This window comes from Mesorhizobium sp. M0077, assembly GCF_040322955.1.
Lineage (GTDB): Bacteria > Pseudomonadota > Alphaproteobacteria > Rhizobiales > Rhizobiaceae > Mesorhizobium.
Map to the genome: position 1 here is coordinate 1 of NZ_JAMYUL010000025.1, position 55,863 is coordinate 55,863.

Consider the following 55,863-nt stretch of genomic DNA (forward strand, 5'->3'; position numbering starts at 1 on the left):
CGACACTCTCGCGCGCCATCGTCGGCGCATGGACGCCGGTCGCCGGGAAGGTTCGCATCGACAGCGCAAGCCTCGATCAATGGGACCGGGAAGCACTAGGCCGCCATATCGGCTATCTGCCGCAAGGTGTTGAACTGTTCGACGGCACCATTGCCGAAAACATTGCTCGTTTTGAACATGATCCTGACCCTGAGGCTATTGTCGCCGCGGCGAAAGCAGCGGGCACGCACGAACTGATCCTCCGATTTGAGCACGGATACGAAACTCCGATTGGTGAGGTCGGATCGGCACTTTCCGCCGGGCAGCGCCAGCTTATCGGTCTTGCCCGTGCCCTTTATCGAGACCCTTTCCTTGTTGTGCTGGATGAACCCAATATCCATCTCGACGCGGAAGGCGAAGCTGCAGTCGCTAAGGCGATCGCCTCCGTGCGCGAGCGCAAGGGCATTGCGGTTGTTGTCTGCCATCAGCCGAGCGTCATCCGCGCCGTGGATTTGGTGTTGGTGATGGAAGGTGGACGGCAGCGATCATTCGGTGCGCCTTCCAAAGTCCTGAAGGCCATCGAGTCTACACAGGATAACGTGGCAGAGCGCGCTGACATGGAGGATACCGGTGTCCGGCATTGATCAGAACAATGACGTTTCAAGCTCCATTCGCCGCCACCTGGTGGCGGGCTTTCTGGCGAGCGTGATCTTTGTGGGAGGAGCCGGAGCCTGGGCGACCTTCACGAATCTCTCCGGTGCGGTTGTAGCGTCCGGACACTTTGTCGTCGTTTCCTATGTCAAGAAGGTGCAGCACCCGACTGGCGGGGTGGTGGGAGAAATCCTGGTGCGCGAAGGCGACAAGGTAAAAGCCGGCGACATCCTCATGCGGCTCGATGCCACCCAGGCGCGCGCTAATCTCGCCATAGTCACCAAGCGGCTCGATGAGCTGGCCGCCTACCTGGCACGACTCGATGCTGAGCGTGACGATCTCGCGGAAATCCCCTTCCCGGACTGGCTACTCGCCCGAAGAGATGTTCCGGACGTAGCTTCGGCAATAGAGAGCGAGACGTTGCTGTTCGAATTCCGCAGGCAATCCCGCGACGGGAAGCAGGCGCAATTGGCGGAACGCATTACTCAATATCACCACGAGATCGAAGGACTCAAGGCGCAGGAAATTGCCTGTGAAAAAATGATCGAGGTTCTCCAAAAGGAAATTGCTGTTCTAAGTGGGCTGCGCAACCAAGGCATTGTCTCGGACCAACGGTTGAACAGCCTGAAGATCCAGGTTGCCACTTTCGGTGGCGAACGCGGTGAGAAGATCGCAGATCAGGCACAGACGGCAGCCCGCATAGCCGAAACGCGCCTGCAGATCCCGCAGATCGATCAGGATTTCAAGTCGGAAGTGGGCCAGGAGCTCAGAGAGGTTCAGGCGCAGGTCGGGGAGTATGTTGAGCGCAAGGTGGCGGTTGAACAGGAACTGCGGCGGATCGATATCGTCGCGCCGCAGTCAGGCACCATTCAACAACTCGCAATTCATACGGTCGGCGGAGTGATCACGCCCGCCGATCCGATCATGCTAATCGTGCCGGAAGGCGACGATCTTGCGCTTGAAGTACGAATCACCCCGAAGGACATCGACCAAATCCAGCTTGGTCACAAGGCCGTGCTGCGGATGTCAGCCTTCAATCTGAGAACCACGCCGATATTGAACGGATATGTCAGCCGGATCGCAGCCGATCTGGCGACGGATGAAAAAAACGGCATTTCGTACTACCTGGTGCGCCTGTCGGTTCCGCAGGCGGAACTGACGAAGCTCAAGGGCCTGACGCTCGTGCCCGGTATGCCGGCCGAAGCGATGGTCCAGACGGGTGAGCGTACGGCGCTTTCCTATTTCGTGAAGCCGCTGTCGGACCAAATCAGTCGGACATTCCGGGAGGAATGAAATAAGCCACAGGAATCTATTGTTGCTATTTCTGTTGATTGTCCGCATGCTATGTGCGTGGTAAGATCTGAAAGCACAGACATTTCCTACTTGCCTCTGGGCACCGCTTGTTTCTGTAATATTCAGCTCATGTTGCAACTGAGTATCCTTGGTTTCCAACGGTTTTTACTGGTGCGCGGCTGATGGACGCGACATGAAACGCGACATGAAAAACCCGCCACCAGCCGCAGCGGGCTGTTCGTTTCTCTGATGCGGAATGAAAGTCAGTCAGTGCCGCGTGGCTGACATCGCCTCGAACATATCCCAAGCCGCATCTCGGTTTCGGTGCTTGCCGAGAATGGGGACCCAGCACTGCTTCGCAAAGATCCGAGCTTCTAGATCGTCAGGATGCGTATCGGTCACAAGCGCCGCCCAGTCCCACTTCCGGGCTTCGCGGCGCATCACGTCGACCACAAACCAGCCGGAAGGCGGTCGATCACGTTCGGTCGTTCGCATGGCAGTTTCCTTCTGAACGAAAGATCATTGCCGTTCACTCAGCGGCCTGAAGTCAACGCCGACAGCCTGCAAGACGAGCAGCGCACGCGTGGCTGGCGAGGGCACCGTTTCCCATGTCGGGCTACAACTCTCGGTCATCGTAGCGGGAAATGGTAATGCGCCGCAAGAGTGTTGCAGGGCACGAGGGCTGTTTGGCGGTAGGGGTTGCGCTCGCGAGGGTAGATGTCGCGCATAAGCAGCAGACGTTCGAAGAACAGCCACTCACTGTAGGCTTGCAGCAGTTCCTCCTCCGAGGGCAGAGGCGCCGGTTGCGGCGAGACATGCGCCGCGGCCGCGCCTCTTATGGCCGGAATAGAGGCGATGGCACCGAGCAGGGCGCGGGAAAATCTTCTAAGGGAAGGCAGCGGCCATAGCTTCGCCGGCCTCCAGAAGAGGGGTGTTAGGCATTTGGGTCTGCATTTGCGATAACGTTGCACTAATGGTATAAGGCTGCACGTATCGTACAGTCACTTTAATGTAAGGTTTAACTAAAATGACACTTTCGCCATCTCAATGCCGGGCAGCCCGGGCGCTTGTTGGATGGTCGCAGGATCAGCTGGCAGCGGCCTCCCAGGTGGCCAAGACGACCATTGCCAATTTCGAAGCTGGCAAGCGGACGCCATACGACCGCACGTTGGTCGACCTGCAGGCCGCTCTGGAGGCTGCCGGGGTTGAGCTCATTCCGCAGAATGGAGGAGGCGCCGGCGTGAGGCTCGCAAAGCCGTAGCCGGGCCGGCGCTTGCGTTCGCGCTCAACCGGCGCGAAGCTGCCTTTTGAGGAACGGGAGGGCATACGTATGGCAATCAGATATCGAGCGACGACAACGATCCGGCTCAACACGGATGGCAATGGGGTGCTTGGATGTTGATCGTGTCTCCGCTGGTGCAGGCGATTAGCTGGTACTACTATTTTGCGAAGCCGGGCTATGGATGGCTCGGCCTTATTGCCCTCACCAGCGTGACAGTGCCCTGCGGCTTCGTGCTGCTACTGATCGGCCGCGACTATGACAGTATCGTCGACGAGACGAACTGACGCCTCGCCGATGGAGCGGCGCGATGCCCAAGGACAATACGTCTGGCATGCAGCGGGGGGAGGAAGACCTAGGCTGGCGCGTCCCGATGGGCTTTGCCGCGTCGCTCTGGCTGCATTCCTGCTTGGAGGCATTGGCCCGACTACTCGACGATCTGCCGAGATGGCCAAGGCGGCGCCATTTGCGCCCGAGAATGGATCGGCGCGGCAAGCGGATGGATGGCAGCGAGTGCGGCCGCCGTTGCGCGATCAGGCCGCTGCTAGGTCAGTTGCGGGGGCAGCGCAGACAGACGGAATTCGCACCGGGCTACGCGCCGGCAACGCTCAGTGCGACCCATGTGAAAAACGGCCTCGAGGACGCCGTCATTCACATCGTGAACTGGAAGTCCCAGCCGACGTCCTTGACGTCCGGATGGATGCTGGCCGGATGGCGGCCGGGATGTCGATCTCCAGAATTAACGTCTCAGGCGAGCAACTGGCACGCCATTCGGGTGAGGAGGCCATCAAAGGCATTGTGCGCATAGACGGATGGGAGGACCGGAATTCGCGACCGCCTTTCGTCGATGTCACGGTCTACATCACTTTTCACGATGGCGCGCCGGCGATCGTCCCTGTTGAATTCGAGGTGGCCCTAGTGGTCTACGCCGAGAAACCCTATCGAACAACGCTAGGCGCATCGATGAATGTCCGGGTCGAGGGCACCTTTCAGATCGACGAAACTTCGATGGTGTTTCAGCCGTAACCCTCGCCGGCAGAATTAACTTGCTCACAGGCTACCGTGTGCACTCCTCTGCGATCCTGATGATGCGACCGATAGATACATTGCCGCCAGCTGGACGGCGGCAGTGACCCCTTGCACGGTCTATGGAAGTGGATAACTCTTCCGGCATGTCGGTACGCCAGAACATTCAAGACGCAGAATTCTTCGGGGTAGGCTCCTACACCGTCGGAGAGGCCGCGCGCCTGATAGGGACGTCTGCGCTCAATATTTCGAGGTGGATGAAGGGCTACACCTCCGCCGCGAAGAAGTTGAGCATCGAATCGCGCCGCTATGGTCATCGCAGTGGCCGATCATCGACAATCATCTCGAGATCGGATTCCGTGACCTGATCGAGCTCCGCTTTGTCAAAGCATTCACAGGGGCCGGCGTCGGCCTTTTGGCGGTTAGAAATTGCATCGAGTACGCACGTGAGTGTGTCAATGACGAGCGCCCGTTCTCAACCAGGCGCTTCCAGACTGACGGCAGAACGATCTTCCTCGAAGGAATAGAGCGTTCCGGTGAAACCAAGCTACTCGACCTGAAGAGGCGGCAGTATGTTTTCCGCCAGGTCATAGAGCGGACGTTCAAAGACCTGGATATCGAGGATGACGCGGTGGCGCGCTGGCGGCCCTTCAATGGCAAGCAGTCCATCGTGATCGACCCCCATCGTTCGTTCGGTCAGCCGATCGCCTCCAAATATGGCGTCCCGACCGTGGCGCTTGCGCAAGCTGTAGAAGCCGAAGGATTTGTGGAAAAGGTGGCGCGCCTTTTCGATGTCTCAGCTACCGCTGTTAGAGACGCCATGAAATTCGAAGAGAGCCTTCAGAGTGCCGCGTGAAAGCCCTGGTCGACGAAAACCTGTCGCCCGCTCTCGCCCGTTCGCTAAATGCCCTGTTCGCCGGGGAGCATGAGATCGTCCATATCAGAGAGAAGTTCGGCCCCGGCGTGAAAGATGTGGCCTGGATCGGCCAGCTGAGCACGGAGGGGGCGTTGGATCGTCATCTCTGGCGATCGACGCATTACCCGGAACAAGGTCGAATATGCTGCATTTCGAAGCTCTCGGCTCGTCGGGTTTTTTCTTTCGAAGGGCCTCTACAAGGCTCCGGTCGTCAAGCAAATGGAGCGGCTACTCGCCCTTTGGTGCACGATCGAAAAGCAATCGGAAATTGTCGCGGGCGGCGCGATGTTCGAACTTCCAATAAAGAGCACGCGCATCGAGCAACTGAAGGTGTAGTCTAAAGGCAATGGCTACACTTTCGCTTTCCGCCAGCCCGCCCACCACGCTTCCCATTGTGAGCAGAACCAGCGCTCTCCTCGAGCTGGGTTGACACGCGTAGCAGAGTAATATTCCTGCCCCGGCATATGGTAGATATGCTCGCCGCGCTCGTTAATATTGCCCTTGATATCGCAGCCCGCCTCGCGGACAGCCGCGTTGCTGGCCGACGAATCGCCGCCATGGTGAACGCGCGGCAGCTCGTGCCGATCGTCGCCGACTGCAAGATAGCCCGCGGAAGTCGCCCCGAGCATCACCAGAACGGCGGCGAGACGATAGCGGAAAAGCGAGCGCCACCAAGGCCGTCGCCTCTGCAACCTCCTGGCATGAACAGAATTGCCCATGATCCCTTCCCCGAGGCGAGAATGCATCGTCTGAAGCCGGGAGTCCAGTATCAGGCCGCAGCGCTGTAGCCCGCTTCCTTGATGCGGCGCCCGCGACGCTACAGGCGCGAGACATGGTCGGCACGACCGCTTCCCTCCTGATGGTGGCGCTTGGCGCCTGGCCCTATCGCTCCCGTGAGAGTAGGCCAGGAGGTCAGGCAGCGTGGCATGTAGGACTATGGTCCGCGTTGCGGCGAACCCCCATCAAGCGGAGATCGCCAATGGCCCAGAACCAAACCTTCCGAACAGCTGTCTCGGGCTGAAATCCGAGCGCTTTCTGGCGGCAGCCGAAGCGGCTGCAAAAGAGCATCGTCGGGCCGCTTCTGCGATCGATTGCGCTCAGAAGACGGACCCCGTCAACTCCACAATACAAGTATTTGACCCGGAACATTAGTGGTCCCTTAAGCACTTCTCCACAATCGGTACTTGTCCGGCTTGGCGCGTTTTGCTATTGAGTCCGTACAAACGGGGGTTTGGATAATGTCGAAACGCAATTTCCTGTCACCAATGGCCTTGTCGGCCACGATGATTCTCGGCGGCCAAGTTCAGGCTGCAGTCCTTGTCGAATCGGCAAATCAGCCTTCGACCAAGCTCGCTGAAGCTGGCACTGTCCCGGCGGACCTCGGCTACGGTGAGGTGCTAGATCGCTCAAATGGTACGGAAGTTATCATGGCGTACCACACCAGCCATTCGAGCCATGCTAGTCACGGGTCTCACTGCTCTGGCTACAGCTATTGTTGATGGCGGACACCCCTCGCGAGAGCGAGCTCGTCCAGACTGCCCAAGTCAAGTTTGATCTGTCAGTCTTCAGCCTCGACTGTGTAAAGCGCGCAGCGTATCGGGTAACCGGCAACGCTGCGGTTGAGATCACGATCGAGGGCGGCTTCGCAGTATGCACGATCAACTTCAGCAAGGCGGCCGCGCGAACTTCGGCCGACGCAGCGGTAGAAAGACTGCGGCTAGAGGTCTTGGATCAGGACCTGCGTAGCAGCATCGCCGCCGAAACCGCCACTGTTAGAAACGCGATACTGGCGCTTGCGTTTTCCAGATCGGGCCTGCAGTCCGATGACTAAGTTTGCTCCGGCAACTGAGTTCCAACGACCGTTGGACGACACTTATCAGCTCGCGTACTTTCGTTTTTCCCAGTTGGACGACGAGCGGTATGTGCTGACCAACCAAGCGGGCGAATATCTGGTATTGCCGCGCGCCGTGCTGGCTTCGTTTATCAGGCACGAGCTTCCCAGCACACACCCTGCCTACCCCCGCCTGCGCAGCAGGCAGTTCCTCTTTGATGCATCCTCCAATATCGGCAAGGAGCTGCTGGCGCTGAAGGTTCGGACCAAGGCAAGAAGGCTTGAGAACTTCACCTCGCTTCACATCATGGTCGTGTCTTTGCGGTGCGAGCACTCCTGCCCCTACTGTCAGGTATCTCGCCAAAGCGAAGATCGTTCAGCCTTCGATATGTCAGAGGAGACTGCCGAGAAGGCGTTGGCGCTCATTTTCCAGTCTCCAAGTCCGGCTATCAAGATCGAGTTCCAAGGCGGCGAGCCGCTCCTGAATTTCCCGTTGATCCAACACGTCGTGCATCGGGCTGAAGCGATCAACAAGGTCGCCGGGCGGTCGCTGCAATTCGTCATCACGACCAATCTCGCCGTCATCACCGACGAAACCTTGGAATTCTGTCGCGTGCACAGGATTCTAATTTCAACGTCGCTCGACGGACCGGCCACTCTTCACAATGCCAATCGACCGCGCCCGGGAAAGAACAGCTACGAATTGGCTGTGGCAGGTATCCACAAGGCCAGACTGGCTCTCGGCCATGAACGCGTCAGCGCACTTATGACAACGACCAAAGCCAGTCTTCCACTGGCGCGCGAGATCATTGACGAATACGTGCGGCTAGATTTCCCCGGAATATTTCTTCGCCCGCTTTCCCCTTACGGCTTCGCGGTCAAGACGAAATTGTACGCAGCCTATGACGTGGACCGCTGGCTCGATTTCTACTTCGACGGGCTGAATTACATCCTGGAACTGAACCGTAACGGCATTCCTTTCAAGGAGTTTTACGCGGCCACCATCCTTACAAAGATGCTCACGCCTTTCGAGCCAGGATATGTGGATCTTATGAGCCCGGCAGGCATCGGTATCTCCGCCGTTGTCTATAACTATGACGCCAGCGTCTACGCGTCCGACGAAGCACGAATGTTGGCCGAAATGGGCGACAAGACATTTCTGCTCGGGAATGTCCACGAAAACACCTATGGCGAGATTTTCGGGTCCGACGCTCTCCTCGATCCTATCGAGCAATCTTTTGCAGGCTCCGTACCGATGTGCGCCGACTGCGCTTACGAGCCGTTCTGTGGCTCCGATCCAGTATTCCATACCGCAACGCAGGGCGACTTTGTTGGCCTCAAAACGCGGTCGGGATTCTGCAATCGCAATATGTCGATCTCCAAGAGGCTGATCGACCTTATGGAGAGGGACGTTACCGCCCGAGAACTCTTTCTAAGTTGGGCGAATTAGGATGTTGCGACTGAGTGGCTTCGCTGCGTCAGCAAGCGTCGGTGATTTCTCACAGCGAGTGGCACTTAGGCTCGTGACGGGCCAAGCTGACCAAGCGCCTAACCGAGAACATGATGCGTATCTTTTCAAGGGGCAGACGTTTCATCCTGAATGCCAGTGGGTTGTCACCTTTGAGGAGCATCGGCCGGAAGCTGAGCGACTGTTTTCAGACCGACGACTAGTCGTTCTGCCCCACGAGTTCGACTACCTTAGCGAAGGAGACGTCATCCGCTTTGTGCCGGATCGGAAGGCAGTGCGTGTCCTGTTCAGAAAGGATGCCAACGCGAACTATTTCCTCGTAACGGAGCGGTGCAACCACCTGTGTTTGATGTGCTCCCAGCCACCCAAAGACGTTGATGATCGCTGGTTGGCGAGGGAGATTTTGGATGTGCTGCCCCTGCTGCCCGTAACGACCCCGTTTCTCGGGATCACTGGCGGTGAGCCAACGCTGGTGGGTGAGGACTTTTTTGACATTTTGTCATCAGCTCGTGACCACCTTCCGTCTACGCCGGTTCATATTCTTTCCAATGGCCGGACGTTCAAGGATCGGCAATTCGCAGAGCGCTATCAAGGGATTGGACATCCTCGTCTTTCGGTCGGCATACCGATCTATTCCGCCGACCCGGAAGTTCACGACTACGTGGTTCAGTCCAAAGGCGCCTTCGATGAGACCATCCGCGGGATCATGAACCTGAAGGCCGTCGGGGGTGAGGTTGAGATACGAGTTGTCGTTCACAAGCAGACCTATGAAGGTCTCGTCGACCTGTCAGATTTCGTTTTTAGAAACCTCACCTTCGTAGACCACGTGACGTTTATGGGACTGGAGATCACTGGCTTCACAAGGGCAAATATGGATAAGCTCTGGATGGACCCGTACGACTATCGAAGTGAGTTGCGGGCGGCTGTGCAATATCTGGCTGCGGCTAGGATCAATGTTTCAGTCTACAATCACCAGCTCTGTCTTCTTGATGGCTCTATCCACAAGTATGCAAAGCGGTCGATTAGTGACTGGAAAAATGCGTACTTGAACGAGTGCACAAGCTGCTCCAAGCGCGCCGAATGTGGTGGCTTCTTTTCATCTAGCCACCTTGCACGAAGCTCCCATATCTCGGCGTTTCAAACAAAATAGAACATCAGATTGGTTGAAAATTACGAAAGCCGTTCGCCCGGTGGGATAACCTAGCCTAAATCTTAGAAATACAATCTGTGCGCTGCTGACTCGGATAGCGATTGGAGAGAATATGACCTTCGATTTTAAAAATGCGTCCAAGGCGGAGCTTCGAATTGAGTATAAACGTATCGCCGATGAAATCGGCGACGATCAATTTTTTACAAAGAAAGAGCTAAATCACCTTCCGGAGATTCTTTCAGACGGTGAGCAGGTATTGGCATTCACTTCTGGGCTCATGGACGGCGACACGTGGCTCATCACCCTGACAGACCGACGTATCATCTTTCTCGACAAAGGAATGATCTACGGCCTGAAGCAGGCCAGCATAGGCCTTGACAAGGTAAATGCTGTTAGCGGCAAAACGGGGCTCATCTTTGGTTCGATCACCATCGAAGACGGAGCTTCGCAGCGGCACATCAGCAACGTTTGGAAGAAGACTGTTGTCAAATTCGTCAATAAGGTTAGGGATGCACTGGAGCAGAGAAGGCAGCCAGCTCCAGTCTACAATCAACCGCAGGGTACCGACGTGGTGTCAATGCTTGAGCGTCTCGGCGCTTTGAAGGCGAACGGAATCATCACAGATCAAGAATTCGAACAGCAAAAAAGAAAAATACTGGCGGGATAATGGAATTTATAGGGGTCGTTGTCGGGATTATACTCTTCATCTCCGTTTATTTTTGCGTCGGTATTACCCTGCGCTTCATTTGGGAGTGGTGGATACTCGTTATGTCGACCCCATCGCTTTTTGCGGCAGCTCTGCTGTACGGGTGGATTGGTGCACTTGTATCCATAAGCCTTTGGGCCTGGACGCTTACCTTGAATAACTCGTGGCACTCGAGTGCGGTATATTTCAGAGGCGCAGATTGGCTTGATAGGCGGTTTAATTTCAAGGATACCTAGCCGCTGCGGTTCCTCGCGCCCAGAGCCGTTATGACTGTTGATGGGGCTTTAGTGTTTTTATCGAGGAAATTCAATGAAAGTAAACGTCATCGGATTGACGGCAGCATTTCTACTCGGCTGCACCGCTTCCGCATACGCTGATTGCTTGGGTGAAAGCGACTACAGGGTCTGCACAGATTCCTATTCCGGTAAAAATGGGGATCAACATGTGAGATCGTACGATACCGAAGGGAATAACTATTCGATTGACACCGAAACTCTTCGCTTTCCGAACGGAGGCCAAGAGGTCACCAGTAGCGATAGCGAAGGAAACTCCTACTCCATTCGCTCCTGGAGAGACAGCACCGGAACTCATTCCGTGGACACTGAAGGCAACGAATGCACCATCACGCCATCAGGTACTATGATGGGATGCGGGGAATAGGTGCGATGCGATGAAGAAGTTCGGCGTCTTTGGCTGCACTGGTTGCGTAGCCGCCATTATCATAGGGTGGCTGCTCGGTGTGCGCATATTGGTAGTTCAACCGATCGGAGCCATTCCTGAGGGTGTAACTGCCATAGTATATGGGGTTCCGAATCTGCATCTCGTTGACAGTCCGGATGCCATCTGCCAACGAACCCAAGGGGGCGTCAGTCTCCTATGTAGAGGAATGACAGCTGCGGCAATTGCCAACCACGGCAAGATCCTTGCTCGGCTACCCTACAGCGAGATGCTTTTTCGTCTTAGCGGCGCTCCCGTTCTTGACCGGTAAGCCGGACGGCTTTCGATTTGCGCATATGTTGTTGTTGCACATCAGGGTATACTTGGAAGTGACACCAAAGCGTCGGGTTCAGCAGGGTTGCGCTGGGCAGCCCGGTCAGCGTCCGACACTTGCGGACGCTCCGTTATAAGACATTCCCTCTTCCTCTCGGAGGCGCGCGCGCCACTGTTCGACCCGCTCGTCGACCCATCCTACGGATGGAGCCCAGGACTTCGACTTGCTGGCCGTTTATTGACCGGCCGCTGGGTTGCTTTTCGGCATCGGCACACCAAGAAGCTTTGGACGCCTACGAGGTAGTGGCAGCTCGCTGAAGCGCCTAGCTCGCCTAATCACTTCGGATAAGATCGTCGTAAAGCGAGAGATATACGAAGCTCCGCCAAACGGGGGGTGCGGCTCGCAGCAGCAACAAATTCGCGTCAGGCTTCACGGAAGCTCTTGAAAAGATATGCCGAGCGCAAAGACCATGCCCTGCCGTGGGACATGGCCGGTGCAGTTGGGGGTGCTTGTGGGGCTTAACCGCACCGGCCACTGCGGGAAGATATGAGACCCCCACTCCTCTGCCTAAGATATAGGCATATTAGCAAGCGAGCAAATTATCTCGCAATGCCACCTTGAAGGCTCAACCGCGAAGCCAACTTAATTCCGAGAGAGCGGACGGAACTGGTGAGCACTTTGTCGAACCCCGGAAGCAGTGAGCATCTTTGGGCATTGGACCTTGCCGACCTGCGCAAGGAGTTTGGAAAGTTTCGTCAAGAGCGCGGGACAACGCCCCTTGAGTGGGACGAGCACACCGAAGCTGTTCCTTGAAGAACGACGGGAACGCCGCCGGGAACCGGATTTGTCCGAGCCGTTGGGGAATGGCTAGGCTAGCGTCGCGATCATCATTCACCTTCCGGCGTGGGGGTCTTGTTGTCAGCCCTTCGAACGCATGCACACACACCCCCCGGAACTTTTGCCGGGTCGCCGTGTTCGTTGGTGATGACGAAAATTGTTGACCTTGGACCGCCTAAGCCCGGCAAGCCACATGACGCTGACTGGCCGGAGCATTTCCATGCGTGCCCCATCTGCGGCCAGCAGGTAGACCGACACGACTTCCGGCAGGTGATGTGGCACGAGCAGCCCGATCACGAGCCGCTCGATCTCAACCAATAAAAAGCCTGCCGCCCTTCCGGCCGCGCGGGCTGACGACAGAGACGTCACACCGCAAGCCTCACCAGCAATGGAACAATGGGCCATCACCGTCGCGGCCCTGAGGGTACCCAGCCGCAGGAGGGTCCTAAAGCCGCACAACCTTGTCGAGATGCAGGCGTATCCGCTGGCCTTCTGCGAAGGCCAGTGCGAACGATTCCAGGGCGAATGAGCGTGTAATTTCCTGGTCAGTTTCAATGATGCGGACGACCCATTCGCCACTGGCTCCGACCACTTCCACGCAAGGCGCGGCCTTGCAGATTGGCACCACGTTGCCCATCACGTCCTCCCTACGAAAAGCAATGGCGAGTCGACTTAAAACCGTCGTAGCCGGTAGATCAATAACAATTGCTTGTTCGGATCGGACGAACCAACCTGGATGGGCAATACGATCGGGGGCTAATGCCACTTCGGTCAGGCGAACCCTCCGGGGAACCTACCGTGAGATAGCCTCTGCTTCAGGTCGTTGGCATTCAGGATGGCGGCCAGCTCTTCGGCATACTCCATGTCGGGAAGGTCGACAGATGGGTGGCCCGCTACAATAGCCGGGAGCCCGGTGAACACGTCGAATACCGTCCACGTCCCATCCGGTTCCTGCCTTTCGTCGTACCGCAGAGTTGCCATGAGGGGATCATATAGTCACCCTTAGGTGTTGGGAATATTTGGTCCACGGAGGCTCGCGATCCGGAGCGCTGATTTCGCCGCTTTGAAGATTGCCGATCTCGTCGACAGAGATCAGGCCGCTCAATCTGCGATCGAACTTTATGGGATGGAAGCACCGACCGCCGTGGCGCACTGCGCTTTGGAGGCGCATTTCGACGGTCGACCAGATGACTACCGCTTTTGGTGCGATGTCTTTCACCAACTGAGAAAACCAAACTGACGGAACTTTGCCGCAGCATCTTGTTCGGTCGCGCATGGCTAGAATAGCCGACCTTGGACCCGCCTATCCCCGGCAAGCCACACCAACCGCAGGACTGTGACGATCGATTTCACGCATGCCCGATCGGTCAGCAGGTCGACAAACGCGATTTCCGCCAGGTGATGTGGCACGAGCAACCAGATCACGATCCGCTTGAACTGGATCAGCTGCCCGGCGATGTCGACTTTACGGTGGGCGCTAGCCTGCCGATCTCCGGCCTAACCGCATGGCAGGGGCTGTTTCAGCATGGCCGCATCAAGGCCGGGCAGAGCGTTCTCGCGCATGGCGCTGCCGGTGCCGTCGGTTCGATGGTGGCGCAGCTTGCAAGGGAGGCCGGAGCCTATGTGATCGGCACCGGGCGGGCCGCCGACCGCCAGAAAGCGCTCGACTTCGGTGCAAATGAATTCCTCGACCTCGCAAAAGACACCCTTGAAGATGTAGGCAGCGTCGATCTGGTGTTCGATGTCATCGGCGGCGATATCCAGAAGCGATCCGCAACGCTCGTCCGCGCCGGAGGTATCCTTGTCACAGTCGTTGGACCAACGGACATTCGAGCTGCCGATGGCCTGACCGTTGACTTCGTCGTCGAGGCTGATCGCCCTCAGCTCTCTGAGATAGTGCAGCGGATCCGCGATGGACGACTGCGGACGAACATTGGCAAGGTTTCGAGCTTGGATGATGCCATCGGCACCTTCAACTCAACGGACCGACGCGCAGGAAAGACGGTTGTCCGCGTTCGTCCGTGAGAACTTGGGAGAGGAGGCCGGTCCTCTCTCCGTATGGCCGCCTCTGGCAGCTGACACGGTGAGGTGCAAATCAGCGCCTGTCGCGGGATTTAGCCATCGTAGGGCGGTGTTTGCGGGAACCTACTTTGTACGTTTCCGACTCTTGCCTTTTTCGGAAAGTGACCCACAGAATAGCTGATTGAGGTTCTATCTCTCTGGGAGGATGGGATGGACATTCAAGCACCTGTTCGGCCTACGCAGCAAACGGCCAAGGAGCTGGTCCGCGAGGTCCTGTTGGGCTCTCAACCCGGCGACATTATTTCCGTCAAAGCGACCATTGTAGGGGTCCGTGAGCGCGGCGGCGATCTTCTCGAAACTGACTGCCAGTTAGTCGAAATGATCGTCAAATCAGCCTCCGTTTGGGGACTGTTCATCGCCTTTGACGTTCGAGAGGCGTGATGCCCCACCGTTGGTTCAACCCTCCGGTTTATGTGAAGACTGAGCGCCCGGGGCTTCGCCTTGGTGTCAACCGGGTTGATGCCGCCGCCGAGGAGCTCCTAAAGTGGTCCAATCGTGGCCCCAAGTGGCGGCTGGCGGCCGAAGCTTGCCTATCTGCGATGGATGGCAAAATGCCGGGTAATGACTTCCGGCTGCTGTTCGAAGCCGCGGCCGATGAAGAGGAGATGCTGCTGCCGGATTAACAACGCTATACGACGAGCCCATTCGGGTCTGTTCGCGTTGCGAATTCACCGGCGCAACGGGCATTTATGCTGTCCGTCTCCGTCGTCAAACTTTAAAGTGAGACACTAACGAGCGACGACCTAGATGGACAGTTATTCGCCGGTGCGCGTACCATATAGGGCCGCGGGTGACCGATGGAGGTCACATGGTTGATGAAGAGCATCGCCGCGAACGGAGGCAGCGGGTGCTGAAAGGCGCCTCAATCATCAGCGGAATCACAAACTCCGAGATCAGTTGCACCATTCGGAACCAAAACAGTGGCGGAGCTGAGCTCAAAGTCCCGGTGGAATCGCGTGTCCCTGAGCGGTTCGTGGTTTACGTGCCGACCGACGGCGTTGCCTACCAGGCAGTCCTGCGGTGGCGCAGGAACGACCGAATTGGGGTTCAATTTATAGGAACGTTGCCAAAGCCGCGTCTCCACTATGGCTGAGCTTGTGCCCGGGATGCACAGACCGGGGAATTGGACACTCTCCGGCGCTCGGCACGTGTTCCATGGCAGTCGCACTTTAGAGATTACCCCCCGGCGAAACTTCGCTTCAGGTCGACACGGTCAGAAGGCTTACAAAATCGCGGGAATATTCCTCGTCCAGATATTTAGCCGGAGCGCCCCACGCCTCGGCTGGTTGGCCAGTGAACGCGTCAAACACCGCTCAGGTTTCGTCGAGTCCCTCCTGAGGTCGTATCTTTGAGAAGCCATGCCGTCGCTAGGTAAGTCTGCGGTCCAGTTCTCAAGCGGTGATCGACATTCCTGTTGGAGTGCGGGTTCTACAGGAGATTCGGTTTTGAGGATCGCGAGGGCTCAACGGATCATGAGCGACCCAGCAGGATCAGAAACCGGCACCCGTCTGCGCAGCCCTTTGATGAAGATAGGTAGAGTCAAAATCTGCGGCGCGAACGAGCCCTGCCCAGTCGGTCGCATGAAAACGCGAGCCAACGGTGGATATCAGACCGTCGCGTCTAAGGTCCTGAAGCACTCGGTTCACGTGCACGGTAGAGAGGCCAAGTGCGTCGCCAAGTGCAGCCTGCGTTATGGGGAGATAGGCCACATGATCTTCAATGCGGCCTACCGAGCGAAGGCGAACAATGAGTTCGCAAAGAATGTGAGCCATACGCGAGTAGGCGTCGCGCCTACCGACGTTGGTGACCCACTCTCGATATATCGCCGCATCGATCACCGTCGAGCGCCAAAACACTCTCGTTATCGAAGAGTGCTGGTCGCAAACGGCGCGAAGTTCGTCGTGCCGCATGAAGCCCACCCTAGCGGGCATGAGAGGGGTGAAAGTGCAATCCATGACCGACAAATGCAAACCATGCAGGTCGGGAATGTCGCCCGGAACAAAAAAGGAGGAGATTTGACGCTTCCCCTCCCCGGTTAGTTTGATCGACCCTATTAAGCCTTCAAGAACGACGAACGAAAGGCTCGGCTTATCGCCCTCGCGCAGAATGTCTTCGTTGGCCTGATATCTCTTCTCCTGAATCGAGATGTTCCCCAAGGTCGCAATGTCTGATTCTGCGAGTTCCGAGATGGCTTGGAGCTTGCGGATCAACATTTTGAAAGAATGATCATGTGCCATCAAGAACCTGTTCGTGTATGCTCCCAACTTTTAGTTGGCGCTAATGTTCCCGCTGCCTAGAGGAGACGAAGGCCAATGGTCAGTGCGTCGATGATGCGCGCAAAGTTCAGCTGTCCTCAATCCTTTTCGCCTGCCGCAACCTGTTCGAAACGGCTGGATCACAACCTGCTTTCCACCGGATTAACGAGTGCTATTGCGCGCCAGGAACCTTAAGAGTTCGCAGCCGTTCAACTGTTGGGGCGCACGAAGCAGGCTTTCAATGTCATCGGGTTCCGTGCTGATCGTGGAGACGTCGAGAACTCTCTCCGGGAGGCCGGGTTCGAGGTAGTCGCCGGCTTAAAGGGCCTTCAAGCGATTGCGACTTTCGATCGTGAGCCGGAGCGAGTTGTGGCTCTCCTGACAGATATCAGACTTGGGGACGGCCCAAGCGGGTGGATGTGGCCCGGCACCTCCGAGGCGCCGATCCTACTATGCCAGTTATATGACAGCGTTGGTCGATGCCATGGCCTGCTACGCAATTGACCGACATCAAATCGACATCCTGTCTCTCGGTTGCGTTGAATTGGAGTTCGCCTTCACCAAGGGCCAAATCGCCAAGGGCGGTATCAGGCACTGGCGCGAGATCATTTCTGCCGCCATGCGCCTGCAAAGCCAGAATGCACTGGGCCAAGCTGGGCTGCTGGTAGGACGAGACCGTCTACTACGCATCGACGGAGCACCTATGAAGTCTAATCCGATCGACCTCGACGACTACACCGGTCCGCCGCAGAGTTACCTGTTATTGCTGCCTCACTGGTCAAGCAACATGAGGAACGGCTGGCCGCGCTTTTCGCTGCGCCGCGTCCACCCTACAAAGCGGTGTATGGGCCAAGGTCTCAGGACCCGTAAATAGCCACCTGTTCTTCGCACGATGTCGGCTTTCAGAAACCGCCTAAAGCGATCCCGATATTGGGCGCAATGGCCATCCGTTCTGATTAAGTCGTCTTGGCCAGCCGTGGTCTTCACTCGACCCCGCATGATGAGGTATGACCAAGAAGGATGTAGACTAAACCGGAAGAGACAAGGTGCAGGTGCAAGGCATTGAGAGAAATAGCAGGAACCGAACCAATCCACAGGAATATTTTGTTGGTATTTATGTTGGTAGCAGATGCGGCTAACGTTCCCCTAAGTATCTGAAAGCAAAACGGGATTTTCTTCACTTGAATTCCGCCTCTGGGCACCAGTTTTCTCTGAAGACATCAAATGCTTGATCTCGGCCCGCCGACTGCGCCGGCAAGCCTGCGCAGCTGAATTATGAACTTTCGGGGCGCACGGTCTCCACGCGCAGCGAGCCGGCTGGAAGCGGCTGCAGCAGTTTGGCTTCCGGCTTCGTCAGACTGAGCCAAGCCGCCCAATCGCCGGGCCGAAGCAGCACGACCTGCCGATTTGATAGGGCGCAATATCCGGTCCAGGCTCGGTTGTCAGCATGGTGAAGGTTGGCGGCTTGTTGCCGGCAGCTTCACGCCAAAGCCCTGCGATGGCCATGAACGGCGAGCCGTTGAGCGTGAAGCGATGCTTTGCCTTCGGATACTTCGTGCCCGTGAACTCGAAGAAGGCGGATGCCGGCACGAGGCAGCGTTTGCTGCCGGCGAATTGCCGGCCTTCGGAGCGGAAGTTGAACACTGGTCCGCCTTTCGGGCCGGCCGGCGGAAATCCAAACGTCATCGACGTCAGTTCAACAACGCCAGTGTCGCCGGCGGCGCGCATGATCGGGGCTGGATCGTTGATATGGATGTCATCAACCCGCGGCAGGTCAAGTTCGGTCTGATGGGTCGGGATCTCGAGTGCCAGCGACTCCAGCATCCGGCAATATTCAGCCCAGAGAATATGCTGCTCATAGTCGTTGCACATGGAAGGCTCCCGACCGGTCTGCCAGTTTACCTCACGCCAAACAAAGAGGCGATGGACCGCTCAACCCTCGCGGTCGCGCTCGAGCAGTATATCGGCCTCGATCGCCGCGTTGACGAAGGAGGCGCGGGCATAGCGCGCCTCTTGAAGGCCTTCCAGAACGCCAAGGCAGGCTTTACGGGCGGCGACGTGATAGCCGCCTGTCTTCACGGGCCATCGGTTCATGAGGATGTCAGCGGCCTGCGCGACACGCTCCACCTTGTAGATCGTGTTTCTGGACCTGCCAAGCGCCACGCGAACCGGCTCATCGAAATGCTGATCTTGCATGCTTCCCCTCCCGAACGCGATCGCGAGTCAATTCGGGGGAGGCAAGTTCGGTTCCACGGGAGCGATTTGCCAACGCAATAAACCCGCCTTCTGAAATCACTTTGCGCGCATCGGCCAAATGGCGGATTTGATTTGCTTGGTGATCCCGTCTGCCTAGGGCAGACTGCCTGCCGGGGCTGCAGGAGGAGAAATGCGAGCACGCGCAGCTACGATCGGCGATCTCGAAAGTGTCTTCCGCGATCTGTCCACGCGGATGTCGGACGAGTATGTGGCCGCCGGCAAGGACAGCAAGGTCGCCTACGACAATCTGATGATGAATTTGAAGGAAGGCCGAGCGCACGCGCTGGTCGAGGGCGACAAGACGGTGGCGATCGTCGCCTGGCACGAGAACAGCGACGCCGCCGACACGCTGTTTGCCGCGCAGGAGGGTTTCTTCAGCGCCGCGACGGTCCGCTTCTGCAGGCGCCACATCCGCCACATTCAGGCGCTGGCCGGCAACCTTCCCATCCGCTCGCGCAGCTGGCTGCAGCGGGCCGACGTCGGCAAATGGTTCCGTGTCATCGGTTATGTCGAACGCGGCCGAGAGAACGGCGCCACTGTGTTCGAATTGCCGCCGGCACGGGGAGCGTCAGCTGCGCGGGCTGCCTAGGGCTGCGCACCCTCGGATGCCATCACGGAAAAGCCCCCGCCAGGATGGCGATGGGCCAATATCGCCTGCAATGGGCTCATATCGGGGGCTCAGATATCGGGCTGATCCAGCGCCTCGAAAATCACCCGTTCCAGCGGACCGAGATCCTCTTCGATCTCGCTGACCTCAAGGCCTAAATGCCGAGCATCCAGGGCAGCTCGCGTGGTTAGGGTTCGAGCCGTTGCCTTGTCGGCAGGCAGTTCGCCCGGCAGGTGCTCGTGGATCCAGCCCTGCAGGAAATCAACGCCGCGCTCGCTCATCGATTTATCCCTTCCGTTATCTGGGGGATCATTCCCCCAGAATGACCCCAGAAGCGACGATCTGAGCCGTCAGGCTGGTGAGCCTGCCTCGCTTCACGAGCGTCGGCTTTTGGTAGATTTTCTTCATGGCGGTGCCTTTCGCGACAAATCGCTCGTCGGCAACAACGTCCGTCGCGGGGCAGCGTTCCATGGCGGGCTGTTGAGCCCGACCCCCCTGACACATCGTATTTGAGAACAGCCCCGCTCCCGCGACCCGTGATGTTGATGCCGCGGCAGGTTGCGAAGCCAATGCGGGGCGTGGCATTTGTCGATGCCGATCATTGGGATGGCAAGCAGGACATGGCACGGCCACCAGACATCGCCCAACACCAGGCCCCGAGCGCAGGCGTCAGCCTGAACCGGGCGCTTTCCAAACTCGGCCTGTGTTCGCGCAAGCAGGCCGAGCTGCTGATAGCCGAAGGGCGCGTGCGGGTTGGCGGCAAGGTGGTGCGCGATCCGTCGCTGCGTGTCGATCTCGGCCGCGACCGCATCGCTGTCGACGGCGAGCAGATCGTCGGCGAGGCAAAAGTCTACCTGATGATCAATAAGCCGCGCGGACAGGTCACCACGCGCGATGACCCGCAGGATCGTGGCACCGTCTATGACTGCCTGGTGGAACTGGAGTTGCCTTTCGTGTCGCCGGTCGGCCGCCTCGACAAGGCCAGCGAAGGCCTGTTGCTGATGACCAACGACACGCGCTGGGCCAACCGCCTGCTCGATCCGGCCTCGCATGTCGCCAAGACCTATCATGTCCAGATCGGCACCGCGCCCGACGAAGCGATGCTGGCGCGCTTTCGCGAAGGAGCGATCGTCGACGGCGAACTGCTGACCGCAAGTTCGATCGAACTGCTGCGCAGCGGCGGCCGCACTGCCTGGCTGGAAATCGTGCTCGACGAGGGCCGCAACCGCCAGATCCGCCGCCTGCTCGGGGCATTCGATATCGAGATGCTGAGGCTGGTTCGGGTGGCGATCGGCGGTTTGCAGCTCGGCGAGCTCGCCAAGGGCAAGGCGCGGCATCTGACATCGGAGGAATTGGCGGTGCTCGCGCGTTAAGAGGCAGGCTTGCTGAGAAACACTACTTCTGGTTCCACCTGCGTATCACCGGCTCGCTCAGATCGTGCTCATAGCCGAGGATGCTGAGGCTCGCGGTATCAAGCACGAAGTGCGCACCGCCTTCGGGTGGCAGACCGAGCCAGCGCGCGGCCAGCACGCGCAGGAAATGCGAGCTTGAAAACACCAGCACATTGCCCTCGATTGCCCGCAGCCCGGCGATGATCCTGTCGGCCCTGGCGCCGACATCCGCTACCGACTCGCCGTCGGGACAGCCGTCACGGAACAATTGCCAGCCGGGGCGCTGCACAAGAATCTCCTTGGTCTTAACGCCCTCATAGGCGCCATAGTCCCATTCCTGCAGGTCGTCCTTCTTGACGGCAGCAGCGCCGAAGCCGGCAAGCGTGCAGGTGCTGAAGGCTCGCTGCGACGGGCTCGACCACACCGCCTGGAAGGACAGATCCTTGAGCCGGTCCGCCACGCCGCGAGCTGCCGCCTCGCCCTTTGCCGTCAACGGTATGTCGGTGCGGCCGGTGTGTTTTCCCGAAGCGCTCCACTCCGTCTCGCCGTGACGGACGAGGTAGATTTCGGGGTACGGATTGCTCATGCGCCGGCCTTTCGGTTTTACGTCCGCACCCTACCCGGGAGGGCCCGGCCAGCGCCAGCCACGTGCAGGCGGAAAAGGAAAGGCCGCAACCGAATCGGCTGCGGCCTTGTGCTCAAACGTCAGTGCCCGGAGCGGTCAGGCGGGCTGCAGATCGCCCGACAGCGCCAGGTCGGCTTCCTCGGACAATGTGCCGGCCATGGCGGCGGCGAACTTGGTCTGGTCGAGTTCGCCTTCCCAGCGCGCCACAACGATCGTCGCCACTGCATTGCCGACGAAATTGGTCAGCGCTCGGCATTCCGACATGAAGCGGTCGACGCCGAGGATCAGTGCCATGCCGGCAACGGGTACCGTAGGCACGACAGAGAGCGTGGCGGCCAGCGTGATAAAGCCGGCGCCGGTGATGCCGGCGGCACCCTTGGAGCTCAGCATGGCAACCAGCAGCAGCAGGATCTGGTCGCCATAGGTGAGCGGCGTATCGGTCGCCTGGGCGATGAACAGCGCCGCCAGCGTCATGTAGATGTTGGTGCCGTCGAGGTTGAAGGAGTAGCCGGTCGGGATGACCAGGCCGACCACCGAGCGGTTGCAGCCGGCGCGCTCCATCTTGGCCATCAGGCCGGGAAGAGCGGCTTCCGAGGACGAGGTGCCGAGCACCAGCAGCAGCTCTTCCTTGATGTAGCGGATCAAGGCGAGGATCGAGAAGCCGTTGTACCAAGCGACAGCGCCGAGCACGACCAGCACGAAGAGCAGCGACGTCAGGTAGAAGGTGCCGATCAGAAAGGCGAGGTTGGCAATCGCGCCGATGCCGTATTTGCCGACGGTGAAGGCCATGGCGCCGAAGGCGCCGATAGGGGCGGCCTTCATCAGGATGGCGACCAGGCGGAAGATAGGCGAGGTCAGCGCCTGCAGGAAATCGACGACCGGGCGGCCGCGCTCGCCGACCAGAGCGAGAGAGATGCCGAACAGCACCGAGAAGAACAGCACTTGCAGAATGTCGCCTTGCGCGAAGGCGCCGGTGATGGTGTCGGGGATGATGTTGAGCAGGAAGCCGACGATGGTCGTGTCATGCGCCTTCTCGGTGAAGGTGGCGACCTTCGAGGGGTCGAGCGTCGCCGCATTGATGTGCATGCCGGCGCCCGGTTGGACGACGTTGGAGACGACCATGCCGACGACCAGCGCCAGGGTCGAAAAGACCAGGAAATAGATCATCGCCTTGCCGGCGACGCGGCCAACCTTTTTCAGGTCGGAGACGCCGGCAATGCCGGTGGTCACCGTCAGGAAGATGACCGGCGCGATCACCATCTTGACCAGCTTGATGAAGGCATCGCCGAGCGGCTTCAGCGAAGCACCGAGTTCGGGATAGAAATGACCGAGCAGCACGCCGGCGGCGATCGCCGTCAGGACCTGCACGTAGAGATGACGGTAAAAGGGTAGCTTGCCGCGCGGTTCGGCGGCAGCGAATGCTGGCTGCATGACGTCCTCCATGGCGCCCCGATCGAAAGCTCGACCTCCCGGGGCAGTTGTTTTCCGCAGCCTTGCGACTGCTGTATTGGTCACTGCAACTGCCGTGCCAGACTGTGCGGCATACCGCAGCCATTGATTTTGTTGGGTATTCGTCCGATTGAGGCTGATGCCGCTCAACCGCAAGTGCGGACATCCGCATGACTGAATTGTGCTTTGTGCGAAATCATGCACAAATAGGGAATGCTGCAACGCCCTGCCGCGGTCCTGTCGCCGACGCCCGAGCAACTCGGCAAACGCGCGCGTCGCGCCTGGCTGCTGTTTGCGGCGATCGCGCTGGTGATCGTTGCCACGGCGCTCACCGGCGCCGGCCTCTACGCGCGCCGCGCCGAGGTCGCGGCACTGGCGGCGCAAGGCCGCACCGATGCCAATCTGAAGGTTGCGTTGCTGCGCGCCGTGCTGGAAAGCCCGCGGGCGCTGCCGCTGCTCTTGTCCGAGGACCAGCAGGTGCATGACGCCCTGCAGAACAAGGGCGCTGTCACGATCGACGTGCTCAACCGCAAGCTCGAAGGGCTGGTCTCCGGCACCAAGGCTTCGGTGCTTTACGTCACCGGCGTCGACGGGTTTGCGATCGCCTCCAGCAACTGGCGCGAAACAACCAGCTTCGTCGGCAACGACTATGGTTTCCGCGCCTATTTCTCCGGCGCCATGCAATCGAGAACGGCCGAATATTTTGCGCTGGGCAACATCAGCAAGCGCCCGGGCCTCTATATTTCGCGGCGCGTCGGCAATGCGGCGGCGCCGCTCGGCGTCGTCGTCGTCAAGATGGAATTCGACCAGCTTGAAGCCGACTGGCATGAGGCCAACCGGCCGGCCTATGTCAGCGACGACCACGGCGTCGTGCTGATCACCAGCGTGCCGTCCTGGCGCTTCATGACCACCGCGCCGCTGGCCGGCCCGGTGGCTGCCGCCATCCGGAGCAGCCAGCAATTCGGCAACGCGCCGCTGATCCCCTTGCCGATCACACGCCCCGAGGCATTGAGCCCTGACGTGTCGATGGTGCATGCGATAACACCGGGCGGCAGCGATGCCGAATATCTCAGGCTTTCGACACTGGTCCAATCGACGCCATGGCGGCTCGATTATCTCGTGCCGGTCGAAGCGCCGATCGCGGCTGCGGTGCGTGAGATGCGGCTGCTGGCGCTGGGCGTCATGGTGCCGTTGCTGGCGCTGGCCGGCTATCTCCTGTGGCGCCGTCAGTCGGCGCAGATGCGCATCGCCGCCGAACAGGCGGCGCGCATCGAACTCGAGCGCCGCGTCGTCGAGCGTACGCATGACCTCAGCCTGGCGCGCGACCGGCTGCAGGCCGAGATCACCGATCATCGCAGCACCGAAGCCAAGCTGCAGGTCATGCAGCAGGAACTGGTGCAGGCGAACCGTCTTGCGACCCTCGGCCAGGTTGCCGCCGGCGTCGCGCATGAGATCAACCAGCCGGTGGCAACGATCCGCGCCTATGCCGACAATGCGCGCGTGTTCCTGGAGCGCAAGCAGACCGCCTCGGCCGAGAAGAACCTTGGCGCGATTGCCGCGCTGACCGAGCGCATCGGCGGCATCACCGAAGAGTTGAAGGTCTTTGCCCGCAAGGGGCGCACGGCAGCCGAACCGGTCGAACTGCGCGGCGTCGTCGAGGGCGCCGTGGTGCTGCTCAGAAGCCGCTTTGCCGGCCGGCTGGACGCGCTCGATATCACGCTGCCGCCGGTAACGCTCAAGGTGATGGGCAACCGGCTGCGGCTCGAACAGGTGCTGATCAACCTGTTCCAGAATGCGCTGGAAGCGCTGGACGGCCGCGACGGCGCCAGGGTGGAGGTTTCGGCCCAGGAGACGGCCGACGGCGTGGCGCTTGCCGTCGCCGACAATGGGCCGGGCATTTCGCCTGCCATCCTCAAGTCATTGTTCACGCCGTTCAACACCTCGAAGGAAAAAGGCCTCGGGCTCGGCCTCGTCATCTCGCAGGACATCGTCGCCGACTATGGCGGACGCATCGAGGTGGCGAGCGGCAGAGACGGCACGCGCTTCACCATTCACCTCGCCAGGGCAGCATGATGGACACCGCACCGGTCGTATTGATCGACGACGACAGCGAATTGCTGAGGGCCACGCGGCAGACGCTGGAACTCGCTGGTTTTTCCGTCTCGGCCTTTGCGGTGGCGAACGAGGCGCTGGCCGGGCTCGACGCCAATTTTCCCGGCGTGGTGGTGTCCGACATCCGCATGCCCGGCATTGACGGCCTGCAGCTCTTCGACCGCGTCTTGCAGCTCGATGCCGACATTCCGGTCATCCTGGTCACCGGGCATGGCGACATCGCGGTTGCGGTCAAGGCGATCAAGGATGGCGCCTACGACTTCATCACCAAGCCCTTCGCCGCCGACCGGCTGGCGCAAAGTGTGGCACGGGCGGCGGAAAAGCGCCGGCTGGTGATGGAGAACCGCGCCTTGCGCAAAAGCGCCGAACAGGCGCAGGACGGCCTGCCGCTGATCGGGCAGACGCCGGCGATGGAGCGATTGCGCCGGACGCTGCGGCAAATCGCCGATACCGATGTCGACGTTCTGGTGACCGGCGAGACCGGCTCCGGCAAGGAGGTGGTGGCGAGCCTGCTGCATCGCTGGAGCCGCCGCGCTAGGGGCAATTTCGTGGCGCTGAATTGCGGCACGCTGCCGGACACGGTGATCGAAAGCGAACTGTTCGGCCATGAGGCCGGCGCCTTCACCGGCGCACAGAAGAAGCGCATCGGCCGCATCGAGCATTCGAGCGGCGGCACGCTGTTTCTCGACGAGATCGAAAGCATGCCGGCCTCGACCCAGGTGCAGATGCTGCGGGTGCTGGAAATGCGCGAGGTGACGCCGCTCGGCACCAATGAAATCCGCCCGGTCGACCTGCGCGTCGTCGCCGCCGCCAAGGTCGATCTCGGCGATGCCAGCCGGCGCGGCGCCTTCCGCGAGGATCTCTACTACCGGCTCAATGTGGTGACGATCTCGATCCCGCCGCTGCGCGAACGCCGCGACGACGTCGCCCTGCTGTTCTTCTACTTCGCCGAGCGTGCAGCCGCCCGCTTCCGCCGGCAAATGCCAGCCGTGCCTGCCTCAGTGCACCGCCATCTGAGCCAGCACGACTGGCCGGGCAATGTGCGTGAACTCGCGCATTTCGCGGAGCGTTTCGTGCTGGGACTGGAGGAAGCGGCGCAAGCGCCACCTGCCGCATCGGCGGTGCCGGATGACGCCAGTTCATTGCCGGAACGGCTGGAACGCTATGAGGCCGATGTCATCCGCGAGGCACTTGGCCGCAATGACGGCGATGTCCGGCGCACGATCGAAGCGCTCGGCATTCCGCGCAAGACCTTCTACGACAAGCTGCAGCGGCACGGCATCGTGCGCAGCGATTTTTCCAGGTAATTCATTTTCCAGGTAATTCAGGCCTGTGGAACCGAAAGCAGGGTAGATATTGTGAACCGGCGCAAAAAAACCGTGGCAAGTCGGCATCAGAAAGTGTTGAAGACCGCATCGGCGGCCTTCGGCACGGCGCGATCCGGTTGCGCTCGGCAGATGTTGATGATTTGTTGCCGGTCAGCGGAGAATGAATGATGCGAGAACCTGTCGGTCAAGATGAATATGGATCGACCAACCCGTTCGATCCGGACGATCTGACGAATTTGAACGCGATCGGCCCGGCCATGGGCGGCGGCAACGACTTCGAGAAATACGCCGTTGCCGTGATCATCGTCTTCGGCGCGCTGATCATTGGCGGGCTGATGGCCGCTTCCATGACCTTTGGTCACCGCAACGGCTTCCTGTTTGCGCTTGGCGGCGCAACCGCGGCCTGGATATCGGGCAATGCGCTGCTCCTCGACCGTCCCCGCATCTACGCGGCGTTCGTCGTGATCGCGGCGCTGATGCTCGTCGGGTCGACGCTTACGCTCGTCCTCTGATCAATCTCTTGTTTTGATCAGTAGCCAATCGCCTCGCCGGATGCGGCGCGGCTGTCGATGGCGCCGTTGTAACGGGCGCCGCCGCCCTTCTCGATTTCCGCCAGGCTCTTGCCGCCGACAAGAATGCCGGCAGCCTGACCCCAGGTAGAATCCGCGAGATCGAGGTGGTAGCCCATGCCGGCCAGCAGTTTTTCAGCGTCGGGCGACAGGCCGAACGGTTCGACATAGATCGTGTCGGGCAGCCATTGATGGTGGATGCGCGATGCGTCGATCGCCTCCTGGATGTTCATGCCGTGGTCGATGACGTTGACGATGGCTTCCAGCGTGATGGTGATGATGCGCGAGCCGCCGGGGCTGCCGATAACCATGAACGGCTTGCCGTCCTTGGCGACGATGGTCGGGCTCATCGATGACAGCGGCGTCTTCTTCGGCTGGATGGCATTGGCCTCTCCCTGCACGAGACCGTAGAGGTTGGGCACGCCAGGCTTCTGGGTGAAATCATCCATCTCGTTGTTGAGCAGGATGCCGCTTCCGTCGGCGACCACGCCGGCGCCGAACGAGCCGTTCAGCGTATAAGTGACCGCGACCGCATTGCCGTCATCGTCGATGATCGAATAGTGCGTCGTTTCCTTCGACTCGCCGAAGCCCTTCGGCATCAAATCCTGCGAGACGCCGGCGCGGAACGGGTCGATCTTGTCGCGGATCTCCTTGGCGTAACCCTTGTCGAGCAGTTTCGAGACCGGATTGTCGACGAAATCGGGATCGCCGAGCGCCGAGTTGCGGTCCACATAGGCGTAGCGCATCGCCTCGACCATGACATGCACCGTCTCGGCCGAGCCGGCGCCGAGATAGGACAGCGGGTAGCCCTCCAGCACGTTGAGGATTTCGCAGATGATAACGCCGCCGGAGCTTGGCGGCGGCGAGGACGTGATCTCATAGCCGCGATAGGTGCAGCTCACCGGTTGCAGCTCGCGTACCTTATATTGCTCGAAGTCTGCCTTGGCCAGAATGCCGCCCCTGGCGCCGCTCGCCTTGACGATGGCGTCGGCGATGGCGCCTTTGTAGAAGGCGTCGGCGCCTTTTTCGGAGATGGCGGCGAGCGAGGCTGCAAGATCGGGCTGGAGGAGACGCTCGCCGGCGCCATAGGGTTTGCCGTCCGGCTTCAGGAAGATGGCGGCGGCGGCAGGGTCCTTCGCCAGCCGTGCGGCATTGCTTGCGAATGAAGCAGCGTCGCCCTGGTCGAGGATGAAGCCATCCTTGGCATAGGCAATTGCCGGCGCCATCAAATCCTGGCGTGGCAGCGTGCCATATTTTTCACGAGCCATCTCGAACCCTGCCACGGAACCCGGTACGCCGACCGCAAGGTAGCCATCAAGGCTGGCGCCCTTCACCGGATTGCCGTCCTTGTCGAGATACATGGTCTTGGTTGCCGCCAGCGGCGCGCGCTCGCGGAAATCGAGGAAGGTCGATTTGCCGTCCTTGAAGCGGATGGTCATGAACCCGCCACCGCCGATATTGCCGGCATTAGGGTAGACGACGGCGAGCGCATAGCCGACGGCGACCGCCGCATCGACGGCATTGCCGCCCTTCTTCAGCACCTCGACGCCGGCTTCCGACGCCAGATGCTGGGCGGTGACGACCATGCCGTGCTCGCCCTTCGCCGGTTGTGGCGAGGCGGCATGGAGCGCGCCGGATGGCGCGAGCGCAATTGCGAGCGAAAGGGTGACGCCAATCAGCGTCCGGCGGGTCAAGGGCATGGCGGTGCTCCAAGTGCGGTGCCTAGAAGAGCTACATGGAGCGGCCGAGTCCATCATCAATATGAGCGAACACATATTGATGTTCGCCTGCCGGCAGAGGCAAGCTGATCTCCCCCCTGTGGTGGAGATTAGCCAATCTCAAACAATCCCGCCTGAACCGCCCACAACCGCCGGCCGTTCCGCCGCGACCTTCGCCCGGTAGCCCGCCGCGCGATATGCGGCGACTGGATCGATGGCGCCGCCTGTGTTCAGCCGCGCCATGGCAAGGATCGGCTCGACATCGGTGCGGTAGGCAGCTTTCAGCGTCTGCGTCGCCATCAGCGCATCATTGCCGTCTTGGAAACCCTCGAGCGCCTTGCGGTCGACCAGCAGCGCCTGCGCATAGGCGCGCTGCACCTCGACCGCCGACAGCATCAGGCTTTCGATCGGATCGGTGACGTTGTGGCTCTGGTCGAGCATGTGGGCGGGATCGAAACCCTCGGCGCCGGACAGCTCGGCATCGACCAGTTCGTTGAAGACCAGGAACAGCCGATAGGGATCGATCGAGCCGGCATCGAGATCGTCGTCGCCATATTTGGAATCGTTGAAGTGGAAGCCGCCGAGTTTCTTGAACTGGATCAGCCGCGACACGATCATCTCGATGTTGACGTTGGGCGCATGGTGGCCGAGGTCGACCAGGCAGTAGGCCTTGTCGCCCAGCTCCTTGGATATGAGGTAGTTGGTGCCCCAGTCCTGCACGACCGTGGAGTAGAAAGCCGGCTCGTACATTTTGTGTTCGGTGAACAGTTTCCAGTCGGCGGGCAGTCCGGCATAGATCTCCTTCATCGCGTCGAGATAGCGCTCGAAGGCTTTGGCGAAATTGACCTGGCCGGGGAAATTCGAGCCGTCGCCGATCCACACTGTTAGCGCCCTGGACCCCAGCGTCTTGCCGATCTCGATGCATTCCAGATTGTGCTCGACCGCCTGGCGGCGCGTGCCGGCATCGGCATGCGACAGCGACCCGAACTTGTAGGACAGTTTTTGGTCCCTGGCATCCGAGAAGGTGTTGGAATTCATGGCGTCGAAGCCGAGGCCGAAGCGCGAGGCCGCCTGCTTCAGCCGGTTCGGATCGGCCTTGTCCCACGGTATATGCAGCGAGACGGTCGGCGTCGCCTGTGTCAGTTGGCTGATGACGGCGCAGTCCTCGATCTTGTCGAAAATGTCGCGCGGCTCGCCGGCGCCGGGAAAGCGGGCAAACCGCGTGCCGCCTGTGCCGACGCCCCAGGACGGAATGGCGACGGCGAATTTCTCGACCTTGTCGCGGATGGCATCGATGGCGATGCCGCGGCGGTCGAGGCGTTCGCCGAGCGACGCGTAGTCGCGCTCGAGGTCGGGTTTGCGCTGGGCGTTGTGGCTGGAGACGAGATCGGCGGCGATGATGGTTTCGGACAAGTGCTATTCCTCCCAATGCGTTCAGTCAGCGCTGCCCTTCATCCGGCCCTTCGGGCCACCTTCTCCCCGTATAGTGACGGGGAGAAGAGAAGCGCTCCGCCCTTAACTCAGCGCGTAAAGCTCTGCGCGTTGCCGGCGTCGACGTTGATGATGTTGCCGGTGGATTTGGCCGACATGTCGGACGCCAGGAAATAGATCGCTTCGGCGATGTCTTCGGGAAACACCGAGCGCTTCAGCATCGAGCGCGAGCGGTAGTGTTCTTCCAGATCGTCGGTCGACATCTTGTAGGCGGCGGCGCGCTGTTCCTTCCACTCGCCGGTCCAGATCTTCGAACCGCGCAGCACGGCGTCCGGATTGACGACGTTGACCCGGATCTGGGCTTCCGCGCCTTCCAGCGCCAGGCAGCGGGCGAGATGGATTTCGGCCGCCTTGGCGGTGCAATAGGCGGCGGCATTGGGTGACGCGGCAAGACCGTTCTTGGAGGCGACGAAGACGACATTGCCGCCGATCTTCTGGGCCCGGAACAGCCGGAAGGCTTCGCGCGAGACCAGGAAATAGCCGGTCGACAATATGTCCATGTTCTTGTTCCACAGCGCCAGCGTCGTCTCCTCGATCGGCGCCGAGGAGGCGAGGCCTGCGTTGGAGACGAGAATATCAATGCCGCCGAACTCGACGGCTGTCTGGGCGAAGCCGGAAATCACCTGCTCCTCCGCGGTGACGTTGATCAGCACCGGCCGGACGAAGTCCTTGCCATAGGCTTTCGCCAGTTCGTCGTTGGCGTTGGCAAGTGCGGTCTCGTCGATATCGGCCAGCACGACGCAGGCGCCTTCGCGCAGCAGGCGATTGGCGGTGGCGCGGCCGATGCCGCCGGCGCCGCCGGTGACCAGCGCGATTTGGCCGGCGAGCGACTTCGGCTTCGGCATGCGCTGCAGCTTCAAATCCTCGAGCAGCCAGTATTCGATGTCGAAGGCCTCCTGCGCCGGCAGGCCGACATAGGACGAAACGGTCGAGGCCCCGCGCATGACATTGATGGCGTTGACGTAGAATTCGCCAGAGATGCGGGCGGTGGCCTTGTCGCCGGCGAAGGTGAACATGCCGACGCCGGGCATCAGGTAGACCACGGCGTTGGGGTCACGGATCGGGGGCGAGTCCGGATGCTTGCAGCTGTCGTAATAGGCCTGGTAGCCGACACGGTACTCAGCAATATCGTCGGCGAGGCGCGCAATCACGGCTTCGACGTCGGGCTTCGCTGGGTCGAACTCGATAACCAGCGGGCGGATTTTTGTGCGCAGGAAATGATCCGGGCATGAGGTACCGAGTGCCGCCAGCGGGCGCAAATCCCTGGAGTTGACGAATTCGAGCACAGCGGCGGAATCGTCGAAATGGCCGAGCTTGTGGCTCTTCTCCGAAATCAAGCCGCGGATCCTCGGCATCAGTCTCGCCGCGATGGCGCGGCGCTCAGCGGCGTCTAGCGATTTGACGACTTCGCCGCCGAACATGGCGAGACCCTCGGAGCGGCGCTCGAACCATTCGATCGCCTGGTTGATGACCGAGATCGTCGTCTCATAGCACTCCTTGGGTGTGTCGCCCCAGGTGAACAAGCCGTGGCTTTCGAGGATGACGCCCTTGGCCTCGGGGTGTTCGACGCAGAATTTCTCCAGCCAGAGGCCAAGTTCGAAGCCCGGCCGCTTCCACGGCAGCCAGCCGATGGCGTCACTGAATATCTCCTTGGTCAACGCTTTGGAATCCTTGGCCGCGGCAATCGCGATAATGGCATCGGGATGCATGTGATCGACGAACGGCTTCGGCACATAGGCGTGCAGCGGCGTGTCGATCGAGGCCGCGCGCGGGTTGAGGTTGAAGGTGCAGTGGGGAAGATAGCCCACCATCTCGTCCTCATGCGCGACGCCACGATAGAGGCCTTTCAGCGCCTGCAGTTTGTCCATGTAGAGCGTGGCGAAACCGTCCAGTTTGATCGAGGCGCTGTCGCCGCCCGAGCCCTTGACCCATAGCACTTCGACTTCGGCGCCGGAGAGCGGGTCCTTCTGCCGGATCTTGGACGAGGTGTTGCCGCCGCCATAATTGGTGACACGCTTGTCGGAGCCGAGCGTGTTGGAGCGATAGACCAGAAGCTCAGGCTCGCTCAGCCCCTTGGCTTTCGCATCGTCCCAAAGGTTGGCAAGGCGCGAGCCGGAGCGCTTGTCGAGCATGATTATCCTCCCTGGGACGCAAAAGGCGCGGTCCATTTTGCCGGAAATGTCTACGCAAGCATCTCGGTTGTCAATCATAAACGATCAAGATCGATCATATTGCACTGCACAATGAAATTATGTGAGCGGAAATGATTGACACTGGTGGTTTTCTAGTGCCTCATGACCGTGCAGGGAGGAACCATGCACGAAAAAGAGCGCCACAGGATCATTCTGTCCGCCGTCCAGGAAAAGCCTGTGGTGACGGTGCAGGAGATGGTCGACCTGACGGACTCCTCCGAGGCGACGATCCGGCGCGATATCGCGGCTCTTCATGTGCAAAAGCGCCTGCGCCGCGTGCGCGGCGGCGCCGAAGCGATCTCGCCACCGCAGTTCATCGGCCTCGCCGGCCGGCCCTTTTCCGTCAACGAAACGCTTAATGCTTCGCAGAAGCGCGCGATTGCGCGCGAAGCGGTGGAGCTGTGCAAGGACGGCGAGCCGATCATCATCAATGGCGGCACCACCACCTTCCAGATGGTGCATTTCCTGACCGGACGCCGCATGCCGATCTTCACCAATTCGTTCCCCATCGCCGAGCACCTGCTCAAGCATTCGAAGAACACCGTCATGCTGTCGGGCGGCACCATCTACCGCGAGCAGAACATCATCCTCTCGCCCTTCGACAATGACGTGACGCGCAATTTCTACGCGCGCCGCATGTTCATGGGCGCTCAAGGGCTCGGGCCGCTTGGCCTGATGGAAGGCGACCCGCTGCTGATCCAGGCGGAGCAGAAACTGATCGACCAGGCCGACGAACTGGTGGTGCTGGTCGACTCATCGAAATTCCGCCAGCGCTCGAGCCTGATCCTGTGTGGGCTCAAGCGCATCGCCACCGTCATCACCGATGACGGCATCGAGGATCGCGAAGCCAACATGCTGGAGGCCGCGGGTGTGACGCTGATCGTCGCCCGCAAGTCGGCAAAGGAAGAATCCTCGCTGCAGGCCTGAGGCCAACCGCAGCGACGATGGAATGCAACGCTCAAGGGAGGAAATACGATGAGCTTTCTGAAGAAATTGATGGTGACGGCCGCGTTCTCGGCCGCCATGTTCGTGAATGCCGCCTATGCCGAGAACGTCAAGATCGCGCTGGTGGTGAAGTCGCTCGGCAACGGCTTCTTCGACGCCGCCAACAAGGGTGCCGAAGAGGCGGCCAAGGAACTCGGCGATGTCGACATCATCTACACAGGCCCGACCAAGGCGACCGCCGAAGCGCAGATCGAAGTGGTCAATTCGCTGATCGCGCAGAAGGTCAACGCCATTGCGATTTCGGCCAATGACGCCGACGCGCTGGTGCCGGTGCTGAAGAAGGCGATGGAGCGCGGCATCACCGTCATCTCGTGGGATTCGGGCGTCGCCAAGGAAGGCCGCCAGCTGCACCTCAACCCGTCCGACACCGGCCTGATCGGCGAGACCATCATCAAGCTTGCCGCCGACTATCTGCCGGAAGGCGGCGAAGTCGCCATTCTGTCGGCTTCGTCGACCGCGACCAACCAGAACGCCTGGATCGACGCGGCCAAGAAAATCCTGCCGGAAAAATTCCCCAAGATCAAACTCGTCGCCACCGTCTATGGCGATGACGATTCGGCCAAGAGCACCGACGAAGCCAAGGGCCTGCTGAAATCCTATCCGAACCTCAAGGCGATCATCGCGCCGACCACCGTCGGCGTCGTTGCCGCTGCCCAGGTCGTCACCGACGCGAACCTGATCGGCAAGGTCAATGTCACGGGCCTGGCGCTGCCGTCCGAGTTCAAGAAGTTCATCGACAACGGCTCCAGCCAGGCGGTTGCCCTCTGGAATCCGATCGACCTCGGCTACTCCGCCGTCTACCTCGCTCATGATCTGGCGGTGAAGAAGGAAGAGGCAAAGCCGGGCGCAACGCTGTCGATCGGCCGCGTCGGCAAGGTCACGCTCGACGACTCGAACTCGGCTGCGATGGCTCCGCCCTTCCAGTTCGACAAGTCCAACATCGAAAAGTTCTCCAAGATCTATTGATCTCGGACGTCTCGGACCAAGCGCGGCGGGACCAAAATCCCGCCGCGACTTTAAACGGACCTTGTTTCAGGGCTTGATACGGATATGGACACGACAGCCCAGCACGGCATTGCGAAGGAGGAGCCCACGGGTCCTGCCCCGCGCCTGACGCTGTCCGGCGCCTCCAAAAGCTTTCCCGGCGTGCGCGCGCTGCACAATGTCAGCCTGTCGCTTTACCCCGGCCAGGTTACGGCGCTGATTGGTGAAAACGGCGCCGGCAAGTCGACGCTGGTCAAGATCATGACCGGCATCTACCAGCCGGACGCCGGCACGATCAGCATTGACGGCCAGGCCGTCACCCTGCCCAGCGCGCATGCCGCCTTCGGCCACGGCGTCACCGCCATTCATCAGGAAACCGTGCTGTTCGACGATCTGAGCGTCGCCGAAAACATTTTTCTCGGCCATGCGCCGCGCACGCGGCTAGGCACCATCGACTGGCGCACCATGCGAAAACACGCGCGCGAAGTGCTCGACACCATGCATGCCGGCCATATCAACGCCGATGCGCGGCTGAAAGACCTCGGCATCGCCAACAAGCATCTGGTAGCGGTTGCTCGCGCGATGTCGATCGATGCGCAGATCGTCATCATGGATGAGCCGACTGCAGCCCTTTCGATGAAGGAGATCGAGGAGCTTTTCCTGCTGATCGAATTCCTCAAGGAGGAAGGCAAGGCGATCCTGTTCATCAGCCACAAGTTCGACGATATCTATCGGATCGCCGATCGCTACACCGTGTTCCGCGACGGCGAGATGGTTGGCGAGGGCCTTATCAAGGATACCGGCCAGAGCCAGATCGTGCGCATGATGGTCGGCCGCTCGGTCGATCACATCTTTCCGCAACGCAAGGCCGAGATCGGCGCGCCGGTGCTGTCGGTCGCTGGCCTTTCGCACCCGACCGAATTCAACGACATCGGCTTCGAACTGCACAAGGGCGAGATCCTCGGTTTCTACGGCCTTGTCGGCGCCGGGCGGTCAGAGGTGATGCAGGCGATTTCAGGCATCACCCGCATATCCGGCGGCACGATCACGCTGGAAGGCAAGGTGATCACGCCGAAATCGGCGGCGGATTCCATCGAAGCCGGCATCGTCTATGTGCCGGAAGAGCGCGGCAAGCAGGGCGTGGTGATCGGCCTGCCGATCTTCCAGAATGTCTCGCTGCCTTCGCTGAAGCGCACCTCCAAATCCGGCCTGCTGCGATTGTCGGAAGAATTCGCGCTCGCCCGCTCCTACACCGAGCGGCTTGACCTCAGGGCCTCCTCGCTCAGCCAGGATGTCGGCACGCTGTCGGGCGGCAACCAACAGAAGATCGTCATCGCCAAATGGCTGGCGACGGCGCCCAAGGTGATCATCCTGGATGAGCCGACCAAGGGCATCGACATCGGCTCCAAGGCCGCCGTGCACGGCTTCATGGCCGATCTCGTCGCGCAGGGCCTGTCGGTGATCATGGTGTCGTCGGAACTGCCGGAGATTCTCGGCATGTCCGACCGCGTCGTCGTCATGCGCGAAGGGCTGGTTGCGGCGGTCTACGATAATAAGGGGCTGGACGCCGAAACGCTGGTCCGGACGGCAGCGGGGATCGCGGCATGAAGGCTCTCCTGAAATACCGCGAGATCTGGCTGGCAGCGGCGATCGTCGTTTTGATTGCTATGATCTCGACGCGCTTCCCGGCATTTGCCGACCCCGGCAATCTCGCTCAGGTGTTCAACGACACATCGATCCTGATGATCCTGGCGCTGGGACAGATGGTGGTCATCCTGACCCGCTCCATCGACCTGTCAATGGCCTCCAACCTCTGTTTCACCGGCATGGTGGTGGCGATGCTGAACGCGGCGCATCCGGCGATCCCGATCCCGCTGCTGATTGTCATCGCGCTCGCCGTCGGACTGGTGCTCGGCGCCATCAACGGGCTGCTGGTGTGGCGGCTGAACATCCCTTCGATCGTGGTGACGCTGGGCACGCTCACCATCTATCGCGGCGCCACCTTCGTCCTCTCCGGCGGCGCCTGGGTCAATGCCGACAAGATGAGCCCGGACTTCATCGGCTTCCAGCGCGCAGCTTTCCTGGGCATTCCGGTTCTGTCCTGGATCGCCATACTGGTCATCGCGCTGTTCTTCGTGGTGATGACGCGAACCGCGCTTGGCCGTTCGATCTATGCCATCGGCGTCAACCCGACGGCGTCGGTCTATGCCGGCATCGATGTCGGCCGAACCAAATTCATCGTCTTCTGCATTTCCGGCATGATCGGCGGGCTCGCCGGTTATCTCTGGATTTCTCGTTATGTCATCGCCTCGGTCGAGGTCGCCAATGGCTATGAACTCAACATCATCGCCGCCTGCGTCATCGGCGGCATTTCGATTGCCGGCGGCATCGGCTCGGTCGGGGGCGCGGTGTTAGGGGCGCTGTTCCTCGGCATCATTTCCAACGCGCTGCCCGTCATCAACATCTCGCCCTTCTGGCAGATGGCGATTTCAGGCAGCGCCATCATCCTGGCCGTCGTGCTCAACGCGCGTGGCGAACGTCAGCAGGGGCGGATTATCCTGAGGAAAGCGGAAGCGGCATGACCGACACCCCCGCCCCGCGCCACATTCCCGACCGGCTCGACAAGCCGCTCTCCTCGGCGATCTTTTCCTGGGAGGCGCTGCTGGTCGTCGTGGCGGTCGCCATCTTCGCCATCAACAGTTTCGCCTCGCCCTATTTCCTCGACGCCTACTCCCTGTCGGATCTGACTTTCAATTTCACCGAGAAAGGCCTGATCGCCTTCGCGATGGCGCTGCTGATCATTTCGGGCGAGATCGACCTGTCGGTCGCCGCCATCATCGCGCTCGCCTCGACCATGATGGGCATGGCGGTGCAGGCCGGCGCCGACACGCCGGTGCTGGTGGCTATCGGCATCGTCGTCGGGCTCGGTTGCGGCGCCTTCAACGGGCTGTTGGTGACGAGGCTCGGCCTGCCGTCCATCGTCGTTACCATCGGCACGATGAGCCTGTTTCGCGGCATTGCCTTCATCATCCTCGGTGACCAGGCCTACAAGGGCTATCCCGAGAGCTTCGCCTTCTTCGGCCAGGGTTACGTCTGGTGGGTGGTGTCGTTCGAACTGGTGCTCTTCCTCATCGCGGCCGTCGCCTACTGGTTCCTGCTGCATCGCACCAGCTTCGGCCGCCGTGTCTTTGCCATCGGCAACAATCCGGTCGCGGCACAGTTTTCCGGCGTTCGCGTCGGCCGCATCAAATTCATCCTGTTTTGCCTGACCGGGCTGATGGCCGGCATCGCCTCGGTGCTGATCACCTCGCGGCTCGGCTCGACGCGGCCGTCGATCGCGCAGGGCTATGAGCTTGAGGTCATCACCATGGTGGTGCTGGGCGGCGTCAGCATTCTGGGCGGCTCCGGCAGCATTTTAGGCGTCGTGCTCGCCGCCTTTATCATGGGGCTGGTGACCTTCGGCCTCGGCCTGCTCAACGTGCCCGGCATCGTCATGTCGATCTTCATCGGCCTGCTCTTGATCGTCGTCATCGCGCTGCCGATCGTCTGGCGGCGGCTGCGCGGTAACAGCTGATGCCTGAGAAATACGCCTTCAAGATGCAGCTCAAACCCGGCATGAAAGCCGACTACAAAAAGCGCCACGATGAGATCTGGCCGTCGCTGGTGGCGCTGCTGAGAGAGGCCGGCGTCTCCGATTATTCGATCCATCTCGATGAAGACACCAACATCCTGTTTGGCGTTCTGTGGCGGCGGGACGACCATGGCATGGCCGACCTGCCGAAGCACCCGGTGATGCAGCGCTGGTGGGCGCACATGGCCGACATCATGGATACCAGGCCGGACAATGAACCGGTGGCCATCCCCCTGGAAACAATGTTCCATATGGCATGAGTGCGCTGCGCCACATCGCCGTCATCGATATCGGCAAGACCAACGCCAAGGTGGCGCTGGTCGATCTCGTCACGCTTAACGAGGTGGCGTTGCGCCGCATGGCGAACGCGCCACTGCGGCAAGCGCCCTACCCGCATCACGATGTCGAGTCGCTGTGGACGTTCATCCTCTACAGCCTTGCCAGCCTCAACCGCGAGCAGCGCATCGACGCGATTTCGATCACCACGCATGGTGCGACCGGCGTGCTGGTCGACGCCGCGGGCGAACTGGTGCTGCCTGTCCTCGACTATGAGTTCGACGGCCCCGACAGGCTGGCTACAGAGTATAGTGCGATCCGTCCGCCCTTCATAGAGACCGGGACGCCGCGCCTGCCGCTCGGCCTCAATCTCGGTGCGCAATTCTTCTGGCTTGAGAAGCGTTTTCCCACCGAATTCGCCAGGGCCGCCGCGATGCTGATGTATCCGCAATACTGGGCGCTGCGCCTGACCGGCGTTGCCGCCAACGAGGTGACCTCGCTCGGCTGCCACACCGATCTGTGGAGCCCTTGGGAGGCGGACTTTTCCTCGATGGTCGACAGGCTGGATTGGCGCAGGCTGATGGCATCGGTGCGGCCGGCCAGGGACCAGCTCGGCCCGATCCTGCCGGCGCTTGCCGCGCGCACCGGGCTCGATCCGCAGACCGCGGTTTTCTGCGGACTGCACGATTCCAACGCCTCCCTATTGCCGCATCTTCTGTCCGACGAGCCGCCCTTCTCGGTCGTCTCGACCGGCACCTGGGTGGTATCGATGGCGGTCGGCGGCAGAGAGATTGCGCTCGATGCTGCGCGCGACACGCTGGCCAATGTCAGCGCGCTGGGCGACCCCGTGCCCTCGGCGCGTTTCATGGGTGGCCGTGAGTTTTCCCAGCTGACCAAGGACAAGCCGCAGGACTGCAGCGGCAGCGAGGTGCTGGCCGTTCTGACAAAAAAGATGCTGCTTTTGCCTTCTACCCAGCAGGGATCAGGTCCGTTCCCGCACCATGCCGCGGCATGGCTTGGTGCCGAGGGCATCAGCAAAGGCGAGCGGTTCGCCGCCATTTCCTTCTATCTGGCACTGATGACGGCGACCTGCCTCGAGCTGATCGGCGCCGACGGCCCGACCACCGTGGAAGGACCGTTTGCTCGCAACCGGCTCTTTGTCGGCATGCTGGCGGCAGCGACCGCGCGCATCGTCATCGCCTCCGAGGCGGCCACCGGCACCAGCATCGGCGCGGCACTGCTCGCATCCGATCAGCCAGTGACGCACGGCAAGGGCGAAAGAATTGAGCCGCAGACCGACCCGGTCTGGGCGGCCTATGTCACCGCGTGGCGCGCGGCAGTCGACGCGCAAGGCTGATCACAAAATCCGCTTCCCAAAGGCCGACATGACGAAGTTGACGGCGTCGGCGCCGATCCGCGGCTCCAGACCGGCGGTCAGCCCGGAAACATCCATCGACAGCAGACCGCCGGACAGCGAGATCGCCTCCATTGCCTGATGCGTCTCGCGCACCGTCAGCCCGCCCGAGCCCGCAGCCCAGCCGGTAAATTCGGTCGCCGTCGGCGAATAGCTGACGTGAAAGCCCTGCGTGCCCGACGTCGCGATGCGGATCGCCTCATGCATGAGGTCGCGCATGCCCATGGCGTCGATGTCGGTCATGGTGAAGGCCGAGACACGCGAATCCTTGAGCACCCTTGCCTCCGCCGGATCGGCATGGCGCAGGCCCACGATGACGACATTTTCCGGCGACAGCTGCGGCTGCAGCGCGCCGGGCTTGTGATCGAGACCGAGCGCGCGGGCCAGCACCGAGACTTCAGGCATGTCTTCGGCCTCCTCGTCCTCGGGCATCAGGGCGGCGAGGGAATCGATCCAGATCAGGCCGAAGGAATGCGTGGCGCGCGCCGTTGCGGTCAGCGCCTTTTGGGCGATACGGCGATCTGCGCCGGCGGCGAGACGGACGAGGCCCGAGGGCGGCCGCTCGACGTCGGCGAGTTCGACCACGTCGAAATTCATTGCCTCCAGCCGCGCGCCGGTTCCCTCGCGGGCGATAATCCCGCCGGCTTCCGGTTCGGCCGAGATCGACACCATCTTGCGGCCGGAGAAATCCGCGACGTCGTGCATCGGCGCCTTCTCGACATATTCCGAGGTCATCGCCAGAAGCATGGCGCCATAATTCATGCGGAAGGCGACGCGGTCGCCGACGGTGGGTCGCGGATCGGCATCCTGCACATCGAGCAGCAGATGGTCGCTGGAAGCGCCGAGCACCCTCACCCCTTTGGCGATCGGCGTCAGCCCTTCCACCAGCACGTCCTCGCGGCCTATATTGGCGATGGCGCGCAGCCGGTCGCCCTCGTCGGCAAAGACCGGCTGGTTGCCGAAGGCGTCGTAGCCGGATGTGCCGATCGGCCGCGAAGGCTTGAGTTTGACCTCGATGATGTCGCTGGTCAGCCGGCAGGCATCGGGTTCGAGTTCGGGCCACGGCACGTCGCGAAAGGTTTCGACACCGCCTTGCAGGATCGCCTCGCCCACGCGCAGATTGTTGATGCCGGGCGGCAGCTTGCCTTCGAGCAGCAGCGTCAGCGATGACGAGGCGCCGCCGGAAATGAAGTCGAGGCTTTTGCCGGACAGGCGCTCAGTCTTGTAGGCATGGGCGACGAGTTGGCCAAGGTTCTCCGGGGTCGGCATTATGGCGCCGAAGCAGCCGAGATTGGTGCCGATGCCGGCGATGCGCACGCCCTTGAATTCCAGGATCTGCTCGACGGTGGGGATCAGGTCGCTTGGCCAGATGCCTTCGCGGAGATCGCCGAGATCGATCATCAGCATGATATCGTGGACGCGGCCCATGCGCGCGGCAATGCGCGATATCTCGCGGATGGTGGTCAGTTCCGACTGCAGGCTGATGTCGACGGTGCGCACGACCTCCTCGACGCGCGCCATGGGCGGGCTGCGCAGCAGCATGACCGGCGCATTGATGCCGCTGTCGCGCAGCCGCCGAATGTTCTCAAAACGCGATTCCGCGATGCCGGCAACACCGCCGCGCAGCATGGCCCGCGCCACCTGCGGCATGCCGCATGTGCCCTTGGTGACACCGAATACCTTGATATCAGACAATGCGCAGCGTTCGACGATGGTGCGGGCGTTGCGCTCGATGCGGCCAAGGTCGATAGCGACTTGCGGTCCCGACATCGCTCAGCTCCCGTAGACCAGCCCTTGGGGGTCGATCTCCGGCTTGCGGCCGGCGACTAGGTCGGCCAGGAACTTGCCCGAGCCGCAGGCCATGGTCCAGCCGACATGGCCGTGGCCGGTGTCGAGGTAAAGGTTCTTGTATTTCGCCTTGCCGATGACCGGCACCGAGTTGGGCATCATCGGCCGCAGACCTGCCCATAACAGCGCCTTCTTCTCGTCGAAAGCGCCGGGGAAAAGGTCTTTGCCGGTGCTCAGCATGGACTTGAAGTCGCTGGATTTGAAGCTGCGGTCGAAGCCGGTGAACTCGGCTGTCGAGGACATGCGCAGGCGGTTTCCGAGCCTGGAGTAGCCAACCAGCCGGTCCTCGTCGGCGCCGCCCATGGTCGGTCCCTTGCTCTCGTCCTCCAGCGGGATGGTCGCGCTATAGCCTTTAACCGGATAGACGGGCAGGTCGATACCGTAGCGGCGACCGATCAGGCCGCTCTCGGGGCCCATGGCGATGACGACGGCGTCGCCCGTCACCGGGCCGGCCGATGTCATGACCGCACGCACCCAGTCGCCCTCTATATCGAGCCCCTCGATCGTGGTGTCGAACAGGAATCTGACGCCAAGCTTTTCGGCCGCATAGGCGGCGAGCCCGTCGACGAATATCCTGGAATCCCCGGTCTGGTCGATCGGCGAATAAACGCCGCCGGCGATCTTTTCCTTCACGCCCGCGAGCCCGGGCTCAAGTTCGACCAGCCGGTCGCGGCCCACGATCTCGATCGGCAGGCCATGCTTCGCCAGAAACTGGTAGTTGTCGGTGCCGGTGTCGAGGCTGTGCTGCGAGCGGAAGAAATAAAGAATGCCCTTCTTGCGCTCGTCATAGTGGATGCCGGTGGCGTCGGAGAGCGCGTTGATGCAGTCGCGCGAATAGAGCGCCAGGCGCAGTTTGACCTGGCTGTTGGCGCGCAGCCGGGCCACGGTGCACTGGCGCAGGAAACGCAGGCTCCAGGCGAGGAAATAAGGATCGAAGCGCAGCCTGACCTTGATGCCGAGATCATGGTTCCAGAGAGCGCGCAGGAAGGTCTTCAGCGCCGTCGGCGAGGCCCAGGCGGTGGCGTCGCCCGGCGACACTAGGCCGGCATTGGACTGGCTGGTGCCGCGCGCCGGCGCCGGATGGCGCTCGATCACGGTGACCTCATGGCCGTCGGCGGCCAGATAATAGGCGGCCGCGGTACCGACAACGCCGGCTCCAAGCACCGTTATCTTCATGCCACCCCCTCATCGCGGCACAGCGCCTCCACGCCGCACCGCCATTGCTTCAATAGCGCTTCGCCGCGCGCCTTGCGAGCCCTCGGAAGTGCCCGGCTCAGCCCCGCGCGGAGTTCTTGCCGGTGAGGATACGCTCCCAGGCGAGTGCATCGGCGACGATCTGGTCGAGGTCGTCGCGTTGCGGGGTCCAGCCGAGTTCGGCGCGTGCAAGGTCCGAATTGGCAACCACGGCGGCGGCGTCGCCGGGGCGCCGGTCGCCCATCTTGACCTCGAAATCCCGGCCGAAGGCGCGCCGCACGCTGTCAATGACCTCGAGCACCGAATAGCCGTGGCTGTAGCCGCAATTGGCGACGAGGCTGCCGCCGCCGGCGCGCAGCCGCTGCAACGCCAGCCGGTGGGCCGCGGCCAGGTCGCTGACATGGATATAATCGCGCATGCAGGTGCCGTCCGGCGTCGGATAATCGGTGCCGAACACCTGCATGAAGGGGCGTTTGCCGAGCGCGGTCTCGCAGGCGACCTTGATCAGATGCGTGGCGCCAGGCGTCGACTGACCCGCCCGGCCCCTGGGATCGGCGCCGGCGACGTTGAAGTAGCGCAGGGCCGTGTAGCGCAAGGGATGCGCAAGCGCTGCGTCGCGCAGCATCCATTCGCTCATCAGCTTGGACAGGCCGTAGGGCGATTCCGGCGCCAGGCGGGCATCCTCGCGCACCGGCTCCAGGCCGGCGCCGCCATAGACGGCGGCGGTCGAGGAGAAGATGAAATGCGGCACGCCCTCGCGCACCGCGGTTTCGATCAGAGTACGGGTCTTGGAGGTGTTATTCTCGTAATAGGCGAGCGGGTCGGCAACCGACTCCGGCACCACGATGGAACCGGCGAAGTGGATGATCGCGTCGACCTCGTTATCCCGGATGATCTGGCCGACCAATTCCCTATCGGCGACATCGCCGACGACAAGCTTGGCTTCCGGCGCTACCGCCCATTCGAAGCCGGTGGAAAGGCGGTCGAGAACGACGACGCTCTCGCCGGCATCCAGCAGTTCCCAGACCATGTGGCTGCCGATATAACCGGCGCCGCCCGTTACCAAAACCGTCATCCGTGTCCTCTTTTACTCATGATATCGGAAACTGTCTCAATCACCGCCTTACTGGAAAGCCTGCGGCAAGGCCATTAGAAACGCCTGAATGTTAAATCCGTAACAGTCTCACCGGCCTGTGGCATCGTACGGAAACAAAATTGATCCACATCAAGGGAATAGGCCACGATCCGGGGTCGTTAGGAACAGGCTTGGGGCGTGGCATTTTGACCAAAACGGCCCGGTGGACGACGAATGGGCCAACGATTATGATCCCGCGCAAAACTGGGAAGGCGACATGAACTATCAGCGGTTCTTCGAGGAAGCGATCGATCAGCTCCACGCCGAGCGGCGCTACCGGGTTTTCGCCGATCTCGAGCGCATTGTCGGCAAGTTTCCGCGCGCTATCTGGCGTTCCAACGGCCGCGCCGAGGAAATCACCGTCTGGTGCTCCAACGACTATCTCGGCATGGGCCAGAACCCCGATGTCATCGCCGCTTTCCAGAACGCGGCCGGCAAGATGGGTTCGGGCGCCGGCGGCACCCGCAACATTTCCGGCACCTCGAACCCGTTGGTCGAGCTCGAGCTGGAACTGGCCGACCTGCACGACAAGGAAGCCGCGCTCGTCTTCACCTCCGGCTTCGTCTCCAACGAGGCCTCGATTTCGACCATTGCGCGGCTTTTGCCCAACTGCCTGATCATTTCAGACGAGTTGAACCATGCCTCGATGATCGAGGGCGTACGGCGCTCGGGCGCCGAAAAGAAGATTTTCCGCCACAACGACGTCGCGCATCTCGAAAGCCTGCTGCAGGTGGCGGGCCGCGAACGCGCCAAGCTGATCGTGTTCGAGAGCGTCTATTCGATGGATGGCGACATCGCGCCGATCAAGCAGATCGTCGAACTGGCCGAACGCTACAACGCCATGACCTATATTGACGAGGTCCATGCCGTCGGCATGTACGGACCGCGCGGCGGCGGCATCACCGAGCGCGAGGGGCTGGCCGACCGCATCGACATCATCGAAGGCACGCTGGCCAAGGCGTTCGGCACGCTGGGTGGCTATATCGCCGGCAACAGCGCCGTCATCGACGCGGTGCGCTCCTATGCGCCGGGCTTCATCTTCACCACGGCGCTGCCGCCGGCCATCGCCGCCGCCGCCACCACGTCCATCCGCCACCTCAAGCGCTCGCAGGCCGAGCGCGATGCGCAACAGCGCCAGGCGTCGCGGACCAAGGAGGTTCTGTCTGCAGCTGGCCTGCCGGTGATGGAATCGCCGACCCATATCGTGCCGGTGCTGGTCGGTGACCCCGAACTCTGCAAGATGGCCAGCGACCGTCTGCTCGGCGTGCACGGCATCTACATCCAGCCGATCAACTATCCGACCGTGCCGCGCGGCACCGAGCGGCTGCGCATCACGCCGACGCCGTTCCATACCGATGCGCTGATTGCGGGACTGCAGGACGCGCTGGTCGAGACATGGGATGCGCTGGGCATTCCCTATGGCTCCGCAGGGCGGCCCACTGTCACCAAGAGCGACCGGATTGTGCCGCTGCTGGTGCCGAAGTCGGGCGGCTGAAGCCGCCGCCCATTTAACCTCAAACCGTCCTCATCCATCCCGCCAGCCGGTGTGCCGCTTCCTCGAGTTGGTCGAGGCGGCGGTGGAAGCACAGGCGCAAAAACGCCTCTCCGCCAGGGCCGAAGGCGGTGCCCGGCGCCAGGCCGACATTGGCCTTGTCGACGATGTCGAAAGCAGCCCGGCGCGGATCGGTGATGCCGTCGACCGTGAAAAACAAATAGAACGCGCCTTGCGGCACGGTGAAGCGCGCTTTGCCGGTTGCGCCGAGAATATCGCAGACCAGGTCGCGCGCTTTCCTGGCGCGCTCCACCTGCTCGAGGATGAAGGTATCACCGTGGTCCAGCGCCGCGACGGCGCCGCGCTGTATGAACTGGGCGACGCCTGAGGTCGAATACTGGATCAGGTTCTCGAACACCTGCTGCAGCTCGGGATGGGTCTTGATCCAGCCGACGCGCCAGCCGGTCATTGCCCAGTTCTTGGAAAAGGAGTTGACGAACAGGATGCGGTCTTCCGCGGTCGAAATGTCGAGGAAGGACGGCGCACGGCCGTGGCCGTAGTGGAACAGCGAATAGATCTCGTCGGCGATGATCCACAGGCCCTTTTGGCGGGCGAGATTCAGGATCGCCTGCAGCGTTTCCTTATCGGCCGTCCAGCCGGTGGGGTTCGATGGCGTGTTGACGAACAGCGCCTTGGCGCGCGGCGTCACCGCAGCCGCAATCTTGTCGACATCGCAGGACCAGCCATTGCCCGACTGGTCGAGCGTGACCGCAACCGGGGTAGCGCCGGAAATACCGGCGGCGGCGGCGAAATTCGGCCAGGCCGGGGAGAGATAGACCACCTCGTCGCCGCTGCCGGCGACCGCGGCTAATGCCAACTGAATGGCATGCATGCCGGAACCGGTGGCGATGAATTCCTCTTCGGCGAAGCTCTTGCCGAAATGCCTGGCATAGTAGCGGGAAAGCGCTTGCCTCAGCTCCGGAATGCCTTTCTGCCAGGTGTAGAAGGTCTCGCCATTGGCGAGCCCCTTGGCGGCGGCTTCCGAAATGAAGGCAGGCGTCGGCAAATCGCCTTCACCGGCCCAGAGCGGGATCATGCCCTCGCGCGTACGACCGTAATTGACGACGGCGACAATGCCGCTTTCGGGGGCGGCCACCGCTTCGGCGCGCAAGCTATCGATCAGGGTCATGACAGGTCCGTTTTGATGTCCGCTTTGATGCATGTCATTATCCAGAACCGCTGCGCACTTATGGGCGACATGCATTGGCGGATGCTCTTAGCAGATGCGGCAACAGAAAACCCCGGCCGCGAACGACCGGGGTTTTGGTCCAGAAATCTGGCCTTGTCTATTTCCTGGCGAGGAGATCGCGAATTTCGGTGAGCAGTGCGACGTCAGCCGGCGGCGGAGCCGCAGGTGCGGCCGGCTTCTCGCGCTCGAGCCGCTTGCGCATGTTGTTCACGGCCTTGACCATAAGGAAGATGATGAAAGCCAGGATGACGAAATTCAGCGCCACGGTGATAAAATTGCCGTAGGCGAACACCGCGCCTTCCTTACGCGCGTCGGCAAGATTGGTCGAATGCACTGTTGATGAGAGGCCTATGAAGTAGTTGGAAAAGTCGACGCCACCAAGTGCGCCGATGAAAGGCATGATGATGTCATTGACAAGAGAATCGACGATCTTGCTGAAGGCCGCGCCGATGATGACGCCGACCGCAAGGTCCATCACATTTCCTTTGGAAATGAATTCCTGGAATTCTTTCAGCATTCGACCCTCCTTGTCATGACGGACCGCGCTGCCGCCGTCCCTCCGGCGTCGGCCCGTGCGCACCATAACAAAAACCTGCGGTTGCAACAGAAGCAAAAGCTGGAAAACACCGCTTTCTCCTTACCTTGGGTCACGGTTCGACAGGGCGGCGTCGCGGCCATGCGCCGGAAAGCCGCGATGGACTTGACCTTAGAGCTGTGATTGCCTCTGGGCAGGCCGGGGTGAAAGCTGGCCGAGGAGGATTTTCGGGCCGTGCAGGGCTGGTTCATCGTCATCATTGCGGTCGCCTATGTAACGCTGCTGTTCGTCATCGCCAGCCTCGGCGACCGGCGTTCAACGGCGCTGGGACCCGGCCGCGCCCGGCCCTTCATCTATGCGCTCAGCCTCGCCATCTACTGCACCTCCTGGACCTTCTTCGGCTCGGTCGGCCTGTCGTCCGAGCGCGGCCTCGAATTTTTGGGCATCTACACCGGGCCGGTGCTGGTGTTCGTGTTCGGCTTTCCGCTGCTCAATCGCATCGTGCGGCTGGCCAAGAGCGAGAAGATCACCTCGATCGCCGACTTCCTCGGCGCGCGCTACGGCAAGAGCTTTGCCGTCTCGGCGATCGCCACGCTGATCGCCACCATCGGCGCGGTGCCCTATATCGCACTGCAATTGAAGGCGATCTCCGGTTCGGTCGGCCTGATGGTCGAGCATTATACGGGATCGCCGCCCTCCTTCGATCCCTTCGTCAGCGACATCTCGCTGGTGGTGGCCATGCTCTTGGCGCTGTTTGCGGTGCTGTTCGGCACCCGCCATGCCGACGCCACCGAGCACCAGGACGGGCTGGTGCTGGCGGTGGCGGTCGAAACTGTGGTCAAGCTCGCCGCCTTCCTGGCGATCGGCCTGATGGTCACCTTCCTGATCTTCGGCGGCCCGGGCGACATGATCGACAAGCTGGCCGAAAACAGCCAGGTGCGGCAGGCCATGGGCTACGACACCTCGCTCGCCACCTGGCTGGTGCTGACTTGCCTGAGCGGCTTTGCCATCATCATGCTGCCGCGCCAGTTCTACGTCACCATCGTCGAGAACCGCGGCGAGGCCGAACTGCGCACCGCGACCTGGGTGTTCCCGCTCTATCTCGTAGCGATAAACCTGTTCGTGCTGCCGATCGCCTTCGCCGGCCTGGCGCTGGTCGGCACCAAAACCACCAGTGACCTCTATGTGCTGGCGCTGCCCTTGTTCGGCGGCCATGACTTCCTCGCCATGGCCGCCTTCATCGGTGGGCTGTCGGCGGCGACCGCCATGGTGATCGTCGAAAGCGTGGCGCTGTCGATCATGATCTCCAACGACCTCGTCATCCCGCTGTTCGTGCGCCGCCTGCTCAAGACCACGACCTCGGAGAATGAGGATTGGTCGACGCTGATCCTCAACGTGCGGCGCGGCGCCATCTTCATCCTGTTGTTCATTGCCTTCCTCTACTACCGCGAAAGCACCAATTCGGCGCGGCTGTCGTCGATCGGCCTGATGTCGTTCGCAGCAATCGCCCAATTCGCGCCGGCGCTGATCGGCGGGCTGATCTGGCGCGGCGCCAATGGCCGCGGCGCGGCCCTTGGCATGGTCGCCGGCATCCTCGTCTGGGGCTATACGCTGCTTTTGCCGTCGCTCTCGGCAGCCGACGCGGACATCGTCGTGCAGGGGTTGTTCGGTTTCGAGGCGCTGCGGCCGCAGGCTCTGTTCGGCACCGTCGCCGAACCGTTGAACCACGGCGTGCTGTGGAGCCTGTCGGTCAACACGCTGTTTTTTGTCCTCGGCTCGCTGTCGCGCGCGTCAGTGCCGCTGGAGCGGATCCAGGCGTCGATCTTCGTGCCGCGCGAATCCGGCCCGATGCCCAGCCTGCGCCGCTTCCGCACCGCCATCACCGTCAACGTGCTGAAGGACGCCATCTCGCGCTACCTCGGCGTCGAGCGTACCGAGCGCTCCTTCCAGTCCTTCGAAAAGAGCACTGGCGTCTCGTTGCACGGCAATGAGCAGGCCAGCATGGACGTCATCCGTTTCTCCGAGCAGCTGCTGGCGAGCGCGGTCGGCTCGTCGTCGGCGCGGCTGATCCTGTCGCTGCTGTTTCGCCGCAACGACCGCGACTCAAAAGATGCCTTCCGCCTGCTCGACGACGCCACCGAAGCGCTGCAGCACAATCGCGACCTGTTGCAGATCGCGCTCGACCAGATGGAACAGGGCATTACCGTCTTCGACCGCGATTTCCGCCTGATCTGCTGGAACAGACAATATCGCGCGCTGTTCGACCTGCCCGACGAGATGGGCCAGGTCGGCGTCTCGCTCGACCGCATCCTGCGCCACCTCGCCGAGCGCGGCGATATCCCGGCCGACCAGCGCGTGGCGATGCTCAACCGGCTGACCAGCTTCGTCAGCCCATGGCAGATGGAGTTGACGACCAGTGGCCGAATCCTCGAACTGCGTTCCAACCCGATGCCGGACGGTGGCATCGTTGCCACCTATGCCGACATATCAGGACGCGTCGAACAGGATTTGGCGCTGAAGCGTGCCAATGAATCGCTGGAGCAGCGGGTCAAGACGCGTACCATCGAACTGACTAGGGTCAACGAGGAGTTGACCCGGGTCAATGAGGAGTTGGCGCAGGCGCAGATGCTGGCCGAGGAGGCCAATTTGGGCAAGACGCGCTTCCTCGCCGCCGCCGGCCACGACATCCTGCAGCCGCTGAACGCCGCCCGTCTCTACTGCTCGTCGCTGATCGAAAAGGCCGGCAAGGGCCCGGCCGGGGAGGCTGCTATCAACATCGAATCCTCGCTCGAATCGGTCGAGACGATCCTGGGCGCCGTGCTCGACATTTCCCGCCTCGACGCCGGCGCAATGAAACCAGACGACAGCGCCTTCCGCCTGGACGGGCTGCTGCGCCAGATCGGCAACGACTTCCAGCCGCTCGCCGCCGAAAAGAAACTCGATCTGAAGATCATGGCCTCGTCGCTCGGCGTGATGACGGACCGCAACTTGCTGCGCCGGTTGATCCAGAACCTGGTCTCCAACGCCATCAAATACACCCGGCATGGCCGCATCCTGGTCGGTGTGCGACGGCGCGGCGAACTCGCCGAGATCCAGGTGATCGACACTGGCATCGGCATTGCCGGCGACAAGCTGAACACGGTCTTCAACGAGTTCACCCGGCTGGACGAAGGCGTGCGCGAGGCCGAAGGTCTCGGCCTTGGCCTGTCCATCGTCGACCGCATCGCGCGGGTGCTGCGGCTCGAGATCCAGATCTTTTCCAACCCGGGCAAGGGTACGCGCTTTTCCGTTATCCTGCCGGTTGCGGCGGTTGAGGCGCCGCGGCGCGAGGTCGAGCCGAAGGCGCCTGCCCGCACCGCGAATTCGCTGGCCGGCCTGCGCGTCATGTGCATCGACAACGACGCCCGCATCCTCGACGGCATGCGGCTTCTGCTCGAGGGCTGGGGCTGCAGCATCGGCACGTTTTCGGGTTCGGAGGATTTCGCCAAGGCCGATCGTCCCGACATCGTGCTTGCCGACTATCATCTCGATGGCAGAAGCGGCCTCGACATCATCGCCCGCCTGCGTGACATCCATGGTTCCGACCTGCCGGCCGTGCTGGTCACCGCCGACCGCTCCACCGAGGTCCGTGCCGCTGCCGCCGCGCTCGACGTGCCGGTGATCAACAAGCCGCTGAAGCCGGCGGTGCTGCGTTCGATGATGGCAAGGGTCAGGCCGCTGGCGTCGGCGGCCGAGTAGAGTTTCTATCTTTTTGTTTTACGCATTTCCCAAGGGAAAGCGCTACGCACTTTTCCTGGAATAGCTTTAGCCTGCTGGCTGCAACGGATCGCTGCCGATCTTGGACAGCTGGATCACCGCCTGGGTGCGGCTGTCGACGCCGAGCTTTTGCAGGATGGCCGAGACATGCGCCTTGACCGTCGCTTCGGAGACGCTGAGTTCGTACGCGATCTGCTTGTTGAGCAGGCCTTCGGCCAGCATGCCGAGGACACGCGTCTGCTGCGGTGTCAGCGCCTGCAGCCGCTTGATCAGGTCGGATATTTCGGGGTCGCGCTCGACGCCGAGGTCGATGCCGACGGGTGCTGCGATGTCGCCGGCCAGCACCGTCTGCACGGCGCTGCGAATCTCTTCCATACTGGCCGATTTGGAGATGAAGCCGGACGCGCCGAGATCGAGTGCGCGCCGGATGGTCACCGGGTCGTCGTGCGCCGACACCACCACCAGCGGCACCGCCGGGTGGATGCCGCGCAACGCGATCAGACCGGACAGGCCGCTGGCGCCCGGCATCGACAGATCGAGCAGCACGAGGTCGACATCCTCATGGGCCACGACCAGCGCCTTGGCGCTTTCGAAATCGCCGGCCTCGTGAATGGCGGCGACATCGCCGACGCCGGCAAGCGCCTCTTTCAAGGCGCCGCGGAACAGCGGATGGTCGTCGGCAATGACGAAGGTGTAGCCCGACGGCAAATGTTCCTCCCCAAATCCCTTATTGATTATCGGCTTTTACGGGACCGGACGATTATGCGGCGAAGCGCTTTGTTTCAAGCGGCAATGGCCGGACGGGGCATTTCCCCGCGGGCAGTTCAGGTCTTTTGCGAATTGAGATTGGCGCCGTCATCCTTGTCCATTTCCTTGACGATGCCCATGAAGCCGCGCAGCATGCGCTCCATATAGCTCATCGTCTTGTCGAAATCCTCCTCGCTCGGCAGCTTCGATTCGAGGCGGGCGGACAGCGAGTTCTCGAGCTTGGCGACGCGTTCGTCCATTGCCTTCATCGAGGCCTGCAAACGGTCGACTTCGTCCTGGAAGGCGGCGCGTTCGTCGGCGGCCATCTTGCAGACGAGCTGGCCGGAGCGCTCCTCGCAGATCGACATGGCGCCGGTCCGGGTGTCCATGCGGACATAACCGTTGGCGGATTTTTCCAGCCGGTAGCGGTCGGTCTCTTCGGACCAGGCCGATGCCGCAACCAGCGAGACCAGTGCGGCGGGGATCAGTATGTGCTGCAGACGCATGTTCCATCCTCCACGAGCCAGTATGCGCAACCTATCACAGCTTTGCGCCGTAAATGCGGACGAGTTGCCCTTCCCCGCATGATCGGTTCGGATTATAGCGCAACCATGTCTCAGATTATCTACAAGATCGCGCCCGAAGCGCTTTGGCGCGAGGCCGAGAAAAACGGCCGTTTCACCGGCGCTCCGATCGATATCGCCGACGGCTTCATCCATTTCTCCACCGCTGATCAGGTCAGGGAGACGGCGGCGAAGCATTTCGCCGGCCAGATGGATTTGCTGCTGATCGCCATCGACGGGGCGCTGCTCGGTGACGCGCTGAAATACGAGGTCTCGCGGGGCGGCGCGCTGTTCCCGCATCTCTATGGCGTGCTCGATATGAGCGCCGTGCTGTGGGTGCGGCCACTGCCGCTCGGGGCCGACGGCGCCCATCAATTCCCGGCGCTGGAGGCCGAATGATCGTGTTCGATCGCATCGGCCAGAAACTGCTGTTCACCTTCGATCCGGAAACGGCGCATGGCATGTCGATCGCGGCGCTGCGATGCGGTCTGCCGGTCGGCGCGCGGACGGTGCGCGACGACAGGTTGAAGCTCAGCCTCTGTGGCATCGCCTTCCCCAATCCGCTCGGCATGGCCGCAGGCTACGACAAGAACGCCGAGGTGCCCGACGCGCTGCTTGGCCTCGGCTTCGGCTTTGCCGAAGTCGGCACCGTGACGCCGCTGCCGCAGGCCGGCAATCCGAAGCCGCGCATTTTCCGGCTGACGGAGGATGATGCGGTGATCAACCGCCTGGGCTTCAACAATGAGGGCCACGAGGCGGCGGAAAAACGCCTTGCCGCGCGCCAGGGACGCGGCGGCATTGTCGGCGTCAACATCGGCGCCAACAAGGACAGCGCCGATCGTGTCCGTGACTATGAGTTGGGCGTTTCCCGTTTTGCGAAATACGCCAGCTATCTCACCGTCAACATCTCGTCGCCCAACACGCCCGGCCTGCGCACCATGCAGGCGCGCGAACAGCTCGGCGAACTGTTGTCTCGGGTCATGTCGGTGCGTGCAGCAGCTTCGGCGCAGCCGCCCCTCTTCCTCAAGATCGCGCCCGATCTGGTCGAGGCCGAGCTTGAAGACATCGCCGCCGAAGTCAGCGAGAAGCAGATTGACGGCGTCATCGTCTCCAACACGACGCTGGCGCGAACCGGATTGCGTAGCACAAGCGGCGAGACCGGCGGTCTCTCGGGAAAACCGCTGTTCGAGCGTTCGACCATCGTGCTGGCCAAGATGCGTCGGCTGCTCGGGCCGGAGCGCGCCGTCATCGGCGTCGGCGGCGTCGATTCCACTGATGCCGCGCTGGAGAAAATCCGCGCCGGCGCCGACCTCGTGCAGCTCTATACCGGCATGGTCTATGCCGGGCCGGCGCTGCCGGGGCGCATCCTTGCCGGGATGGTGCGATTTGCCGACAAGGAGCGGCTGAAATCATTGCGCGAACTGCGCGACAGCCGGCTCGATCAGTGGGCTGCCAGGCCGCTCTAAAACGCCGTGCGCAACCGGAGCCGCAGGATGGCCAGCAGGCTGAAGCCGCGCACCAGCAGGAAGACGTGCAGCGCCGCCCACAGGCCGTGATTGCCGAGAGACGGCGCCAAGCTGAACAATGCGGCGCTGAAGGCCAGGAACGACACCAGCATCATGTTGCGCATCTCGCGCGACCAGGTAGCGCCGATGAAGACGCCGTCCATCTGGAAGGCCAGCACGCCGCTCAGCGGTGTCAGTGCCGCCCACGGCAGATAGATGTCGGCAACAGCACGAACATCCGGCGACGTGGTGATCAACGAAATCAGGCCGGCGCCGCCGAGCCAGAAGATCAGCGTGGCGGTTCCGGCGAGGCCGAACCCCCAGAATAAGGTCAGACGTACCGCCCGGCGGAACGCCGTCTCGGCACGTGCGCCGATCGCGCGTCCCGCCAACTGTTCGGCCGCGGTGGCGAAACCGTCGAGAAAATAGCCGGCGACGAGGAAGAAGTTCATCAGCACGGCATTGGCGGCCAGCGTCAGCGTGCCGAACTGCGCGCCCTGGCGGGTGAACAGCGCGAAAGCGGCGAGCAGCGAGAACGAGCGGATCATGATATCGCGGTTGAGCGACAGCATGCGCAGGAAAGCGGGCATGTCGAGCAGGCGATGCCGCGGCAGGCGGGGTGCGGCCCGGAAGCGCCAGACAACGATGGCGAGACCCAGCAGCATGGCCAGACATTCGCCGGTGACGGTCGCCCAGGCCACGCCGGCGACGCCCCAGCCAAGCTTCAGGCCGAGCAGGATGCAAAGCACGATGTTGATGCCGTTGAGCACCGCCTGCAGCATCAGCCCAAGCCCGCCCTCGCCGCGTCCAAGGACATAGCCGAGGATGGCGTAGTTGATCAGCGTGAAGGGGGCGGCGAGCATTCTGATGTGGATATAGACGCCCATCGCCTCGCCGACGCGCGCTTCGCCGCCGATGAATTTCTGGCCGGCGATGGCAATCAGCGGCGCAAGGACGACAAGCACGATGCCGGCGGCGACCGCGATCAGCACGGCGCGCCAGAACACCGCCTGCTCCTCGGTTTCGTCGCCGCGCCCAAACGCCTGGGCGACGAGGCCGGTGGTGCCGGAGCGCAGGAAATTGAAGGTGCTGAAGACGACGTCGAAGACCAGGGCCCCGGCCGCCAGGCCGCCGAGCAGGGCGGCATCGCCGAACTGCCCGACCACCGCCGTGTCGACGATGCCGAGCAGCGGCGTCGTCAGATAGGCGAGCGTCATCGGCACGGCGATGGCGAGCACCGAACGGTTGGTGACGGCGAAGGGTCTCGCGTCGGCTGGGATTGCACCCGTGTCCAGGGGACTGCTGCCTTGCTGATTGCGGCTTGATCGAACAGCCGATGTGCCCCATTTTCCGGCCACCGCGCAATCACTCTTGCCGTGACGGCCAACCGAAATGTTCTTCTGGCGCGAGCCCGCCGGATCCGAGTACTGGTTTTAAGCAATTCCCAAGGGGAAGCGCTACGCGCTTCTCCCGGGAAAACCGCTGCACACTTTTCCTGGAATTGCTTTAGCCATGCCCCTGCAGATCGTCCATCATCCCGACTACGATGCCGGCTTCGCCGTCAATCATCGCTTTCCGATGAGCAAATATCCGCTGCTGATGCAGGCCTTGCATATCAGGGGTCTGATCCATGCGGGGGCGCTGTCGATGCCCGAGCCGGCGCCGGCCTCCTGGCTGAAGCTCGCCCATGCGGCTGATTATGTCGACCAGGTCATCACGTGTTCAGTGCCTGAAAAGATCGAGCGCGAGATCGGCTTTCCCGTGGGACCGCGCGTTTCGCTCAGGGCGCAACTCGCCGCCGGCGGCACGGTGCTGGCGGCGCGACTGGCGCTTATCAATGGCATTGCCTGCAACAGCGCCGGCGGCAGCCACCATGCGCGGCGCGCGCAAGGCGCGGGCTTCTGCACCTTCAACGATGTTGCCGTCGCTTCGCTGGTGCTGCTAGCCCAAGACGCGGTGAAAAACATCCTGATCGTCGATCTCGATGTGCATCAGGGCGACGGCACCGCGGACATCCTGAAAGACGAGCCACGCGCGTTCACCTTTTCCATGCATGGCGAGCGCAATTATCCGGTGCGCAAGATTGCCTCCGATCTCGACGTTGCCCTGCCGGACGGCACCGGCGATGGCGCCTATCTCGAACGGCTGGGTGTCCTCCTGCCGGAGCTCTCGGCCAAGGCGCACTGGGACATCGTCTTCTACAATGCCGGTGTCGACGTGCATGCCGAGGACCGGCTCGGCCGGCTATCGCTCAGCGATGACGGCGTGCGTGCCCGCGACGCCATGGTGATCGGTCATTTCCGCGCGCTGGGCATCCCGGTCTGCGG

At 61.5% G+C, this 55,863-nt stretch carries 53 protein-coding genes and 3 pseudogenes (1 of these 56 only partly in view); 34 read left to right on the forward strand and 22 right to left on the reverse strand.

What is annotated here, in order from left to right; all coding sequences use genetic code 11:
• Together NKJ57_RS29305 and NKJ57_RS29310 are read left to right on the forward strand one after the other, a co-directional pair.
• A partial coding sequence (locus NKJ57_RS29305; protein WP_352513606.1) for an ATP-binding cassette domain-containing protein occupies positions 1-623 on the forward strand: 623 nt, incomplete at its 5' end.
• The gene (locus tag NKJ57_RS29310) at positions 610-1,923 is read left to right on the forward strand and encodes an HlyD family type I secretion periplasmic adaptor subunit (protein WP_352513607.1); all 1,314 of its coding nucleotides are present in this window, start codon (positions 610-612) and stop codon (positions 1,921-1,923) included. The genes NKJ57_RS29305 and NKJ57_RS29310, both read left to right, overlap by 14 nt.
• A gap of 267 nt (positions 1,924-2,190) precedes the next feature.
• On the opposite strand, the gene NKJ57_RS29315 is transcribed toward NKJ57_RS29310, so the two are convergent.
• Entirely contained in the window at positions 2,191-2,418 is a 228-nt protein-coding gene (locus NKJ57_RS29315) for a hypothetical protein (protein ID WP_155924076.1), read from the reverse strand.
• Positions 2,419-2,950: 532 nt separating this feature from the next.
• On the opposite strand from NKJ57_RS29315, the pseudogene NKJ57_RS29320 reads away from it, so the two are divergent.
• The 5 genes and pseudogenes from NKJ57_RS29320 to NKJ57_RS30975 all read left to right on the forward strand — a co-directional run.
• Positions 2,951-3,178 (forward strand): annotated as a pseudogene (locus NKJ57_RS29320) (helix-turn-helix domain-containing protein); the annotation flags it as partial.
• A gap of 140 nt (positions 3,179-3,318) precedes the next feature.
• Positions 3,319-3,489, forward strand: coding sequence for a hypothetical protein (locus NKJ57_RS29325; protein WP_352513608.1), 171 nt, complete (start codon positions 3,319-3,321; stop codon positions 3,487-3,489).
• A 160-nt stretch (positions 3,490-3,649) separates the two neighbouring features.
• Positions 3,650-4,228, forward strand: a complete 579-nt coding sequence (locus tag NKJ57_RS29330; protein ID WP_352513609.1) for a hypothetical protein — start codon at positions 3,650-3,652, stop codon at positions 4,226-4,228.
• A 253-nt stretch (positions 4,229-4,481) separates the two neighbouring features.
• Positions 4,482-5,084 (forward strand): hypothetical protein, encoded by a 603-nt coding sequence (locus NKJ57_RS29335; protein WP_023703256.1) that lies wholly within the window; start codon positions 4,482-4,484, stop codon positions 5,082-5,084.
• Complete coding sequence (locus tag NKJ57_RS30975; RefSeq protein ID WP_245266100.1) at positions 5,081-5,485, forward strand: PIN-like domain-containing protein; 405 nt, start codon at positions 5,081-5,083, stop codon at positions 5,483-5,485. The genes NKJ57_RS29335 and NKJ57_RS30975 overlap by 4 nt, the downstream gene beginning before the upstream one ends.
• 9 nt (positions 5,486-5,494) lie before the next feature.
• Here NKJ57_RS30975 and NKJ57_RS29350 read toward each other — a convergent pair whose 3' ends face one another.
• On the reverse strand, positions 5,495-5,863 hold the full coding sequence (locus NKJ57_RS29350; protein ID WP_023750018.1) for a sunset domain-containing protein: 369 nt from the start codon (positions 5,861-5,863) through the stop codon (positions 5,495-5,497).
• A 779-nt stretch (positions 5,864-6,642) separates the two neighbouring features.
• Here NKJ57_RS29350 and hxsD point away from each other — a divergent pair.
• From hxsD to NKJ57_RS29370, 4 genes are all read left to right on the forward strand, one after another.
• Positions 6,643-6,975, forward strand: a complete 333-nt coding sequence (gene hxsD / locus NKJ57_RS29355; RefSeq protein ID WP_023672253.1) for a His-Xaa-Ser system protein HxsD — start codon at positions 6,643-6,645, stop codon at positions 6,973-6,975.
• Positions 6,976-7,006: 31 nt separating this feature from the next.
• A complete protein-coding gene (gene hxsB / locus NKJ57_RS29360) occupies positions 7,007-8,425 on the forward strand; it encodes a His-Xaa-Ser system radical SAM maturase HxsB (RefSeq protein ID WP_352513610.1) in 1,419 nt (472 codons plus the stop codon).
• A 1-nt stretch (position 8,426) separates the two neighbouring features.
• Positions 8,427-9,593: a His-Xaa-Ser system radical SAM maturase HxsC gene (hxsC, locus tag NKJ57_RS29365; RefSeq protein WP_352513611.1), complete on the forward strand. Its 1,167-nt coding sequence runs from the start codon at positions 8,427-8,429 to the stop codon at positions 9,591-9,593.
• A 112-nt stretch (positions 9,594-9,705) separates the two neighbouring features.
• Positions 9,706-10,260: a PH domain-containing protein gene (locus NKJ57_RS29370; RefSeq protein ID WP_023672256.1), complete on the forward strand. Its 555-nt coding sequence runs from the start codon at positions 9,706-9,708 to the stop codon at positions 10,258-10,260.
• A 2,312-nt stretch (positions 10,261-12,572) separates the two neighbouring features.
• Here NKJ57_RS29370 and NKJ57_RS29375 read toward each other — a convergent pair.
• Together NKJ57_RS29375 and NKJ57_RS29380 are read right to left on the reverse strand one after the other, a co-directional pair.
• The gene (locus NKJ57_RS29375) at positions 12,573-12,764 is read right to left on the reverse strand and encodes a hypothetical protein (RefSeq protein WP_023672259.1); all 192 of its coding nucleotides are present in this window, start codon (positions 12,762-12,764) and stop codon (positions 12,573-12,575) included.
• A 134-nt stretch (positions 12,765-12,898) separates the two neighbouring features.
• Complete coding sequence (locus tag NKJ57_RS29380) at positions 12,899-13,108, reverse strand: hypothetical protein (RefSeq protein ID WP_023672260.1); 210 nt, start codon at positions 13,106-13,108, stop codon at positions 12,899-12,901.
• A gap of 25 nt (positions 13,109-13,133) precedes the next feature.
• On the opposite strand from NKJ57_RS29380, the gene NKJ57_RS30980 reads away from it, so the two are divergent.
• The 5 genes and pseudogenes from NKJ57_RS30980 to NKJ57_RS29400 all read left to right on the forward strand — a co-directional run bounded on the left by NKJ57_RS30980 (position 13,134) and on the right by NKJ57_RS29400 (position 15,302).
• A complete protein-coding gene (locus NKJ57_RS30980; RefSeq protein WP_023699541.1) occupies positions 13,134-13,367 on the forward strand; it encodes a Y4oE-related protein in 234 nt (77 codons plus the stop codon).
• A 197-nt stretch (positions 13,368-13,564) separates the two neighbouring features.
• A pseudogene (locus NKJ57_RS29385) lies at positions 13,565-14,152 on the forward strand (zinc-binding dehydrogenase); the annotation flags it as partial.
• A 207-nt stretch (positions 14,153-14,359) separates the two neighbouring features.
• The gene (locus NKJ57_RS29390) at positions 14,360-14,590 is read left to right on the forward strand and encodes a hypothetical protein (protein ID WP_352513612.1); all 231 of its coding nucleotides are present in this window, start codon (positions 14,360-14,362) and stop codon (positions 14,588-14,590) included.
• Positions 14,590-14,832, forward strand: coding sequence for a DUF982 domain-containing protein (locus NKJ57_RS29395; protein ID WP_023669677.1), 243 nt, complete (start codon positions 14,590-14,592; stop codon positions 14,830-14,832). Before NKJ57_RS29390 ends, NKJ57_RS29395 begins: the two co-directional genes overlap by 1 nt.
• A 185-nt stretch (positions 14,833-15,017) precedes the next feature.
• Complete coding sequence (locus NKJ57_RS29400; protein ID WP_023834289.1) at positions 15,018-15,302, forward strand: PilZ domain-containing protein; 285 nt, start codon at positions 15,018-15,020, stop codon at positions 15,300-15,302.
• A gap of 397 nt (positions 15,303-15,699) precedes the next feature.
• Here NKJ57_RS29400 and NKJ57_RS29405 read toward each other — a convergent pair whose 3' ends face one another.
• The gene (locus NKJ57_RS29405; RefSeq protein ID WP_023699539.1) at positions 15,700-16,446 is read right to left on the reverse strand and encodes a Crp/Fnr family transcriptional regulator; all 747 of its coding nucleotides are present in this window, start codon (positions 16,444-16,446) and stop codon (positions 15,700-15,702) included.
• A 481-nt stretch (positions 16,447-16,927) separates the two neighbouring features.
• On the opposite strand from NKJ57_RS29405, the gene NKJ57_RS29410 reads away from it, so the two are divergent.
• Entirely contained in the window at positions 16,928-17,338 is a 411-nt protein-coding gene (locus tag NKJ57_RS29410) for a patatin-like phospholipase domain-containing protein (protein ID WP_023708169.1), read from the forward strand.
• A gap of 399 nt (positions 17,339-17,737) precedes the next feature.
• On the opposite strand, the pseudogene NKJ57_RS29415 reads toward NKJ57_RS29410, so the two are convergent.
• Together NKJ57_RS29415 and NKJ57_RS29420 are read right to left on the reverse strand one after the other, a co-directional pair.
• A pseudogene (locus NKJ57_RS29415) lies at positions 17,738-18,336 on the reverse strand (SOS response-associated peptidase).
• Positions 18,337-18,396: 60 nt separating this feature from the next.
• A complete protein-coding gene (locus tag NKJ57_RS29420) occupies positions 18,397-18,660 on the reverse strand; it encodes a DUF982 domain-containing protein (RefSeq protein ID WP_352513613.1) in 264 nt (87 codons plus the stop codon).
• A gap of 190 nt (positions 18,661-18,850) precedes the next feature.
• Between NKJ57_RS29420 and NKJ57_RS29425 the strand changes: the two genes are divergently transcribed.
• A complete protein-coding gene (locus NKJ57_RS29425; RefSeq protein WP_352513614.1) occupies positions 18,851-19,309 on the forward strand; it encodes a hypothetical protein in 459 nt (152 codons plus the stop codon).
• Positions 19,310-19,398: 89 nt separating this feature from the next.
• Here NKJ57_RS29425 and NKJ57_RS29430 read toward each other — a convergent pair whose 3' ends face one another.
• Complete coding sequence (locus NKJ57_RS29430) at positions 19,399-19,608, reverse strand: DUF768 domain-containing protein (protein ID WP_023669673.1); 210 nt, start codon at positions 19,606-19,608, stop codon at positions 19,399-19,401.
• A gap of 28 nt (positions 19,609-19,636) precedes the next feature.
• On the reverse strand, positions 19,637-19,798 hold the full coding sequence (locus NKJ57_RS29435; protein WP_023669672.1) for a hypothetical protein: 162 nt from the start codon (positions 19,796-19,798) through the stop codon (positions 19,637-19,639).
• 149 nt (positions 19,799-19,947) lie between these two features.
• Here NKJ57_RS29435 and NKJ57_RS29440 point away from each other — a divergent pair, with 149 nt between their 5' ends.
• Positions 19,948-20,700, forward strand: a complete 753-nt coding sequence (locus NKJ57_RS29440; protein WP_352513630.1) for a pseudouridine synthase — start codon at positions 19,948-19,950, stop codon at positions 20,698-20,700.
• A gap of 22 nt (positions 20,701-20,722) precedes the next feature.
• Here the strand turns inward: NKJ57_RS29440 and NKJ57_RS29445 are convergent, their stop codons facing one another.
• Together NKJ57_RS29445 and NKJ57_RS29450 are read right to left on the reverse strand one after the other, a co-directional pair.
• Entirely contained in the window at positions 20,723-21,304 is a 582-nt protein-coding gene (locus tag NKJ57_RS29445; protein WP_023711385.1) for a histidine phosphatase family protein, read from the reverse strand.
• A 135-nt stretch (positions 21,305-21,439) separates the two neighbouring features.
• Positions 21,440-22,774, reverse strand: a complete 1,335-nt coding sequence (locus tag NKJ57_RS29450) for a dicarboxylate/amino acid:cation symporter (RefSeq protein WP_023681916.1) — start codon at positions 22,772-22,774, stop codon at positions 21,440-21,442.
• A 231-nt stretch (positions 22,775-23,005) separates the two neighbouring features.
• On the opposite strand from NKJ57_RS29450, the gene NKJ57_RS29455 reads away from it, so the two are divergent.
• The 3 genes from NKJ57_RS29455 (at position 23,006) to NKJ57_RS29465 (ending at position 26,744) form a co-directional block, all read left to right on the forward strand.
• Complete coding sequence (locus NKJ57_RS29455) at positions 23,006-24,865, forward strand: sensor histidine kinase (protein WP_352513615.1); 1,860 nt, start codon at positions 23,006-23,008, stop codon at positions 24,863-24,865.
• Positions 24,862-26,211, forward strand: coding sequence for a sigma-54-dependent transcriptional regulator (locus NKJ57_RS29460; RefSeq protein WP_352513616.1), 1,350 nt, complete (start codon positions 24,862-24,864; stop codon positions 26,209-26,211). The genes NKJ57_RS29455 and NKJ57_RS29460 overlap by 4 nt, the downstream gene beginning before the upstream one ends.
• 185 nt (positions 26,212-26,396) lie before the next feature.
• Positions 26,397-26,744: a hypothetical protein gene (locus NKJ57_RS29465; protein ID WP_032885862.1), complete on the forward strand. Its 348-nt coding sequence runs from the start codon at positions 26,397-26,399 to the stop codon at positions 26,742-26,744.
• A 17-nt stretch (positions 26,745-26,761) separates the two neighbouring features.
• Here the strand turns inward: NKJ57_RS29465 and ggt are convergent, their stop codons facing one another.
• The 3 genes from ggt to NKJ57_RS29480 all read right to left on the reverse strand — a co-directional run bounded on the left by ggt (position 26,762) and on the right by NKJ57_RS29480 (position 32,142).
• Positions 26,762-28,501, reverse strand: coding sequence for a gamma-glutamyltransferase (gene ggt / locus NKJ57_RS29470; RefSeq protein WP_352513617.1), 1,740 nt, complete (start codon positions 28,499-28,501; stop codon positions 26,762-26,764).
• 138 nt (positions 28,502-28,639) lie between these two features.
• On the reverse strand, positions 28,640-29,932 hold the full coding sequence (gene rhaI, locus NKJ57_RS29475; RefSeq protein WP_023669664.1) for an L-rhamnose catabolism isomerase: 1,293 nt from the start codon (positions 29,930-29,932) through the stop codon (positions 28,640-28,642).
• A gap of 107 nt (positions 29,933-30,039) precedes the next feature.
• Positions 30,040-32,142 (reverse strand): bifunctional rhamnulose-1-phosphate aldolase/short-chain dehydrogenase, encoded by a 2,103-nt coding sequence (locus NKJ57_RS29480; RefSeq protein WP_352513618.1) that lies wholly within the window; start codon positions 32,140-32,142, stop codon positions 30,040-30,042.
• Between the two features lie 183 nt (positions 32,143-32,325).
• Between NKJ57_RS29480 and NKJ57_RS29485 the strand changes: the two genes are divergently transcribed.
• The 7 genes from NKJ57_RS29485 to NKJ57_RS29515 all read left to right on the forward strand — a co-directional run bounded on the left by NKJ57_RS29485 (position 32,326) and on the right by NKJ57_RS29515 (position 39,455).
• A complete protein-coding gene (locus NKJ57_RS29485; RefSeq protein WP_023669662.1) occupies positions 32,326-33,129 on the forward strand; it encodes a DeoR/GlpR family DNA-binding transcription regulator in 804 nt (267 codons plus the stop codon).
• A 48-nt stretch (positions 33,130-33,177) separates the two neighbouring features.
• Complete coding sequence (gene rhaS, locus NKJ57_RS29490; protein ID WP_023669661.1) at positions 33,178-34,173, forward strand: rhamnose ABC transporter substrate-binding protein; 996 nt, start codon at positions 33,178-33,180, stop codon at positions 34,171-34,173.
• 84 nt (positions 34,174-34,257) lie between these two features.
• Entirely contained in the window at positions 34,258-35,799 is a 1,542-nt protein-coding gene (locus NKJ57_RS29495; RefSeq protein ID WP_352513619.1) for a sugar ABC transporter ATP-binding protein, read from the forward strand.
• A complete protein-coding gene (locus NKJ57_RS29500) occupies positions 35,796-36,773 on the forward strand; it encodes an ABC transporter permease (RefSeq protein WP_352513620.1) in 978 nt (325 codons plus the stop codon). Before NKJ57_RS29495 ends, NKJ57_RS29500 begins: the two co-directional genes overlap by 4 nt.
• A complete protein-coding gene (locus tag NKJ57_RS29505) occupies positions 36,770-37,765 on the forward strand; it encodes an ABC transporter permease (RefSeq protein ID WP_352513621.1) in 996 nt (331 codons plus the stop codon). The genes NKJ57_RS29500 and NKJ57_RS29505 overlap by 4 nt, the downstream gene beginning before the upstream one ends.
• Positions 37,765-38,082 carry an L-rhamnose mutarotase gene (gene rhaM / locus NKJ57_RS29510; RefSeq protein ID WP_352513622.1) on the forward strand — a complete coding sequence of 106 codons (318 nt, stop codon included), beginning with the start codon at positions 37,765-37,767 and terminating at the stop codon, positions 38,080-38,082. The genes NKJ57_RS29505 and rhaM overlap by 1 nt, the downstream gene beginning before the upstream one ends.
• The gene (locus NKJ57_RS29515; protein ID WP_352513623.1) at positions 38,079-39,455 is read left to right on the forward strand and encodes an FGGY-family carbohydrate kinase; all 1,377 of its coding nucleotides are present in this window, start codon (positions 38,079-38,081) and stop codon (positions 39,453-39,455) included. The genes rhaM and NKJ57_RS29515 overlap by 4 nt, the downstream gene beginning before the upstream one ends.
• On the opposite strand, the gene NKJ57_RS29520 is transcribed toward NKJ57_RS29515, so the two are convergent.
• The 3 genes from NKJ57_RS29520 to galE form a co-directional block, all read right to left on the reverse strand.
• The gene (locus NKJ57_RS29520; protein ID WP_352513624.1) at positions 39,456-41,282 is read right to left on the reverse strand and encodes an alanine racemase; all 1,827 of its coding nucleotides are present in this window, start codon (positions 41,280-41,282) and stop codon (positions 39,456-39,458) included.
• A 3-nt stretch (positions 41,283-41,285) separates the two neighbouring features.
• Positions 41,286-42,536 (reverse strand): D-amino acid dehydrogenase, encoded by a 1,251-nt coding sequence (locus tag NKJ57_RS29525; RefSeq protein ID WP_352513625.1) that lies wholly within the window; start codon positions 42,534-42,536, stop codon positions 41,286-41,288.
• Positions 42,537-42,633: 97 nt separating this feature from the next.
• On the reverse strand, positions 42,634-43,629 hold the full coding sequence (gene galE / locus NKJ57_RS29530; protein WP_023692519.1) for a UDP-glucose 4-epimerase GalE: 996 nt from the start codon (positions 43,627-43,629) through the stop codon (positions 42,634-42,636).
• Between the two features lie 277 nt (positions 43,630-43,906).
• Between galE and hemA the strand changes: the two genes are divergently transcribed.
• Entirely contained in the window at positions 43,907-45,184 is a 1,278-nt protein-coding gene (gene hemA, locus NKJ57_RS29535; RefSeq protein WP_023730981.1) for a 5-aminolevulinate synthase, read from the forward strand.
• A 19-nt stretch (positions 45,185-45,203) separates the two neighbouring features.
• Here hemA and NKJ57_RS29540 read toward each other — a convergent pair whose 3' ends face one another.
• Both NKJ57_RS29540 and mscL read right to left on the reverse strand, forming a co-directional pair.
• Entirely contained in the window at positions 45,204-46,370 is a 1,167-nt protein-coding gene (locus NKJ57_RS29540) for a pyridoxal phosphate-dependent aminotransferase (protein ID WP_352513626.1), read from the reverse strand.
• A 157-nt stretch (positions 46,371-46,527) separates the two neighbouring features.
• Positions 46,528-46,947 carry a large conductance mechanosensitive channel protein MscL gene (mscL, locus tag NKJ57_RS29545; RefSeq protein ID WP_023681933.1) on the reverse strand — a complete coding sequence of 140 codons (420 nt, stop codon included), beginning with the start codon at positions 46,945-46,947 and terminating at the stop codon, positions 46,528-46,530.
• Between the two features lie 252 nt (positions 46,948-47,199).
• On the opposite strand from mscL, the gene NKJ57_RS29550 reads away from it, so the two are divergent.
• Positions 47,200-50,703, forward strand: a complete 3,504-nt coding sequence (locus NKJ57_RS29550; RefSeq protein ID WP_352513627.1) for a PAS domain-containing hybrid sensor histidine kinase/response regulator — start codon at positions 47,200-47,202, stop codon at positions 50,701-50,703.
• Between the two features lie 66 nt (positions 50,704-50,769).
• Here the strand turns inward: NKJ57_RS29550 and NKJ57_RS29555 are convergent, their stop codons facing one another.
• On the reverse strand, positions 50,770-51,429 hold the full coding sequence (locus NKJ57_RS29555; protein ID WP_023740729.1) for a response regulator transcription factor: 660 nt from the start codon (positions 51,427-51,429) through the stop codon (positions 50,770-50,772).
• A 116-nt stretch (positions 51,430-51,545) separates the two neighbouring features.
• Positions 51,546-51,974, reverse strand: coding sequence for a hypothetical protein (locus tag NKJ57_RS29560; RefSeq protein WP_023740730.1), 429 nt, complete (start codon positions 51,972-51,974; stop codon positions 51,546-51,548).
• 105 nt (positions 51,975-52,079) lie between these two features.
• Here NKJ57_RS29560 and NKJ57_RS29565 point away from each other — a divergent pair, with 105 nt between their 5' ends.
• On the forward strand, positions 52,080-52,430 hold the full coding sequence (locus tag NKJ57_RS29565) for a DUF952 domain-containing protein (RefSeq protein WP_023669645.1): 351 nt from the start codon (positions 52,080-52,082) through the stop codon (positions 52,428-52,430).
• Positions 52,427-53,497: a quinone-dependent dihydroorotate dehydrogenase gene (locus NKJ57_RS29570; RefSeq protein WP_023740731.1), complete on the forward strand. Its 1,071-nt coding sequence runs from the start codon at positions 52,427-52,429 to the stop codon at positions 53,495-53,497. Before NKJ57_RS29565 ends, NKJ57_RS29570 begins: the two co-directional genes overlap by 4 nt.
• Here NKJ57_RS29570 and NKJ57_RS29575 read toward each other — a convergent pair.
• Positions 53,494-54,831, reverse strand: a complete 1,338-nt coding sequence (locus tag NKJ57_RS29575; protein WP_023740732.1) for an MATE family efflux transporter — start codon at positions 54,829-54,831, stop codon at positions 53,494-53,496. The two genes, NKJ57_RS29570 and NKJ57_RS29575, sit on opposite strands and share 4 nt — an antisense overlap.
• A gap of 217 nt (positions 54,832-55,048) precedes the next feature.
• Here NKJ57_RS29575 and NKJ57_RS29580 point away from each other — a divergent pair, with 217 nt between their 5' ends.
• Positions 55,049-55,863, forward strand: the 5' portion of a protein-coding gene (locus NKJ57_RS29580) for a histone deacetylase family protein (protein WP_023740733.1). Its footprint extends 88 nt past the window's final position; 815 of the gene's 903 nt are visible here — the first part of the coding sequence; the start codon lies at positions 55,049-55,051; the stop codon falls past the right edge of the window.

What these genes read in the sequence shown, in the direction of transcription:
- NKJ57_RS29445 (WP_023711385.1), bottom strand. Translation starts at nt 21,304, where the DNA reads ATGAGCAATCCGTACCCCGAAATCTACCTCGTCCGTCACGGCGAGACG.
- hemA (WP_023730981.1), top strand. Translation starts at nt 43,907, where the DNA reads ATGAACTATCAGCGGTTCTTCGAGGAAGCGATCGATCAGCTCCACGCC.
- NKJ57_RS29525 (WP_352513625.1), bottom strand. Translation starts at nt 42,536, where the DNA reads ATGAAGATAACGGTGCTTGGAGCCGGCGTTGTCGGTACCGCGGCCGCC.
- NKJ57_RS29420 (WP_352513613.1), bottom strand. Translation starts at nt 18,660, where the DNA reads ATGCAAGATCAGCATTTCGATGAGCCGGTTCGCGTGGCGCTTGGCAGG.
- NKJ57_RS29450 (WP_023681916.1), bottom strand. Translation starts at nt 22,774, where the DNA reads ATGCAGCCAGCATTCGCTGCCGCCGAACCGCGCGGCAAGCTACCCTTT.
- hxsC (WP_352513611.1), top strand. Translation starts at nt 8,427, where the DNA reads ATGTTGCGACTGAGTGGCTTCGCTGCGTCAGCAAGCGTCGGTGATTTC.
- NKJ57_RS29330 (WP_352513609.1), top strand. Translation starts at nt 3,650, where the DNA reads ATGGCCAAGGCGGCGCCATTTGCGCCCGAGAATGGATCGGCGCGGCAA.
- NKJ57_RS29520 (WP_352513624.1), bottom strand. Translation starts at nt 41,282, where the DNA reads ATGTCGGGACCGCAAGTCGCTATCGACCTTGGCCGCATCGAGCGCAAC.
- NKJ57_RS29505 (WP_352513621.1), top strand. Translation starts at nt 36,770, where the DNA reads ATGACCGACACCCCCGCCCCGCGCCACATTCCCGACCGGCTCGACAAG.
- NKJ57_RS29370 (WP_023672256.1), top strand. Translation starts at nt 9,706, where the DNA reads ATGACCTTCGATTTTAAAAATGCGTCCAAGGCGGAGCTTCGAATTGAG.
- NKJ57_RS29515 (WP_352513623.1), top strand. Translation starts at nt 38,079, where the DNA reads ATGAGTGCGCTGCGCCACATCGCCGTCATCGATATCGGCAAGACCAAC.
- NKJ57_RS29410 (WP_023708169.1), top strand. Translation starts at nt 16,928, where the DNA reads ATGACAGCGTTGGTCGATGCCATGGCCTGCTACGCAATTGACCGACAT.
- NKJ57_RS29465 (WP_032885862.1), top strand. Translation starts at nt 26,397, where the DNA reads ATGATGCGAGAACCTGTCGGTCAAGATGAATATGGATCGACCAACCCG.
- hxsD (WP_023672253.1), top strand. Translation starts at nt 6,643, where the DNA reads ATGGCGGACACCCCTCGCGAGAGCGAGCTCGTCCAGACTGCCCAAGTC.
- NKJ57_RS29440 (WP_352513630.1), top strand. Translation starts at nt 19,948, where the DNA reads ATGGCACGGCCACCAGACATCGCCCAACACCAGGCCCCGAGCGCAGGC.
- NKJ57_RS29565 (WP_023669645.1), top strand. Translation starts at nt 52,080, where the DNA reads ATGTCTCAGATTATCTACAAGATCGCGCCCGAAGCGCTTTGGCGCGAG.
- NKJ57_RS29315 (WP_155924076.1), bottom strand. Translation starts at nt 2,418, where the DNA reads ATGCGAACGACCGAACGTGATCGACCGCCTTCCGGCTGGTTTGTGGTC.
- NKJ57_RS29500 (WP_352513620.1), top strand. Translation starts at nt 35,796, where the DNA reads ATGAAGGCTCTCCTGAAATACCGCGAGATCTGGCTGGCAGCGGCGATC.
- NKJ57_RS29435 (WP_023669672.1), bottom strand. Translation starts at nt 19,798, where the DNA reads ATGGAACGCTGCCCCGCGACGGACGTTGTTGCCGACGAGCGATTTGTC.
- ggt (WP_352513617.1), bottom strand. Translation starts at nt 28,501, where the DNA reads ATGCCCTTGACCCGCCGGACGCTGATTGGCGTCACCCTTTCGCTCGCA.
- NKJ57_RS29400 (WP_023834289.1), top strand. Translation starts at nt 15,018, where the DNA reads ATGGTTGATGAAGAGCATCGCCGCGAACGGAGGCAGCGGGTGCTGAAA.
- NKJ57_RS29460 (WP_352513616.1), top strand. Translation starts at nt 24,862, where the DNA reads ATGATGGACACCGCACCGGTCGTATTGATCGACGACGACAGCGAATTG.
- NKJ57_RS29540 (WP_352513626.1), bottom strand. Translation starts at nt 46,370, where the DNA reads ATGACCCTGATCGATAGCTTGCGCGCCGAAGCGGTGGCCGCCCCCGAA.
- NKJ57_RS29425 (WP_352513614.1), top strand. Translation starts at nt 18,851, where the DNA reads ATGCGAGCACGCGCAGCTACGATCGGCGATCTCGAAAGTGTCTTCCGC.
- NKJ57_RS29350 (WP_023750018.1), bottom strand. Translation starts at nt 5,863, where the DNA reads ATGGGCAATTCTGTTCATGCCAGGAGGTTGCAGAGGCGACGGCCTTGG.
- NKJ57_RS29325 (WP_352513608.1), top strand. Translation starts at nt 3,319, where the DNA reads ATGTTGATCGTGTCTCCGCTGGTGCAGGCGATTAGCTGGTACTACTAT.
- NKJ57_RS29405 (WP_023699539.1), bottom strand. Translation starts at nt 16,446, where the DNA reads ATGGCACATGATCATTCTTTCAAAATGTTGATCCGCAAGCTCCAAGCC.
- galE (WP_023692519.1), bottom strand. Translation starts at nt 43,629, where the DNA reads ATGACGGTTTTGGTAACGGGCGGCGCCGGTTATATCGGCAGCCACATG.
- NKJ57_RS29485 (WP_023669662.1), top strand. Translation starts at nt 32,326, where the DNA reads ATGCACGAAAAAGAGCGCCACAGGATCATTCTGTCCGCCGTCCAGGAA.
- NKJ57_RS29480 (WP_352513618.1), bottom strand. Translation starts at nt 32,142, where the DNA reads ATGCTCGACAAGCGCTCCGGCTCGCGCCTTGCCAACCTTTGGGACGAT.
- rhaM (WP_352513622.1), top strand. Translation starts at nt 37,765, where the DNA reads ATGCCTGAGAAATACGCCTTCAAGATGCAGCTCAAACCCGGCATGAAA.
- NKJ57_RS29390 (WP_352513612.1), top strand. Translation starts at nt 14,360, where the DNA reads ATGGACATTCAAGCACCTGTTCGGCCTACGCAGCAAACGGCCAAGGAG.
- NKJ57_RS29430 (WP_023669673.1), bottom strand. Translation starts at nt 19,608, where the DNA reads ATGAGCGAGCGCGGCGTTGATTTCCTGCAGGGCTGGATCCACGAGCAC.
- NKJ57_RS29495 (WP_352513619.1), top strand. Translation starts at nt 34,258, where the DNA reads ATGGACACGACAGCCCAGCACGGCATTGCGAAGGAGGAGCCCACGGGT.
- NKJ57_RS29455 (WP_352513615.1), top strand. Translation starts at nt 23,006, where the DNA reads ATGCTGCAACGCCCTGCCGCGGTCCTGTCGCCGACGCCCGAGCAACTC.
- NKJ57_RS29560 (WP_023740730.1), bottom strand. Translation starts at nt 51,974, where the DNA reads ATGCGTCTGCAGCACATACTGATCCCCGCCGCACTGGTCTCGCTGGTT.
- NKJ57_RS29570 (WP_023740731.1), top strand. Translation starts at nt 52,427, where the DNA reads ATGATCGTGTTCGATCGCATCGGCCAGAAACTGCTGTTCACCTTCGAT.
- mscL (WP_023681933.1), bottom strand. Translation starts at nt 46,947, where the DNA reads ATGCTGAAAGAATTCCAGGAATTCATTTCCAAAGGAAATGTGATGGAC.
- NKJ57_RS29395 (WP_023669677.1), top strand. Translation starts at nt 14,590, where the DNA reads ATGCCCCACCGTTGGTTCAACCCTCCGGTTTATGTGAAGACTGAGCGC.
- NKJ57_RS29380 (WP_023672260.1), bottom strand. Translation starts at nt 13,108, where the DNA reads ATGGCAACTCTGCGGTACGACGAAAGGCAGGAACCGGATGGGACGTGG.
- rhaS (WP_023669661.1), top strand. Translation starts at nt 33,178, where the DNA reads ATGAGCTTTCTGAAGAAATTGATGGTGACGGCCGCGTTCTCGGCCGCC.
- NKJ57_RS29375 (WP_023672259.1), bottom strand. Translation starts at nt 12,764, where the DNA reads ATGGGCAACGTGGTGCCAATCTGCAAGGCCGCGCCTTGCGTGGAAGTG.